Below are 55543 nucleotides of genomic sequence, written 5' to 3'. Positions count from 1 at the left end.
CGGCATCCTCGACCTGGCGCGGACCGCCCTCGCCGCGGAGCTGGCGGACGGCCTCGACCAGCAGGAAGAGTCCGCGCATGCCGGGATGGCACGCGGCCAGCCCACCGCCGTCGGTGTTGACGGGGAGTCCGCCGCCGGGACCGATGCCGACGTCCGTGATGAAGCGGCCGCCCTCGCCCTTCGCGCAGAAGCCGAGATCCTCGAGCGTCACGACCACCGAGTAGGTGAAGGCGTCGTAGATCTGGCAGACATCGATCTCATCGGGCCGGATGCCGGCTTGCGCGAACGCCCTGGGCCCCGTCACCGCGGCGGGGGTGACGGTGAAGTCGTCCCACTCGCTCATCGTCGAGTGGGAGGTCGCCTCCGACGAGCCGAGCACGAAGACCGGCTTCGTGGGCAGATCGGCGAGTCGATCCTCCGCGACGAGGATCACCGCGGCCCCGCCGTCCGAGCGGAGGCAGCAGTGGAGCGCCGTGAACGGATCCGAGATCATGCGCGCGGCGTGCACGTCCTCGAGCGAGATGAGCTCCTGCCGCTCCGCGGCGGGGTTCAGGTGGGCGAACCGCCGGGCCTCGACGGCCACCGTCGCGAGCTGGTCGACGGTCGTGCCGTACTGGTGCATGTGGCGATTGGCCGCCATGGCGTAGCGGGCCGCGACCGTCGCCCCGAAGGGAGCCTCGAACTGGGCGGGGCCCCGCGCGCCGAAGGACTTGTTCGCCGACCGCAATCCCTTCTTGACGTCGGATCGTGACGACGAGCCGTACGCGAGGAGGACCACATCCGCGCGGCCGGCCGCGATCGCGTCGACCGCGTGCGCCGCCATGACCTCCCACGTGCTGCCGCCGACACCGGTGCCGTCCACCCAGGTCGGGCGCAGGCCCAGATACTCGGCGACCTCGATCGGAGGAAGGATGCCCATCTCCGTCGTCGCGAATCCGTCGATGTCCGCGGGCGTGAGCCCGGTCTCGGCGAGGGCGTTCCTCGAGGCGCGGGCCAGCAGCTCGTATGGGGAGAACTGGGGCACCGCCCCCGACTCCGACAACCCCACGCCGGCAATCGCAACGCGCCTGTTCATCTCGCGTCCCTTCTCATGTCCTGTCGTCGTCACCGGCCGAGGAAGACGGGCGGGCGCCCCTCGACGAAGGCGGCCAGTCCCTCGGCCCGGTCGTGCGTCGTCGCGATGAGCGCCACGGATGCCCGCTCGTCCGTCAGAGCCGCCTGGATCGGCAGATCGAGGGCGCGGCGGTAGAGCTGTTTGGTCATCCCGAGGCTTCGGGTCGGTCCTACCGCGAGCCGCTCGGCGAGCTCCCGCGCGGTCGCGACGACCGCGTCCGCCGGGACGGCGCGGTTGACGATGCCCCACTCCTCGAGCGTGCTCCCCGAGACGCCGTCCGACAGGAGGGAGATCTCCATCAGGCGACGGAACGGGATGAGACGTGTCAGGAAGTACGGGTCGCCCGCGTGAGGAACCATTCCCCGGCGCGTGAAGGTGTGCGTCCAGCGGACGTCCTGGTCGGCGACCACGAGGTCGGCAAGGAGCGCGAGCATCCATCCGATCCCCGCGACCTTCCCGCCGACCGCGCTGATGACGGGCACCTCCGTCTCCCACATCGCCTCGAAGAGCTTCGTGTGGGCGGTGTACCCGTTGCGGTAGTCGAGCGTCGTCCGTTCGGCGATGCCGCTCATGTCGCCGATGTCCGCACCCGCGCAGAAGATCGGACCCGCGGCGGTCAGCAGCACCACGCGGACGTCGGATCGCTCCGCGGCCGAGCGGAAGAACTCCGCGAGGGCCACGGCCGTCTCGGTGGTGATGGCATTGTGCGGCCGCCGGTCGAGCGTCAGCGTCGCGATGCCGTCCTCGATCGACACCGCCACATCGCCCAGCTGCATCTGCGTGGCACTCATCTCCGCCTCCCTGAAGCCGTCATCGCCTCGTCACGAGTCGATCCAGCAACTCTGACAGCACTTCGTTGACCTCGTCAGTCGTGCAGGCCGCCGCGACGTAGCGATCGGGGCGGATCACGTACACCTGGTCGCGCGGGCGCGCGAGCGCGAGATCGCGGATGCCGCCGTCGAAGTCGTACACGTCCTCGATGCCGTCGTTGTCGGAGCCGCGCTTCGTGGGGTCGAACTGCCCGGCGCGCCGGTAGACGGGCATGACGTGCGTCTGGACGACGACTCCGCCGTGCGCCCGGAGCGAGGCGAGCAGGTCGGGACCGATCGCCTCGGCGACACCCGGCACGACGCCCAGCACGACGATGCGGTGCCCGAGGACGTCGTCGAGGCGATCACGCGTACCGTCCGGGCGCTGCACCCTCGGCTGTGGGAAGGCCCGGCCGACCAACGACCGCTTGTCCTTGATCTCCGCGGCCGACGCCGACACGAATCCCTCACGGTAGCGGGGGACGGGCTTGTACTTCATCTGGACGATGTACTCATGACCGCCCGGGATCCGCTGCGCCCCACGGAACAGCGCGTTGCGGATCACCTCGGTGAAGCGGCTGCGCGGGTGATAGAGCCGGCCGACCCCGGTGGCGAACTGCACCATGTCCTTCGCGGTCTCGCGGCGCTCGGCGTCATAGGTGTCCAGCAGCACGGGGTCCGCCAGGCCGCGGCACACGAACGCCAGCTTCCACGCCAGGTTGGTGACGTCGCGCATACCGGAGTTCATGCCCTGGCCGAAGAACGGCGGCTGCAGGTGTGCCGCGTCGCCGACGAGGAAGACCCGCCCCACCTGGAAGGTGCTCGCGGTGCGCGAGTGGTGCCAGTAGACACGCCGCCGCTGCGCCGGCGGGACCGGTGCGCCCTTGTAGAACGGCTCGAGCAGCTTCTCCACCGACGCGGGCTCGGCCATGGTCTCGGGGTCCTCGCCGTCGAGGATCTTGAACTCGAAGCGGCGGTAGCCGAACGGAAGCGGTATGGTCATCGCCGGGCGCCGCGGGGACGTGAAGACTGCGGAGTACGGGGCGTCCCACGTGTCGGGGGCGATGTCGACGACCAGCCACTTCATCGGCGCGGTGTCGCCCTCCATCTCGACCCCGATCACCTGGCGGACGAAGCTCTTTCCGCCGTCGGCGCCGATCGCGTACGGCGCGCGGATGAGCATCCGCTCGCCGTTGTGCTCGGCGATCACCGAGACTCCGTCCTCGTCCTGCGACAGCGAGACGGCCTCGCACGATGTGATCAGCTCCGCCTCGCTGCGCGTCGCGAGGTGCTTCCGGAGGGTCTCTTCGAGGTTCGGCTGGAAGAACAGGTTGCGCCGCGGCCAGCCGTAGGGCTGCGCGCTAGGTGCGACGTGGGCGAGCAGTCGCCCGCGGGAGTCGTAGTACCGGATCGGCGCGTTGCGGACAGCGTTCTCGAGCACGGCCTCGGCCATGCCGAACGACTGGAGGGTTCGCAGCGCCTCATCGTCGATGCCGACCGCGCGGGGCTCCTGGATGATGTCCGGCTCGCGGTCCAGCACGATCGTGCTGACCCCGGACTCGGCGAGCAGCGCCGCGGCGGTCACACCGGCGGGGCCGGCGCCCACGATGACGACATCGCACTCTCTCGTAATCATTGCTCCCTCTCTCATTTGGACGGGACGGCTTCGGATGCCGCCGCCGCACGGTGCCTCGAGATCGCTCCCGCGCCCTCTGTCATCAAGATCGTCACGTCGGCGCCCACCGCGAGGAGCTGCGCGCCCGCCGCGCGATAGCGTTCGGCGTCCTCGAACGCGAACGCGTTCACGCCCGCCACTGCGCCGGCCGCTCGCACCGCCCGGATCGCGCCGTCGATCGCGGCCTGGACGACCGGATGCCGCGCCTGCCCCGGGTAGCCGAGCGACGCCGCCAGATCCGCCGGGCCGATGAAGACCGCGTCGACGCCGGGCACCGTCGCGATGTCTCCCGCCACCGCGAGACCGGCCGCCGACTCGACCTGCACGATCAGCGAGAACGTCCGCTCCGCATTCGGCAGGTAGTCGGCGATGTGCGCCCAGCGGGCGGCCCGCGCGAATCCGCCGCCCACGCCCCGCCTGCCCACGGGCGCGTACCGGGTCGCCGCGACGACCTCCTCCGCCTCCGAGACGGACTCGACCATGGGGGCCATCAATCCGCCGGCTCCGGCGTCGAGCATCCGACCCAGTTCCGCGGGCTCCTTCGACGACGGGCGCACGACGCACAGTGCCGGCGAGAGCGAGAGAGCGCGAAGCTGCTCGATGACTGCCGGGCCGTGGTTGGCCGAGTGCTCGCAGTCGATGATGATCCAGTCGGCCCCGGACCCCCCGAGGATCTCCGCAGCGGTCGCCGAGCCGGACGCGACCCACAGACCGAACACCGGCTCCCCCGCGGCGAGGCGCGCGCGCCACTGCTCGGCGGTCGTGTTGACCTGCCTCTCGGCGAACTCGCTCAGCAGAACCGGCATGAGACCGTCCCGAGCTCCGCGAAGTCCGCGTGCACATCGTCACCCGCGCGCACGGGGATCGACTGCGAGAACGCGCCAGAGAGGACGATCTCCCCCGCCTCGATCGACTGGCCGTACTCGCTCAGCTTGTTCGCGAGCCACGCGACCGCACGGGTCGGGTCGCCGAGCACCGCGCTGGCGACGCCGGTCTCCTCGATGACGCCGTTGACCCGCAGCACCGCGCTGACCCTGCGCGCCGTGAAGTCCTCCGGTGCCAGCCGACCGCTTCCGAGCACCATCCCCGCGTCGGCGGCGTTGTCCGAGACCGTGTCGATGATCGTGCGGAGGTGCCCGGTCGCGGCATCCTTCATGTCGATGCGGCTGTCCAGGATCTCGATGGCCGGCACGATGCTCTCCGTCGCGCGCAGCACGTCCTCCTCGGTCACGCCGGGACCCGACAGCCGGCCGCGCAGCACGTACGCGAGCTCGACCTCGACACGGGGGTACGAGAAGACGGATGCCGGCACGTCGCCCCCGTCCTCGAAGACCATGTCGTCGGTGATCACGCCGTAGTCGGGCTCGTCGATGCTCATCGCGCGCTGCATCGGCATCGACGTGAGCCCGACCTTCCGGCCGACGAGCGAGTGACCGGCCTCGCGCATCTTCCGCAGCCAGGACGCCTGGATGGCGTAGGCGTCGGCGACCGTCATGTCGGGGTACCGCAGCGAGAGCTGCGGGACGGTGCGCACGTCCCTGCGCGCGTGGATCAGTTCCTGTGCGATCTCGTCCGCACGTCGCGCGTCGATCACCGATCGCCGCCGAGGAACTCGACGAGGGCCGGGTTGAACAGCTCGGGGTCCTCGAAGTGCGGCCAGTGCCGGACCCCCGGCATCCCGAAGACCGTCGAGTCCGGGATGAGCGCGGCGACCTGGTGAGCCGTGCTCTGATACTCGCCGTGGTCCTTTCCGGATGCCACGACCATCGTGGGCGCCTGGATCTGACGCCATTGGTCCGGAGCCAGCAGGTTGCGCTGACGGGTCTCCGCGTCCTGGAGGGCGAGGAGGTGGTCGATGGTCGCGTAGGTGTCTGCGCGGCGGTAGATCGCCTGGCGCAGGCCGATCAGGTCGGGAAGGCGACGGGACTCGTCGGCGATGAGGTTGTCGAACATCGCCTTGATCGAGTCCCAGTCGGGATTCTCGACCGCGCGTGTGCGCTCGGCGCGGATGCGCGCCATGTTCTCCTGGGTCGCGATGAGACCGGCCGGCGACATGAGAACGAGCTTGTCGACCAGCTCGGGATGGAACACGGCGATCGACGACGCCACCCAGGCGCCGAGCGACATCCCGACGAAGTGGGCGTGCGAGACGCCGTGGGCCGCCATGACCCCACGCACGTGCTCCATGTACACGGGGATCTCATAGGGGGTGTCGGGCTTGTCCGTGAAGCCGTTGCCCACCATGTCGAACGCGATGCAGAAGTAGCGATCGCTCAGCGCGCCGAGCGTGGGCGCGAACGTCTCCCAGTGCCCTCCGGTGCCGTGCAGCAGCACGACCGGCTGAGCGGCGGGGTCACCGGCCGTGACGATGCGCGTGCGCACACCGTCGATGTCACGCCACGACTGGGTGAACTCCTGCTCGGCGAGCATCATCCAGATGCTGGTGTAGTCGGTCATCTCAATCCTCTTCGTCGTGCTCAGTGGGCGATGGGCGCGCCGGCACCGACGCCCATGCCGGTGACCCACTCGGGGACCGGCTCGTACGCGAGGGCCTCCACCGGCCGTCCGCCGCCGGCCGCGCCGGCCGCGAGCCACGTGCGCACCTCGTTCGCGCCGACGCCCGCGTCCTCGGTCGCCCGGTCCGCGAGCTGGATGAGGGCTGCTTCGTCCCACTCCTGCATGGCGGCCATGAACGCGCGATCCCACTCGGGCTTGATCGCCTTGGCGGCTTCCTCGTATCCCGCGAGGATCTGGGCGCGCCGCTCCTCCTCGGTCTTGTCGTGCCGCTCGTCGAGGAGGCTCGGCGGCGAGTGCGAAAGACCACCCGTGCCGATGAACAGCACCCGCTTGTCGATCGTCGTGAAGAACTCGCCCACCTTGCGCCCGAACTCCAGCGCCCGGGCGGCGCTCGGCAGCGGCGGGCTCGCGCAGTTGATCGGCGCGGGGACCACCTCGACCGCATCCGGATTCGCCACGTAGTGGTGCAGCGGCTGGCCGAACGCGTGGTCGAGGTCGACATCACGGCAGACCGAGATGTCGAAGTCCGCCGCGACGAGCGCGAACGCCAGCTCTCGCGCGACCGCGGTCGGCACGTTGAGCGTGCTCGCCGGATGACCGCCCTCCGGCAGGAGCCCCGCCGTGTACGCCACCGCGAACGACGGCGCCACCTTGGCGAAGGCGCGCCGGTGGTCGCCGCCGAAGACCACCACGATCTCGGGGTCGAACTCCACCACGCGCCGGCGCGCTTCGGCGACGCCGGCGCGGAAGGTCTGGCCGATCTTCCCTTCGACGTCACGATCCATGCCCGGCGCATGGCTCGCGACGATCGTCATCCTGCTGCCCATTTCCCTGTCCTTTCCGTTCCGTCCGCTCGTCGGATCAGCGAGTCGTGCGGAGGGTGACGAGTCGCATCTCGGTCATCTCCTCCATCGCGTAGCGAGGACCCTCCCGGGTGTTCCCGGAGTCCTTCACGCCGCCGTAGGGCTGGTGGTCGACGCGGGTCGTCGGGGAGTCGTTGATGTAGACGCTTCCGAAGTCGAGCGTCCGTGCCGCGTAGAGCGCGTTCCCGATGTCGTCGGTGAACACGCCCGCGTTGAGACCGAAGGGCGACGCGTTGGCCTGCGCGACAGCATCCGCGAAATCATCGAAGGCGACGATCGTCACGACCGGGCCGAAGACCTCCTGGCACTGCACCTTCATTGCGGCCTCGACGTCGCGCAGGATCGTCGGGCGCACGACCGCGCCCTCGCGCGCGCCGCCCACGATCATCGTCGCTCCGCCGGCGACCGCCTCGTCGATCCACGAGCTGATGCGTTCGGCCTCCGGCAGGCTGATCACCGCCGACACGTCGACGGAAGCGTCCAGCGGATGCCCCACGACGAGCGCCTCCACCCGCTCACGGAGCCGCGCGGTGAAGTCGTCGACGTGCGATCGGTGCACGAAGATGCGCTGCGTGGACACACACGACTGACCGGCCTGCGCGTATCCGCCCATCGCCGCTGCATCCGCCGCGGCGGCCCAGTCGGCCCCCTCGTCGATGATGAGCGGGGCGTTCGACCCGAGCTCGAGGCGCACCTTCTTCTTGGCGGCGGCCGCGGCGATGCCCCACCCGACGGTCGGCGACCCCGTGAAGGTGATGTACGCGACATCCGGATGCGTGCTCAGCGCCGTGCCGACCTCATCACCGGAACCGGTGACGACGTTCAGCCAGCCGGCCGGCAGACCGGCGTCCTCGAGCAGCTGCGCCAGCAGAAGCGATGCGACAGGAGTCTGCGACGCCGGCTTCAGCACCGTCGCGCACCCGACGGCGATCGCCGGCGCGATCTTGTGCACGACGAGGTTCAGCGGGAAGTTGAACGGCGCGATCGCGGCGACGACTCCGACCGGCACGCGGAGGGTGAATCCGATCTTCCCTGCCCCCGAGGCGACGGCCTCCATCGGCACGGTCGTGCCCTGATGGGTGCGTGCCTCGGCCGCGGTGAAGACCATCGTGTCGATCGCACGGGCGACCTCCCCCGCCGCCGTCTTGATGGGCTTGGCCGACTCGAGCGCGATCGCACGGGCGAATTCGTCCGCACGTTGGCGTAGGAGCGCGGCTGCGCGGTCGAGGATCGCGATCCGCTCGTGCAGCGGGAGCGCGCCCGCCCGGTGCGCGGCCAGCGCCGCGCCGACGGCGTCGGAGACGTCCTCCGCCGACGCTTTTGCGACGACCGCCACGAGCGTGCCGTCGTACGGCGAGCGCACCTCGGCTGTGCGGCCGGTGACGCTCGCGCGCCACGTGCCGTCGATGTACAGGCCGGATGCGGCGAACTCGGGCTTCGCCGCCTGTTGCGTCATCTCCATTGATGGTCTCCTTCGTGGGGGTCGGGATCAGCTGCTGCGGCCGACCAGCTGGGTCGCGATCACGTTCCGCTGGATCTCGTTCGTGCCCTCGCCCACGATCATGAGCGGGGCGTCACGGAAGTAGCGCTCGACGTCGTACTCCGTGGAGTAGCCGTTGCCGCCGTGGATCCGCAGCGCGGAGAGGGCTACTTCCATCGCCGTCTCCGAGGCGAACAGCTTGGCCATTCCGGCTTCCATGTCGCTGCGCGCGCCCGTGTCGTAGGTCTCGGCCGCGTAGCGGAGCAGCTGGCGTGCTGCTTCGGTCTTGGTCGCCATGTCGGCCAGGTGATGGCCGACCGCCTGGTGCTTCCAGATCGGCTCTCCGAACGACTCGCGCTCCTGCGCGTAGCCGAGGGCTGACTCGAGGGCCGCCTGCGCGACGCCGACCGCGCGCGCGGCGACGTTGAGCCGCCCGGTCTCGAGGCCGCGCATCATCTGGCGGAACCCTTCGCCGGGCGTCCCGCCCAGGATCGCAGAGGCGTCGATGCGGTAGTCCTGGAAGGAGAGCTCGCACGCCTCGACGCCCTTGTAGCCGAGCTTCGGCAGATCCTCCGAGACGGTGAGGCCTGGACCGTGTTCGACGAGCACGATCGAGATTCCGCGGTACGCGGGCGATGCATCCGGATCCGTCTTGCAGAGGAGTGCGATCAGACCGGACCGGCGGGCGTTCGAGATCCACATCTTCGCGCCGTTGATGACGAGCTCGTCGCCGTCGCGCCGCGCGACCGTCCGCATCGCCTGCAGATCGGACCCGCCGCCCGGCTCGGTGAGCGCCATCGTGGCCCGGATCTCACCAGTGGCCATGCGCGGCAGGTACCGCTCCTTCTGCGCATCCGTGCCGTACTGCGCGAGCAGCTTCGCGACGACGGTGTGACCCCCCATCGCCCCGGCCAGCGTCATCCACCCTCGCGCGAGCTCCTCGGTGATCGCGACGTACCCGGGAGCGGAGACTTCCATGCCGCCGAACTCCTCCGGCACGGCGAGGCCGAAGATGCCGAGTTCCTTCATCTGGTCGATCCACGACTCCGGGTATTCGTTCGCCCGCTCGACCCGGCGCACGTTCGGTCGCACCGCGCGGTCGACGAACTCGCGGACCACTTTGACGAAGTACTGCTCGTCCTCCGACAGGTGCATCATTGCGGCCTACCTCTTCCCGGTTCTCACACCAGCGTGCATAATACGGAACATTCTAGACAAAATATATTATGTAGGGCAAGGGAGCACCTCAATGGATGGGACTGGGGCCTGCAGCGCTACACGGGGACGATCAGACGTCCGAATCGCGCTGCCGCGCCTCCACCCGCGAGGCCAGAAGGCGGCCGGCGGCCAGCGTGTGCTCGTGCATCCTCGCGCGGGCGAGCTCCGGGTCACCGGCGCGGATGGCGTCGAGGATTTCGGTGTGGTCCCCCACCGTCGCCTCCGACCAGCCCTCGATCGAGGCATAGAACCGGCGAGGGGCGTACCGGGACACGATCTGCATCACCCAGGCGAGCTTGGGAGACCCGGATGCCAGGTTGATCTGGCGGTGGAACCGGTGGTTCATCCGCTCGACCTGCTCCAGATCACCGACCTCCGCCGCCCTGATGAGGTCGGCGTGGATCTCCTCGAGTCGACCGATCACGGCGGCATCGCCTCGCTTGGCCGCTCGCGCCGCGAGTTCGCTCGCGACCCACGCCTGCACGAGGTAGATGTCGCGGATGTCGTCGCCAGTGAGCCGGGCGACGGTGAAGCCCCGCCGCGGAGCCAGGTCGAGGAAGCCCTCCGCCCGCAGCGATTGGAGCGCCTCGCGCGCGGGGGTGGAGGAGATTCCGAGCTCGGCCGCGATGACCTCGGGGCGCACCGGGGTGCCCGGGGCGAGCGTCCCCGACGTGATCTGATCGCGGACGTAGGACGCCGCTTCCTCGCTCAGCTGCGGGCGAGGCCGCGTCTCCGCATACACCATGCTCGATTCTCCGAATCCCTGACTCATCGCCAGTTACGCCTATATTCTATTTTCGCGATTCTGGCGCGTCTCGTCACCCTCATGTGGATAACTCGCCGGAAACCCGTTCAATCCGAATTCCTGCAGGACGCGCTCGGTCGACGCGCCCAGCGCCGGAACGGCGCCCATCGCGTGCTCCCACTCCGCCGTCACGGGCGGAAGCATCGTGCGCACCTGTCCCACCGGCGAGTCGACCAGCCGCCACCGGTCGCGGGCGTCCAGCTGAGGGTGGGCTGCGAAGCCTCCCATGTCGCGAAGCTCGGCGTTGGCGATCTTCGCGCACTCGAGCCGCCGCAGCAGCTCCTCGCGGGTCATCCGGGCGCAGACTTCCCCGATGATGGCGTCCAAGGCCGCCCGCGCCGCGACGCGCGCGCTGCTCGTCGCGAATCGGGGATCGACGGCGACCGCGGGGTCCTCGAGGACCTCGGCGCAGAAGCGCTGCCACTCGCGGTCGTTCTGGACGGCGAAGTAGACCGTGCCGTCTGAGCAGTCGTACGGGCCGTATGGGGCGATGGTGGCGTGGGCGGCGCCGGTACGCGCCGGCGGCCGCCCGCCGTACAGCGTGTACAGGTACGGGGCGCCCATCCACTCGCCGAGCGCCTCGAGCATCGAGACGTCCACGCGCTGTCCTTCTCCGGTCCGAGCGCGCTGCATGAGGGCGGAGAGCGTGCCCGAGTAGGCGTACATGCCGGCGGCGATGTCGGCGATCGAGATGCCGACCTTCGCCGGGGCATCCGGCGAGCCCGTCACGGACAGCAGGCCGGTCTCGCACTGGATCAGCAGGTCGTACGCCTTCCGGGACGAGTAGGGGCCTCCGGCGCCGTACCCCGAGATCGAGGTGTACACGAGCCGGGGGTTGAGCTCTTTCGCGTCCTCATAGCCGAGGGAGAGACGCTCCGCGGCCCCGGGGCCGAGGTTCTGCACGAAGACGTCCGCGCGGGCGAGAAGCCCACGCATCGCCTCGATGCCCTCGGGGGTCTTGAGGTCGAGCACGACCGACTCCTTCGACCGGTTCAGCCAGACGAAGTAGCTCGACATACCGTTCACGGCGTCGTCGTAATCCCGCGCGAAGTCGCCCTCGGGGCGCTCGACCTTGATCACACGCGCTCCGAGATCAGCGAGCTGGCGCGTCGCGAACGGCGCCGCGACAGCCTGCTCGAGCGCGACGACGGTGATCCCCTCGAGCGGTCCCGCGGTCATGAGACCCGTCCTCGTCGGGGAACGGATGCCGCGCCCCCACGCGCTCGCGCGAGGACGCGGCGAGCCCGCTCGACCACGGGCAGATCCACCATGACCCCGTCGATGAGATGGGCCCCGCCGGAATCGGCGACCCCCATCACGCGGCGAGCGAAGGCGATCTCCTCGGCGGACGGCTCGAACGCGCGGGCTACCACCGGTACCTGCGCGGGATGGATGCAGAGCTTGCCCGCCATTCCGGCCGCACGCGCGGCGATGGCGCGCTCCTGCACGACCCCGAGTTCGCGGACCTCGGTCTCCGGCCCGTCGAGCGGCCCCGCGATGCCCGCCGCGCGTGACGCGATGACGAGACGCGATCGAACCGGTCCGAGGACGGTCTCCGACACCTCGGCATCCAGATCCAGTGCCAGGTCGAGCGGACCGAGAGCGAGCTGGACCACGGCGGAGCTCTGTGCGATCGACACCGCGGACTCGACCCCGAGAGCCGACTCGATGAGGGCGATGACGGGAACGTCCAGGCGCGCAGCGACATGCTCCGCGTCATCCGCGTTCTCGCACTTCGCCAGCATGACGCCGATCGGGCGCGCGCGAGCACCGACGAGCACTTCGAGGTCCCGAGCGCCCGCGGACGTGCCCAGCGGGCTCACGCGGACGACGCAGCGCAGACCGCTCTCGAGAGCCGCGACGAGCGCCCGCCGCCCGTGCTCCTTGTTCTCCACGGCGACGGCGTCCTCGAGGTCCACGATGACGACGTCGGCGCCGCTGCCGACGGCGCGATCGAACCGCTCCGGACGGTCCGCCGGCACGAAGAGCCACGACCGGGCGCCGGACAGCGCAGACATGTCACCCATGGGTCTCCCCCGGCACGGCCGGCAGGCTCGACTCGTCGGGGCGGACGGGTCCGCCCGCGGGAACATGTCCGCGCCGATAGACCATGAACGTGCGACGGAAGCTGATCACCACGACACCGTCCTGGTTGTACCCCTCCGAGGCGACGGTCACGATTCCCGCGTCGGGGTGCGACGCGGAGGCACGCGTCTCCAGGACCTTGGATCGCGCGTACAGGGTGTCGCCCTCGAACACCGGGGCGGGGAGCCGGACCTCGTCCCAGCCGAGGTTCGCCTTGACGTTGAACGACAGGTCGATCACCGTCTGCCCGGTGACGAGCGCCAGGACGTAGGTCGAGTTGACGAGGGGTCGGCCGAACGCGGTCCGTGCGGCCGCCTCTCTGTCGAAGTGCAGCTTCGCGGTGTTCTGCGTCAGGAGCGTGAACCACTGGTTGTCCGTCTCGGTGACGGTTTTGCCCAGCGGGTGGTAGATCACATCGCCCGGCAGGAAGTCCTCGAAGCACCGGCCGCGCCACCCGTCGTCCGGCCCGATCCGCGAGGCCGGGCCTGTCGAGCGCGCGTGCTCGCTCATCGGTCCGACTCGAACACGGCGGCGTCGCGAAGGAGTCCCGTCGCCTCACCGGTGAGGACGACGCGGTCGTCCTGGGCGGTCATCGACAGCGCGATCTTCACGAGCGGCGCGTCAGCGTCCTCACCGGACTCGATGCCGACGATCTTCCCGCTGCAGCGGAGGACGTCGCCGAGCCAGACCTGGTCGTGGAACTTCACGAGGAATCCGCGCATGTTGGCGGGTCCGAGCAGATCCGAGACGTAGCTCGCCATCAGCGCAGCGTGGTGCATGCCCTGCGAGAAGACGCCGCGATAGCCGGCCGACGTCGCGAAAGTGTGGTCGTAGTGGATCGGGTTGAGGTCGCCCGACACTCCGGAGTACCGCACGAGCATCTGCGCGGTGATGGGGCCGAAGGTCCGCGTCGCGAGTTCGGTGCCCACGGGTGAGGTCTCTGCGATCGTCATGATGCCGCCCTTTCGATGACCGTCATGCGCATGGACGCGACGAGGTCGCGGGAGTGGGCGTCGCGGAACTCCGTCTCCACGACGGCGAACCTCATGAGGCCGCCGCGTCGCCCTTCCTTCTCGAACCGGTCGACGATGCGCTCCTGGGCGGTCAGCCGGGCGCCGGCCCGAGGCGGCTCCCCGACGTAGCGGAACTCCTGCGAGCCGTGCAGCACGCGCGCCCGATCGAATCCGGTCTGGACCCGGTCCTCGGGGTTCATCCACTGCGCGACCGACATCAGGAACGTCGGGTGGATGATGGCGTCGTCGCCGCGGTGCTCCGGTGACGTCGACTGCGCAGCGGCGGCGAAGCGCTCGACCGCGCCGCGCTCGACGATGAAGTCGATCGGCGCGCCGATCTTCGACGGCGCGGGTTGGTTCGTGTCAGCCATGACGGACATCCCCCTCCGGGATAGGGACGAAGACCGGGGCAGCGATTCCGTCCGCCAGGTCCCGTGGTTCGAAGCGCACGGGCATCCCGATGCGCACTTCCTCGGGAGCGATGCCGACGACGTTCGTCATCAGCCGCTGCCCTTCTTCGAGTTCGACCATCGCGAGCGCGTAGGGAACCCAGTCCTTGAACGGCGAAAGATCGTTCATCCGCACGATCGCGGAGGTGTACACCGTGCCTCGCCCGGACACCTCCACGAGCTGCACCTCGGGGCTCCAGCACGACGGGCACATGCGCCGCGGATACAGGTACGCATGGCCGCACGTCGTGCAGGTCTCGATGAGCAAGCGCCCTTCGGCCACGGCCGACCACCAGGACGACGTGTCCACGTCGACGAGGGGCAGGTCATAGCGGGTCACTCCTGCGGTCACGGGTTCTCCTCCTCCGGCTCGCTGTCGGGCGATGCGGTGTGGGGCCGACGAAAACCCCACACCGCATCGGGTTCAGTTCTGCAGTGCGTCGACGAAGCGCTCGTCGATCATGTCGGAGACCTCGAGGGGCTCCTCGTAGGAGAGGATTCCGCCGATCTCCATCCAGAGGCCCTGCAGACGCGTGTACAGTCCCGGGTCGAACGCCGCCTCGGGGTCGAAGGTGAGCGACGGCGTGGCCTTGATCTCGTCCTCGGTGCGCTTGAGAGCGGCAGCCAGGTCCTTCACCGTCTGCGGGTCGCTCTTGTAGTCGCCCGAGAGGTAGTCCCGCATGGTGCGCGCGACGGCGCGGATGAAGGCCTGGCCGACCTCCGGACGCTCATCGAGGAGGTCGGGGCCGAACAGATACGTGCACTGCGAGCTTCCGCCATTCTTCGGCATCGTGTCCACGGCCACGGCGAGGCCGGACTCCTCGACGATGCGAGCACCCGGCTCGGGCACGTACGCGGCGGCCACGGCGCCCTGGATCAGCGCCTGGGGCACGTCGGCCGGCGGGAAGCGCTCGACCGTGACCTCCTTGACCTCCACGCCCTCCTCCTGGAGGTAGGTGTCCAGACCCAGGATCGACGATCCCGAGGGGCCCGTCGTGTTCGCGACGGCCTGTCCCTTGAGCGCGTCGGCGCCCTTGTCCGCGAACTCCTTGCGGACCCACCAGCGGTCCTCGTTCTCGAGGTAGCACGGCATGACCGCACGCATGTCGATGCCTTCGCTGATGGCGTTGAACACCGCGCCGCTCGGCGGCGTCGCGATCACCTGGATCTGGTTCTGACCCAGCCCGGGCAGAGCGTCGGCACCGGCCAGCTCCGTGAACTGGATGTCGAGGTTCTCCTTCTCGAACTCGCCCTTGTCGAAGGCGAGGAAGAGCGGGCTGAACGACTCGACACGCGCCGCGGTGTTGACCGTGATCGTCGTCCGCTCCGCGAGCGGCTGCGGGTCGAGGCCGCCGACCTGCGCCGCAGGGGTGTCGGAGGTCGGCTCGGATGCGGGAGCGGCGCTCGCGCATCCGCTCAGCACGAGCCCGCCCGCCACGAGGACGGCGCCGAGCTTGATGGCGCCCGCTGCCCAGCGAGCGTCTCGGGACTGCGTCATATCGTCTATCTCCTTCGATAGTTGTCGTTTTTCACTACCGGGGAACGGGTTTCCGACCCGGGTTCTTGCAACGGCTCACAGGCCGCCGATCTTGGCGTCGCCCCGCACCACCCAGGGCGTCACGCGGTGTCCGATCACGGTGATCAGGCCCTGCATCACCACGCCGAGCAGGGCCGCGGTGACGATGCCCGCGTAGGCCTCCTCGAGGCGGAACAGCGACCGCGCGTTGAAGATGAGGTATCCCACGCCGGACCCGCCCACGATGAACTCCGAGGCGATGGTCACCAGCAGCGCGACACCGACCGCGATGCGCAGAGCCACCATCACCGAGGGAAGGCTGGCCGGCAGGATGACGTGACGGAACATCGCCCACCCGCGCACACGGAACGAGCTGGCCGCGTCGATGTACCCCTTCGGGATCGCGACGACCGCCTCCATCGTGTAGATCCAGACGTAGAAGAAGACCGTCACGCTCACGATCGCGATGATCGGAGCATCCGAGAAGCCGAAGATCGTGAGGAAGATCGGCAGGATCGCGAGCTTGGGCACGGTGTAGATGGCGCTGAGCATGGGCTCGAGAGCCTTGCGGATGATGCGCGACATCCCCATCGCGACGCCGCCGACGAAGCCGATCGTGCTGCCGATGAAGAAGCCGAGCAGCACGCGATACGACGTGTCCGCGATGTCGGACGTGAGCCGCCCCTCGAGGACCATCTCCCATCCGCGGATGATGCTCGCCGAGGGGGCCGGGAAGAACTGGGAGTTGATCCAGCCCAGCTGCGCCGACACCTCCCACAGCCCGATGAGAAACGCCGGAACCGCGATTCCCAGCGCGATCTCGAATCGCCGCCGGCGACGGTGGCGAGCCGCACGGCTCTCCAGCGGGACGCGGTTCTTGCGGATGAGGGTGTATGCACCCGTCTGCGTGGCGGTCACTTCGCTGCTCCTGCCTCGGGCGCGCCGATCTGAACCTGATCTCTGAGGTGCTCCCAGAGCGCGAGCCTCATCGCACCGAATTCTGCGGACTCGCGGACTCCGGCGGTGCGGGGGCGACCGAACGGAACCGTCTTCAGATCGAGGAGGTTTCCGGGCCGGGCGGTGAGCACCAGCACCCTGTCGCCCAGCACGAGGGCCTCTTCCAGGCTGTGGGTGACGAACAGGACCGTGCGGCCGGCCGTCTCATGCAGCCGGATGAGCTCCTCCTGGAGGATCTCGCGCAGCTGGGCGTCGAGCGAGGCGAACGGCTCGTCCATGAGGAGGATCTCGGGGTCGACGGCGAGGGCGCGCGCGATCGAGACGCGCTGCTGCATGCCGCCCGAGAGGCTCGAGGGGTAGCGCTTCTCGAAGCCGGCGAGCCCGAGCTTCTTGATCCACATCTCGGCGCGATCCGTCGCCTCGGAGCCGGTGATCCCGTTGACGGTCAGACCGAACTCGACGTTGGACAGCACCGTCTTCCACGGGAAGATCCCGTAGTCCTGGAAGACCGTGGCGATCGGAGCGATCGAGGTTCCGGCGAGATTGATCTTCACCTCGCCGCCGGTCGGCTCGATGAGCCCCGCGATGATCTTGGTCAGCGTCGACTTGCCGCAGCCGGACGGGCCTACGACGGAGAGGAACTCGCCGTCGCCGACGGTCAGGCTCAGCGGGCCGAGCGCGTGCACGGCCGAGGGACCGCTGCCGAACGTGAGACTCAGATCGGTGATCTCGATCTTCGGTCGCGATCCGGCGGCACCGCCCTCAGCGGGAGCCGCGGTGAGCTGTTCGCTCATGGTCATCCGATAACCACCCCTCTTGCCTGCGAGCGGTAGAGCTCGCGTCCGAAGCGAAGACCCAGCGTCGAGGCATCCCAGCGCTTGCCACCGCCGCAGATGGACGAGGCCGGGGACCACGGCTGCAGGACCTGCAGGTCCTCGCCGACCGCCCGGATCACCTGGCCGTTGACGTACGCGGCCTCGTCGCTCGCGAGCCACGCGACGACGGGTGAGCTGATCGACGGATCCATCGGGTGGTACTCGTCCGGCGCGTACTCGTCCGCCTCGCGCACGCGCGGCGCCTCGCTGCCGAGGGTCGCGGTGATGCGGGTGTTGCCGGCCGGCGCGATGCAGTTCACGGTCACGCCGATCTTCGCCAGCTCGAGGCTGAGGGTCAGAGTCATCCCCGCGATGGCGGCCTTCGCGGCCGCGTAGTTGGACTGACCGAAGTTGCCCAGCAGGCCCGCGCCCGACGTCGTGTTGATGATGCGGGCCGAGAGGCGCTCCCCCGCGGCCGCACGCTCGCGCCAATGCAGAGCTGCGAAGTGGGACAGGAGCCACGTGCCGCGGACGTGGACCCGCATGACGAGGTCGAAGTCGTCGGGGGTCATCTTCCACACGACGCGGTCGCGGACGATGCCGGCGTTGTTGACGACGATGTCGAGCTGTCCGAACTCGGCGATCGCGCGCTGGATCATCGCCTGGGCGTCGCCCTCGTCTCCGACGTCGCCGTAGTCCGCGATCGCCTCGCCGCCGCGCGCGCGGATCAGGTCCACGACGACGTCGGCGTCGCGGCCCCTCCCCTCGCCGTTGACGGTGCCGCCGAGGTCGTTCACGACGACCTTCGCGCCGTGCTTGGCGAGCTCGAGCGCGTGTCCGCGCCCGATGCCATGGCCGGCACCCGTGACCAATGCGACCTTTCCGGCCAGCAAGCTCATGTTCTCTCCGTTTCGTACACGTTCGTGGAAGTGGGGTTGTTCGATGTGACTCGCCGTCCGGGTCAGAGATCGGGGAACGTCTCCAGCGCCAGCTCCTTGATCCGCTTGCGATCGACCTTCATGAAGGCGGTCAGCGGAAGCTCATCGACGATCCGGATGGCCTCGGGGACCTTGTAGTCCGCGATGCGGCCCCGCAGATTCGCGCGGATGTCGTCGAGGCTCGGCGCCGCAGCCGGGTCGGTGGGAACGATGAAGGCGACCCCCTTCTCTCCGACCTGCTTCGCCGGGACGCCCACGACCGCGACATCCGCCACGATGTCGCTCTCGAGGAGCGCGAGCTCGATCTCGCGCGGGTAGACGTTGTAGCCGCCGCGGATGTAGAGGTCGGAGGCCCGTCCGCTCAGGACGAGGTTCCCGTCCTCGCGGATGTACCCGAGGTCGCCGGTGCGGAGCCAGCCGTCCGTGTCGAGCGCCTTGGCGGTCTCCTCCGGATCGCGCCAGTAGCCTCGCATGCAGCCGGGGTGGCGGAGCCGGATCGCCCCGATGACGTCCGGACCCACGACGTTCCCTTCGTCGTCGACGATGCTGACCTCGGCGCCGGGGAGGGGCCGACCGAGAGTGGACGCCATGACCTCCGGCTCGTCCTCTTCGCGCGTCCCCGTGCCCGGGCCGGACTCGCTGCTCCCGAAGCGCACCGCGACGCGGACGCCGAGGACGGACTGCATCTTCTTGATGAGCTCCGGGCTCGCCGGTGCCGTCGCGGTGATCGCGAGGCGGAAGGCCGACAGATCGCGCTCGGCGACGTCGGGCAGCGCCACGAGCCGCTCCCACTGGGTCGGCGCACCGGTGGCGACAGTGATGCGCTCGCGCTCGAGCAGATCGAGCATCTCGTTCGCGCGCCACGGCACGGGCGTGATGACCGTCGTCGTGCCGCTCGCGACGCACTCCCACACCTTGGTCATGAAGCCGCCGTGCACGAACGCCAGCGGCAGCAGGCGCCGGTCCCAGCGGCGGATGAAGTCGGAGGATCCGTATGCGGACCCGCGAAGTCCCGCGTTGTCGAACCAGGCGCCCTTCGGCAGGCCGGTCGTACCGCTCGTCCAGACGATGATCGCCGGGTCGGTCTCGTCGACGTCCACGACGTCCAGCGGCGCGCGATCGCCCTCCTGGGCCAGGTCATCGACGAGCAGCACGGCGGGCTTGTACGGCTCCGGCAGCCGATCCACGAGGTCGGGTCCGCTGATGATCACCGCCGGCTCGGCGAGCGCTGTGATGTGATCCAGTTCGCGCGAGCCCAGACGGGGGTTCATTCCGGTGATGACGCCGCCCGCGCGGGCGATCGCCGCGTAGGCAACGGCGAACTCGAGCGAGGGCGGAAGCGAGATGGCGACAACGGAGCCGCGCTTCACACCCAGGTCGGCCAGCTGCCGGGCGACCGCGCCGGCGCGCCGCCACCACTCGCCGAACGTCAGCCGCTCCTCACCCGCGACGAACGCCTCCACATCGGGGAACGTCGATGCGGCGTCCTGAAGGAGCTCGGCAAGCGTCCGTGCGTTGGGGTCGATCGCCCAGCACCCGTCGTCGGACACGAACGAGAGACCGTCGATGACGGTGACTTCGCTTGTGGAAGAGCTCATGGAACAGCCTCCGTTGCCTGTTTCTGCATTCTATATTATGCAGGTTACCGAATATAGTCAACTTCGGTCAAGCGTAAGCCGCGGGTGCGCACACCACCCGACGCCGTCCGACTGACCGGAACCGGATGCGAGAATGGTTGGAGCGCACCACCCGCGCGGCGCTGAGACTCATCCGAGAGCAAGACCGAGGAACATGCCCACCTACGCCTACGCCTGCAAGCAGTGCGACCACCGCTTCGACGCCGTGCAGTCCTTCTCCGACCCCTCGCTCACCGAGTGCCCCGCGTGCGGCGGCGCCCTGCGCAAGGAGTACGGATCGATCGGCGTGACCTTCAACGGGTCCGGCTTCTACCGCACCGACTCGCGCTCCTCCGAGAAGACCGCGTCGACATCATCCTCCGAGTCGGGGTCTGGCACCGCTGCGGCGACTTCGACATCATCGAAGTCTGAGTCGAAGTCTGAGTCGAAGTCCGCGCCCGTCGCCACGGGCTCGTAGCCGGCGGAGGCCGGCGACAGTGAGGAGGCATCACGTGTTCAAAGGCTTCAAGGAGTTCATCCTCCGCGGCAACGTCATCGACCTCGCGGTCGCGGTCGTCATCGGCGCCGCGTTCACGGCTGTCGTGAACGCGATCGTCGCCGCCATCGTCAATCCCGTGATCGCGCTGTTCTGGCAGCCCGACGCGAACGGCGAGATCGGCTTCACGGTGAACGGACTGTGGGGCCCGGTCACGTTCCCGGTCAGCGATCTCATCAACGCCCTGATCGCGTTCCTCGCCGTCGCGATCGTCGTCTACTTCGTCTTCGTGATGCCCATGAACCGCTGGAAGGAGCGTCAGGCCGCGAAGGCCGGCGCCGGCACGGACGAAGAGGAGCCGCTGCCGACCGAGCAGGAGCTGCTCGCCCAGATCCGCGACCTGCTCGCAAGCCAGGCGCCGCCGACCCGGTCCTGATTCAGTAGTGCGGCGGCACGTCCCGCCGCAGGCGGTCGTCGTTCGGCCCGGACGGGCGTGAGCCGGATGCCTCGGCCGAGGCATCCGTCTCGTCCTCGTCCGTCGGCACGGGCTCGCTCGTCGTCCCCGGCGCGGGCGTCAGCTTGGCGCGCCGACGCCCCGGCACGCGCACGACCCGCTGCCTCTCGTCGCCGGAACCCGTGCTCTCACGCGGGGGCATCGAACCTCACTCGATGACGTCGATGGGCTGCGTGGCGCCCTCGGCGCGCGGCGTCTCGGGCGGGATCCCGAGCATCTCGCCGATACGGGCGGCGACGGCCGCGGGGTCGCTGTACAGGTCGAACGAGTGCACCCTCACGTAGTGCCAGCCGAGGCGGCGGAGGATCTGCGGGCGCAGGCGCAGCGATTCGCGCAGCGTCTCGCCGATCGTCTCGGGGTCGCTCTCGACGACGACCGCTTTCCCGTCGTACTGCGCGACGAGCGGCAGGAGTCCGCGGTAGTGCACCTCGACGGCGGCGCCGAGGCGGCGCAGCTCTCGCGCGAGGGCGAGCGTCAGCGGGTCGGCGAGGTCTTCGAGGCGCGCCTCGCGAGCGCGCGCCGCGACTCCGCCGAGGATCGCCATGAGGGTCGCCGCCCCGTGCTCGAGGCGTCCGTCGTCGAACGCCGACGGACGGATCGACGACACGATGACCATCGCCCGGCGCGCGCGCGTCATGCCGACAGTGAGCAGGCGCTCGCCGTCGGGCGTCGAGAGGTCGCCGAAGTCGCTCAGCACGCGACCGTGCTTGGTGAGGCCGAAGCCGAGCGAGAAGATCACACGGTCGCGGCTCTCGGCGACCGACTCCTCGAGCGTGAGCACGGCGAACGGCTCGGCGCTGTCGCGCGAGACGAAGTCCGCCACATCCCACCGTCCTGCGAACGCCGCCTCGACGGCCGCGCGGATCCGCTCGGCGTGACGCGTGCTCGCCGTCACGACCATGAGCGACTCGCTCGCGCGGTTGACGGCGTGCTCGACGACGAGCGTCACGACGCGCGCGACCTCTGCGTCGGGGCTCTCGACGGCGCCGGTGACGGGGTCGGGCGCGCCCGTCCCCCCTTCGACGTAGTCGACGCTGAGACTTCCTCGTCCGAGGTAGGACCCGGCCCACGGCAGCGACACGATTTCGCCCCCGTAGAAGGCGCCGTTGACCAGTTGGGCCAGGTCCTCCCCGCCGGCTCGATAACTGCGGGTGAGCGTCTCGACGGGCAGCAGCTCGGCGAGACGCTCGAAGACGTTCACATCGTCGAACTCGAACTCATCGTCGAGGTCGGTCGCGGCATCCGTCATGTCGGGTGTGCGCGGGGCGCGCGTTCCGAGATCGTCGGCCGGCGCATCCGACGCCACCCGGAACGGCGTCGGCTTCTGCGTCACGGGGTCGCCGAACGCGACGACCTGCCGCGCGCGGCGCAGCGCGGGAGCCGCTTCGGCGAGGCTCAGCGCCGCCGCATCCGCGATCAGGACGACGTCGAACTCCGGCTCGGCCGGGATCAGCGGGACGTCGTACGCCGACGCCAGCCACACCGGGGCGAGTACGCGCATGAGCGACGGTGCGACGGCGAGGAGGCGACGGGGCTCCCCCATGCCGTTCTTGAGCGCCTGCTTGAGCGCGGCGGCCTCGTCGGGCAGGTCGACGATGCCGATCCGCCACTGCGTCGCGAGCTGGGCGGCCAGGAGCGGACCGGATGCCGCGGCATGCGCCTCGTCGACGAGGCGGAAGTCGCGCTCCAGACGATCGACGACCGCGGTGTTCGCGCCGAGCAGCGCGCGGTCGGAGCGCAGCAGATGCTCGAGCGCGGACTGCCACCACGCGAACTCGAGCTCGGCGCCGACCCCGGACTCAGGCACGTGCCGCACGGAGAGCTCGACGAGGAGTGGCTCGAGCCCCAGGTCGGCGAGCTCGCCGCGCAGCGTCGCGCGCTCCACGAGGTTGTCGAAGACCGGAGAGTCGGCGGCGAGAGCTGCGAGCGTGCGGACCAGGCGCGGGATCGGAAGATGCGCGAGGCGCTCGGCGCCCGTGCGGCTGAGAACCGCGTCGAGCTCGGCGAGCCCCGCCTCGGCGTGCTGCCACGCGACGTGCACGTCGGCGATGCCGAGCGGAACCTCGGGGATCACTCCCGCGTCGACGTAGCGCTGCCAATCGGTGCGCTGCTTCTGGATGCGCACGAGCCACTCGTGCATGTCGGGGATGTGCACGCCCGGCCGCACGTACTCGCGCGACAGTCGCTTGAGCCGCCGGCGGCCGGCGCCGGTCATGTTCGGCGCGTCTCGGCGCGGGCCATGGGCCTGGATGAGCTCGGCGAGAGGCCGTTCGAAGACCGTCGGGCTGAACCGGTCGAGCGAGTCGCGGATGCCCTGCAGCAGCCTCAGATAGGCGCCGAGCTCCGCGATCGTGTGGAACGGGCGCATGCGCGTCTGGGCGACGAGCTCGTACGCGCGCTCGAGCAGCCCCGGGACGTCCTGCTTGTGCAGGCGCGCCGCGAGCGTGTGGGAGGCGCGCGCGGCATCCGTCGTCTCGAACGTCACGCCGTACCACGGCGAGTCGTCCGGGCCGAAGCGGAACTCGCCCAGCCGCGCGGCGGCGGCGAGCTTCGCGGCCGCCTCCTTGCGCACGGGCGCCACTCGGACGAGCGTGTGGTGGTCGAAGCGGGCGGACGTCGACGGCGGGTGTTCGCCGGAGGTGAGTTTCGAGAGCTCACGGAGGACGTCGAGCATCGATACGCTGAGCTCGCGGTGGGTGGCGGTCAGCGACCGGCGGTAGTCGCGCAGCACGTTGCGCAGGCGCACGAGCGCGTCGTCGATCTCGGCGACCTTCGGCGCCTCCGCCTTCTCGTTGCGACCGATCGCACGGATGAGGTCGCGCTGCAGCGAACGCGGAGAGACCGCGAGCCCGGGCAGGCCGATGCTCGAGAGGCGGTGTCGCACGCCGTCGAGCGTCGAGCGACGGGCGCTCACGACGAGCACGCGCTTGCCGTCGCGCACGAGCGCGCCGATCGCGTTGATGACGGTCTGCGTGCCACCCGTGCCCGGGAGCGTGTGCACGACGAGCGACTGCCCGTCGGCGATGCGGGCGAGCACGCCCTCCTGCTCGGCGTCGGCGTCGAGGATGAGCGTGTCGGACGCGGGCGGCCGTTCGTCCGCGCTCGGTACGGCGGGCGCGGCGCGACGGGTCGCGAAGATCTCGCGGTCGGACTCGTGCCCCGCGAGCGCGTTGAGCACGACGTGGTCCTGGTCGACGATGTCGCGCACCACGCCTGCGCCGACGTCGGCGAAGCTCGACACGACGAGGCGCGGACGCACCGTGTAGGTGTTGATCGCGGCCGTCAGTTCGCGCAGGCGATCGATCACCGGCTGCGGCTTGAACACGCCGTTGTCGTACGCGAGCGCCGCGAGCGCGGCGCCGTTGATGCGGATGCCGAAGTGCTCGCGCATCGCGCGGACGAGCTCAGGGTTGACGGTGAACGAGCCGCCGCGCAGCGCAAGCTCGATGTCGGACTGGTGCCGGCGGATCGAGAGCGGGCGCAACAGCACGGGCGCCGTGCAGCGCAGGCCCCCGATGCTCCACGACGCGAGCCCGACCGCGAGGTGCACAGACTCGATGCCGCGCACGGTGCGCAGCTCGACGCTCTTGGCCGTGATGCGCTCGGCGGCCAGGCGCGCCGTGCGGTGGGCGACTTCGTCGCGGAACAGGTTCGACAGGAGGGTCGAGCGACCCGTGAGGAACTGCGGCAGACTGCCGGGGTGCGCCTTCGTGATCTCGATGACGGCGTCGGCGGGCTCCGAGAAATGCAGCAGCGTGGAGCGGCCGCCGAGCTCGGCGGCCTGCGCGCGGAGTCGCTCGCGCTCGGGCTCGGCGATGTGCACGACCGAGACCCCCGGCTCGGACAGCTCGAGTGTCCCGGGATTCACGGCCGCCATGGGGAGGGCATCCTCTGCGCCCGAGACGGCGTCGACTTCTGCACGCCACACACGAGCCAGACTAGGCGGGCGCCCGTCGCGGACCGGGATTCAAGCGCGGGTTTCGCCGGATTGCGACACGCCGTGTCATCGGCGGTTCCTCCCCAGCGGAACCTCGCGGACGACTCTTCACGGGCGGGCCGGAGAGAACGGATGCCCCACCCCCGCGCAGACAGGATGAAGCCATGACCGACCCGCGCTTCCGAGTCCACCCCTCCCCGATCGGCGACATCCTGATCGTCGCGACCTCCTCCGGCATCGTGCAATTGCATCCGTTCGAAGGGCCGCTCGGTGCGGAACTCGAGCGCATCGCTCTGGAATTGCGTCGCGCTCCCGAGCCCGACGACACCGCGGGCGGCGATATCGATCGGCAGCTCGAGGAGTATTTCGCTGGTGAACGCCGCGAATTCGACGTGACCGTCGATTGGAGCGGGGTACGCGGCTTCACGCGCGCCGCGCTCGAGGCGGTCCGCGAGATCCCCTACGCCGAGACCGCGTCGTACGGCGAGGTCGCCGTCGCCGCCGGAAGCCCCAGGGCCGCGCGCGCCGTGGGCACCGCGTGTGCGACGACGCCGTTCTCGATCATCGTGCCGGTGCATCGCGTCGTCCGATCAGACGGGTCCCTCGGCGAATACGGCGGCCGGTCCGACGTCAAACGATTCCTGCTCGAACTCGAGCGCGACGCGATCGAGCATTAGCACACGCGTGAATGCGCGCGATAAAGGGTGAGCGTTTTCTCACATTTCCTTGCGGCGCGAATTCGCCGATCTTCGAATGCCTGATAGTGCGAAAAGCTGAATTCCCCTAATGTGACGGGTATGGCACGCAGAATCGTCCATCAGCTCGTCGATGACCTCGACGGCACCGTCCTCGAAGTCGGCTCCGGCGAGACGGTCCTGTTCTCGCTCGACGGCGTCGCATACGAGATCGACCTGTCCACCGAGAACGCCACCTCGCTGCGCGGCGCGCTCGAGCAGTACACCAAGGCCGCCCGTCGCGTGTCGGGCGGTCGAGGTGCGGCCTCGACCGCGGGCTCCGCGCCACGCAAGCGCCGCCGCGCGGGGCAGCAGGACTACAGCGCGATCCGCGCGTGGGCGAAGGAGAACGGGTACGACATCTCCGAGCGCGGTCGCGTTCCGGCGAGCGTGCTCGAAGCGTACGAAGCGGCGCACTGACGTCGAACGCTCGCGGACTCCCGGCCCGGTGCCGAGTCAGTCGTGCGCGGCGAGCCCGAGCTCGAAGTGCGAGACCGGATCGATTCCGGTCACGGTGATCCAGCCCTCGGCGAGGTAGGCCGCGTCCGTGCCCGGCTCCGGGCGGTTCGGCAGATCCTCCACCGCGAGCCGGACGTGGTGCTCTCCTTCGTCGGTGAGGGTCGTCTGCACGATTCCGAAGGGCGCGAGCGTGGCTTCGCGCAGACCGCGGTTGGTGGGAGCGTTCGGGGCGTTGACATTGATGACGGTCCCCCGCGGGCGGGTCATCAAGTCGGGCAGCAGGTCGATCGCGGGTGCCGCGGCGGCCTCCCAGTGGAACGCCTCCGGACGCATGCCGACGTCGAGCGACACGGCGACCCCCCACGCCCCATTGAGTCCGCCCGTGAGCGCCGCGCCGACCGTGCCAGAGTGCAGTATCGCGCGGCCCACGTTCGCACCGTGGTTGACGCCCGAGAGCACGACCTGGGCCGGATCGCCGAACGCGCCGCGCGCCGCGATGAGAGCGATGAGCCCTGGGCCACCGCGCACCGCGAACGCCGGAATGCCGTCGAGTCCCTCGAGGCTGCGCCGCTCGACGGCGATGCGGCCATCGGCGTCCTCCGCCATGATCGAGGCGCTCGAGCCGCTGGACTGCTCCGCGGGCGCGGCGATCGTCACGTCGTAGCCGGCGTCCCGGGCGAGCCGCGCGAGCACGTGCAGGCCCGGGGCGGCGATGCCGTCGTCGTTCGTCACGAGGATGCTCGTCACGGCCGACTACCTTCCCCGTGAGCGTCGGGATCGCCGTCGGCGTCGCGTTTCCGCTCGACGTCGGCCGCGGCATCCGGTTCGGCCAGTGCCGCCAGGCCGTCGGGACTCACGTGTCCGGTCACGGGCTGCTCCGCGTCGGCCGACAGCTCGTCGGCGAGCGCGCGCACCGTGACCCGGTCGCGGAGGCGCGCGATCGTATCGGGATCGCCCGTGCCCAGGCCGTGCCGTGTCACGTTCAGGGCGCCCGCAGCCGCGCCGAGCGTCACCGCTTCGCGTGGGGTCGCTCCTTCGGCCATGCCCGCGGCCACGCCCGCGGTGAGCGAGTCGCCGGCCCCGCGCGTGTCCGTCACCTCGAGCTGCGGCGCGTTCACCTCGAGGAAGCCCTCCGCGTCGAGCAGCAGAAGCGGCTCCGAGGCGCGCGTGACGATGACGGTTCCCGCGCCGGTTCGGTGCAGCTCGCGCATCGCGTGCAGGATCGCGCGACCGGATGCCTCCTCGATGCGCCCGTCGTCCTTGAGCTCCTCGTGGCTGACCTTGAGCACGTCGACACCGCCCTGGAGCGCCGCGTCGAGTCGCTCGCCGGCGAGGTCGACGATCACGCGCGCGCCGCCCTCGCGGAGATCGGAGGCAAGACGCCGATACGTGTCCGCCGGAAGGACCTCCTCGCCGACCGGCCCGCTCAGGATCACGAGCCCCGAGCGAAGGCCCGTCTTGAGGGTTGCTCCGTACAGCTCGTCGAGCTCATGGCGCCCGATAGGCTCGCCGTCGTCCTCGGCGATCTCCGTCCGGTGTCCCTCGCGCCGGTCGTGGAGGTATGCGGATCCGCGGCCCTCGCGCTCGACGGCGACGACCGAGATGCCCTCGTCCTCGAGAAGGTGCCGCAGCACACGGCCGGTCTCCCCCGTCAAGACGCAGCACATCGTGACGTCGACTCCCAGGCGCAGCAGCATGCGCGCCTGCCACACCCCCTGCCCGCCGGCGTGCACGTGGATCTCGCTGCCCGACGGGTGGTCCTCCACGGTCACCGTCAGCGTCGGCGAGGGGGCGAAGATCGTCACGTCGCTCATGCACGCGACGCTAGGCGCGCGGGTGCGTCGCGTGAACCCCCTTGCGGGACCGGGACGGATGCCGCAAGAGCTCCCTCCCCCTGCGGCGGCCGCCGCGGCATCCGCTGTCAAGCCCCCGGTGCCGCCGCGCATGCGGCGCGAGACTGAGCCCGAAGGAGGCGACATGGACCACCACCACGACAGGCGTGAGGGCGGGAGGCCGACACCTCAGGACCCCGTCGAGTACGCCGCGGCGAGCGGGACCGGCAACCCCGATGCCGACCGCGGCGACATCGCCGAAGAGGTGCCGCCCGCGCAGGCGTCCTCGCTGGAGGACCCGGGCGAGGAGGGCGAGGACTGACCTCTTCGCGCTAGACCTCCACCGGCTCGCCGTCCGGCAGCCACACGACCCGCTCGCGCAATGCCGGCGGCGCGGCGAGCACGGCTGCGCGCAACCCCTGCTCGCCATCGCGGAAGTGCGACCACCCGTCGTAGTGCGCAGGAACGACCACGCGCGGGTCGGCGTCGGCGACGAGCCGCATCGCGTCGGGACCGGTCATCGTGTACTTGACCGGTCCGGTCGCGGGGAAGCCGACGCCGCCGACGTTCACGACCGCGACGTCGATGTCATACCTGCGGGCCGTCGCGCTCAGCGCTCGATGGAGGACGGTGTCTCCCGTCACCCACAGGGCCACGCGTTCCTCGCCCGCCCTGCGCACCGCGAAGCCGACCACCGGGCCGACGAGCGGACGGCTGAGCGGAGGCCCGTGGCGCGCGGGAGTCGCGGTCACCGCGAGCGCGGGCCTGCCCTCCAGTGCGAGGTTGCGCGACTCTCCCGGCCTGAGTCCGATCGCGTGGGGCAAGGCGAGGCGGCGCGCACCGTGGGCCGTCGTCACGACGTGCTTCGCTCGGGGAAGGAGCGCGCGACCCGCGTCGTCGAGGTTGTCGGCGTGCCCGTCATGACTGAGCAGCACGACGTCGACCGGTCCGACGTCCTCGACGGAGATCGCGGGCCCGCGCGTCTTGACGCTCGATGTTCCTGCGCCGAACGCGTACCGCCGCCCGGGCGGGTCGAACGTGGGGTCGAGGAGGATGCGCCAGCCGTCGAGCTCAACGAGGAGGGTGGGCCCTCCGATTCGGGTGATGCGCACGTGCCGTCCGTCCGTCGTGCGGATGCTGATGCTGATGCTGATGCTGATGCTGATGCGCCGACAATAGACGGTCGGGGAGCGCGTGAACAGAGAGCGGGCGCGCGCCGTCAGCCGAGCTTCGCGCGCGGCACGACGCGGAACCACTGGAACCCGTACGCGTCGAGCTCGAAGCTGCAGGACCGGTCGTCTTCGACGTCGAGATAGCCGGGGCTGAGCAGATCCGACAGCACGACGTCGCCCTCGACCGACTCCGGGAGGTTCACCGCGAGCTGGACGGGCTCGGAGCTCAGGTTGTGGGCGGCGACGAACCGGCCCGTCGGAGTCACGAGCGAGTGCACGAACGCCCCGCCGGGACCGGCCTGCACGAGGTCGAGGTCGCCCCACCCGATCTCGGGCAGCGAGCGGTAGCGATGCGCGAGCTCGCGCACGAAGTGGAAGAGCGAGTCCGGTTCCTTCTGCTGGTCGAGCACGTTGACGTGCACCGGCGCGAAGCCGCCCCGGGGCAGCGGCGCGATGAGCTGCGACGGTCGCGCGTCGGAGAACCCCCCGTTCTTTCCGGGCGTCCACTGCATCGGCGTGCGGACGGCCATGCGGCCGGCGACCTCGGGGTTCTCGCCCATGCCCAGCTCCTCACCGTAGAACAGGAGCGGGTTTCCGGGCAGCGAGAACATGAGGCTGTACGCGAGGCGGATGCGACGGACGTCGCCCTGGAGCATGGGCGCGAGGCGCCGAAGGATCCCCCGCCCGTAGGCGCGCTGCGCGGGATCCGGCGCGAGCGCGTCGAGCACCTCGCCCTTCTCCTTCTCGGGCAGCAGCGCGAGCGTGAGCTCGTCGTGGTTGCGGAGCATGTTCACCCACGAGACCGGCTCGTTGATGGGCGGCCTCGTCTGGAGAGCCTTCACGATCGGCGCGGCGTCCTCGCGCACCATCGACAGGTACACGGCCTGCATGGTCGTGAAGTCGAACTGGGAATCCAGCTCGCCGGCGTTGTGACCGTAGTAGTCCGCCTGCTGATCGTGCGGGAGAGCGACCTCGCCGAGCAGCATCGCCTCGCTCGAGCGCCGCCGCGCGAAGCGCTTGACATCGCGCAGGAACTCGTGCGGATCGACTTCGTACGGCCCGCCCGGCGACTCCAGCAGGAACGGCACGGCGTCCATCCGGAACCCTGAGACGCCGATCATGAGCCAGAACGCGATGATCTTCGCGATCTCGTCGCGCACGGCGGGGTTGGCGATGTTGAGGTCGGGCTGGTGCTTGTAGAACGAGTGCAGGTAGTACTGCCCGGTTCGCTCGTCCCACTCCCAGATGCTCTCCTCCTCGCCGGGGAACACCTCGTTCTTCTGCTTGCGGGTCGGGCGGTCCCGCCACACGTAGTAGTCGCGGTACCGCGCGTTGCGCGAGCGGCGCGCATTGAGGAACCACGGGTGCCGGTCCGACGTGTGGTTCACGACGAGGTCGATGATGACCCGGATGCCGCGACTGCGCGCCGTCCGCACGAACTCGACGACGTCGCCGTGCGACCCGAGACGCGGGTCCACGCCGTAGAAGTCGCTCACGTCGTAGCCGTCGTCGGCGTCCGGCGTGGGGTAGAACGGCATCAGCCAGATGCAGGTGACGCCGAGGTCGGCGAGATAGTCGATCTTGTCGGTGAGCCCGCCGAAGTCGCCGATCCCGTCACCGTCGACATCGAAGAACGTCTCGACGTCGAGGCAGTAGATGACGGCGGTCTTCCACCAGATGTCTCCCGTGTCGGCGATCTTCATGCGGTGCTCCTCATCCTCGGCAGCAGTTCGCGCCCGGCCCGTTCGACGAACGCCTCCTGATCGGTTCCCACGTGGTGCAGGTAGATCTCGTCGAAGCCCTGGGCGGTGATCGCGAGGAGGCGCTCCGACATCGACCGGTCGTCGTCATCGATGAGCACCGCGCCCTGAAGCGCCGCGTGGTCGGACCTGTCCGCCACGCGGTCGAACTCCTCGGGCGTCTCGATGTCCCACAGCCGCGGCGGCGGCACCGTCGCCTGGCTCCACTGGTCTGCGGCGATGCGGATGCCGTCGTCCATCGTCTCCGCGAGGCACACGTGCACCTGCACGACGGCGCGACCGCGACCGCCCGCGGAGCGGTAGGCCGAGAGGACCTCCCCGAGCGCGGACGGATCGACTCCCACCGTGATGAGGCCGTCCGCCCACTCCGCGGCCCACTCGGCCGTGGCGGGCCCGACGGCAGCCGCGATGAAGGGAGGCGGCTCCTCCGGGAGCGTCCACAGGCGCGCCTCGTGCAGGCGCACCGATCCGGAGTGGTCCACAGTCTCGCCGGCGAGAAGTCGCCGCATCGCGGTGACCGCTTCGTGCAGGCGCGCCTCGCGCTCGTGCTTGGGCGGCCAATCATCTCCCGTGATGTGCTCGTTGACAGCCTCGCCGCTGCCGAGCGCGGCCCAGAACCGCCCCGGGAACATCTCCGCGAGCGTCCCTGCGGCCTGCGCGACGATCGCCGGGTGGTAGCGCTGCCCGGGCGCCGTCACGAGCCCCATCGGCAGGTGGGTCGTCGCAAGCGCGGCGCCGAGCCAGCTCCAGGCGTAGCCCGACTGTCCCTGCGAGCGGCTCCACGGCGCGAAGTGGTCCGAGCACATCGCGGCGTCGAAGCCGTCGACCTCCGCCTGCTTCACGATGCGCAGCAGACGCGACGGCAGGAACTGCTCGTGGGAGAGGTGGTAACCGATCACGACCATGCTCCCGAGAGTCGGTCGGGCCGAGGTGTCATGGCAAGGCGTTGCGCGCCGGTGAGGCTCCTGATAGGGGCGGGGCGGATGCCGCATCCGCCGCCTGAGGACCGTGCGCCGCCACGTGTGAATCCCCTCCGAATGCCGGTGATTCGTTGCGATGCGCGCGGATTCTCGGAATCGTGGCCGGTTCCGAAGTCCGCAACGGAAGGAGCATCATGCTCACGCTGACCACGACCGCGGCCGAGGCCGTCAAGACGATCGTCTCGCAGGTGCCGCTCACCGTGGACGGAGGCGTCCGTATCCGCGACACGGGTCCGGAGCGCGGGTTCGAGCTGAGCGTCGCCGAGACCCCTGAGCCGGACGACACCGTGGTCGAGACCGACGGTGCGCGCGTGTTCCTCGACACGTCGGCCGCCGCGGCCCTCGACGACCGCGTGCTGGATGCCGAGCTCTCGGGCGACGGCTCGGTGCGCTTCGCGCTCGCGACGCAGGCCTGAGCGCGATCGCACGAGCGACGGCCCCGGCGGTTCGCTGCCGGGGTCGTCGCATGTGTGGGCGGATGCGGCGAGTCCGACGATCTCCGGCGGGGTTCCTGGACATCGCCCGTGCATCAACGTTCCGGCATATGCCCCGGGTTAGGGTGAGGAAAGCGATCGGCGACCGCCTTTGGCTTTGCAGATGCCACGCGGTGTCGCCCGATCGAACGAGGAAATCATCTCTCTCTCAGCCACATACCCTTCCGCAACCCTCGGCCGCGTTCGCCAGACGTATGCCGGAACCGACACATTCCCGCCCATCGCACGCGCCTACACCCAGGTGTCCAACGTCGTACGCGAGACTGGCCTCCTCCAGCGCGCGACGCGGTTCTACGCGCTGGTGGGCGTCGCGATCGCGGTGGCGCTCGGCGGCGCAGTCACCGGGTTCATCCTCCTCGGCGACAGCTGGTTCCAGCTGCTCATCGCCGGTGCGCTCGGCGTGATCGCGACGCAGGTCGCCTTCCTCGCGCACGAGGCCGCTCACCGGCAGATCCTCTCGACCGGTCCCGCCAACGACCGGCTCGCGCGCGTGCTCGGCGCGATCGTCGGCATGAGCTACTCGTGGTGGGACAGCAAGCACTCGCGTCACCACGCGAACCCGAACCGCGTGGGCAAGGACCCCGATATCGAGATCGACACGATCTCGTTCCTCGAAGAGGACGCCGCCAGCGCGCGCGGACTGCGCCGGCTCATCACGCGCAAGCAGGGGTGGCTCTTCTTCCCGCTGCTCACCCTCGAGGGCCTCAACCTTCACTTTCTGAGCTTCAAGCACCTCCTGACCGACCGCGACGCGAAGGCGCGCTGGGCCGAGCTGTCGATGATCCTGGCCCGCTTCGCGATCCTGCTCGTCCCGGTGTTCATGTTCCTGCCCCTCGGCATGGCGTTCGCGTTCCTCGGCGTGCAGCTCGCCGTGTTCGGCGTCTACATGGGCGCGTCGTTCGCTCCCAACCACAAGGGCATGCCGGTCATCGACCGCGACGCGAAGCTCGACTTCTTCTCGAAGCAGGTCCGCACCTCGCGCAACGTCCGCGGCGGCTGGTGGGCGACGTCGCTCATGGGCGGGCTCAACTACCAGGTGGAGCACCACCTCTTCCCGAGCATGGCCCGTCCGCATCTCGCCAAGGCGCGTGAGATCGTGCGCGAGTTCTGCGAGAACCACGACGTGCCGTACACCGAGACGTCGCTGTGGCGCTCGTACGCGATCGTCATCGACTACCTGAACCGCGTCGGCCTCGCCGCGCGCGATCCGTTCGACTGCCCGATGGCGTCGCAGTACCGACGCGCATAGGCGGGCGACTGGCGGGCCGCGCACTCACTCCGGCACGCGCCGAAGGCTCTGGAACAGCCGCACGATGTAGAGCACCGCTCCGGCGAGTGTGACCAGCACGCCCACGCGCCAGACCCAGTTCAGCGGGACCAGCAGACCTCCGCCGGGGGCCGCCACCGTGCCGGTCGTCGGCGGCGAGCCGGGAGAGAAGACCGCGATCGCGATCGCGATCGTCACCGCACCCACCAGGACGGTCGCGGCGGCGGCGATCCACGCGAGCCTGGGGACCGGCACCCGGGAGAGCAACCATGCGACAAAGACCAGGACGATCGCCCCGAGCAGCGCCAGTCCCCCTTCGAGCGGGTCGATGAGCCCCAGGATCACCAGGGGCACCGCGGCGATCACGACGACGATGGCGACGATTCGACGAGTCCGCATGGGCCTGCCCTCCTTCACCACGTCCGTTGCACTCAGTGTCGCGCGCAGATTCCGGTGGGTCGGGACCAACGTCCCCCCGCTGACGTCCGGCCTACCGCGGCACGATCAGCATGCCCCCGCGTCCGGGGGACGCGGGCAGGCGGCTGAGGTCGACCGTGAGGTCCTGATCGGGCACTTCCCAATCCGAGCGCGCGAGCAGGCGGGTCGCCAGCGTGAGCAGGTCGACCGTGGCAGGTTCGCCGGGGCAGCGGTGGCCGCCCGTCATCGACCCCGCGCCCTGCGGCGCGAGGCTCGGCGGCTGCGCGATGACGTTCGCCTCGACGCTCGACCCTTCGGGAGCCGGTGAGAAACGGGTCGGGTCGAACCGCTCCGGATCGATCCAGCGGCCCGGATCGCGGTGCGTCGCGAAGATGTCGAGCATGACCCAGTCGTCAGCGGCGATGTCGATCCCCCGCCACGACATGTCGTGCGTCGCGCATCCCCCGACCGCCGGGAAGAACGGGCTGGCCCGGCGCACCTCCTGGCAGAACGGATGCAGGTTCGCGTCGTCCTGCGCGACGGCGACCCGCTGGTCGGGGTGAAGGTGCAGCGCGAGCGCCGCGAAGCCGATGAATCGCGACACGGCGACGATCGGGCGCAGGAGGTTCAGCAGCTCGACCGCCGCCACGTCCTCGTCGAGCGGGCCGTCGGCATCGTGGTACCACGCGAGCGTCTCGACCGGCGAGCCGGGCACGGTGTCGAGCTCCGCCGACCGAACGCCCTCGATCACACGGCGCGCCCAGCGCTCGGAGCGACGGCGCAGCATCCGCCCCCACCAGTTGCGCGGACCGAACGCCCCGGCGCCGTCGATCATCGCGAGGCTCTCGACCGCCCGGGCGTCCGCGTCGCAGCGCGGGCCGAGGCCGAGCCACCGCAGCGTCGCGTCGGCGAGCACGATTCCCGAGCCGGTCACGAGCGAGACCGGGCGGCCGCGTCGCGACCACTCGTCCCATCTCGCGGCCCATGCCGTGTCGAACGCGTCGGCGAGCCCCCCGCGCGACGAGGGCGCGAGCACCTCGAGGAAGTACCCACGGCGCACGCGATGCGCCGCGCCGTCGAGCGTCTGCACGCTGCCCTCGTCCTGCAGCGAGTGCAGCACGGACCGGGGCATGGCGCCCTTGCGCGTGAACCGATCCTCGCCATAGAAGAACTGCGCGGCGTCGCCCCCGCGAAGGAAGAGCACGCGCCGTCCGAGCAGCCGCGCGCGGAACGCATCGCCGTCGTGCTCGAGGAATCGGCGGTGCCCGAACGGGTAGCCCTCACGCAGGAACGCGAGTGACTGGTCGCCGGGCAGCTCGGGCGCCGCGGTCGTGGTGTGGTCGAGCGCTGTCATCTCCGCCACGTTAGGCGCGCGGACCCGGGGAGCCGAGGGCCTTGAAGCCGACGCGGTCGCGGGCTAAGACGACCGACGGTCCCTGGCCCGCGTATCCGTGGGCGTGCCGGGGCGCGGCGCCGGCTCGCTGAGCCGGACCGCCGCGCCCCGGTTGCGGCGCGCACCAGAGCGCGCCGCGGCGAAGCCCCCCGGATTCCCGCGCACGTCGTGCGCACCAGCCTCGACCATATTGAGTCAGGTGAATGGAAATCGGCGACTTGAGCGGATCTTGATGGATTACTGAGGCGAGCTGCACTGCGGTCGGCGAAAGCGAGATCCTCGCTGGACATTCGTTGGGGTACTGAGTAAATTGACAGGACACGACGCCCAACGCCGGGCGTTCACGATCTGAGGAGATCAGCGTGCAGTTCTACCGCGACGGATACCGGCCGGGCGATCCCGACCTCCAACCTGCGTCCCCCGAGGCTCTGGCCCGTACCGTCGAGGTGCCCGCCGAGGTCGACGTGCTCATCGTGGGCACCGGCCCCGCCGGCACGGTGCTCGCCGCCCAGCTCGCCGAGTTCCCCGGCATCCGCACCCGCATCGTCGAACGCCGGGGCGGTCCCCTCCAGGTGGGTCAGGCGGACGGCGTCGCGTGCCGCACGGTCGAGATGTTCAACGCGTTCGGCCTCGCCGAGGCGCTCGTGCGCGAGGCCTACTGGGTGAACGAGGTTCGCTTCTGGGGACCGTCTGACGAGGACCGCTCGCGCATCGTGCGCACCGGCTGGGTGGAGGACACGCCGGAGGGGCTGAGCGAGTTCCCGCACGTGATCGTGAACCAGGCGCGCATGCAGCAGTTCCTCCTCGAGCACGCGTCGCGATCGGCGAGCCGGCTCGAGCCGGATTACGGCATCGAGTTCGTCGACCTCCAGGTGGGCGAGGGCGAGTACCCCGTGCAGGTCGCGCTGCGCCGGGTCGATGGCGAGCGCGCCGGCGAGGAGCTCACCGTGCGGGCGAAGTACGTCGTCGGCTGCGACGGCGCGCGCAGCGCGGTGCGCCGCGCGATCGGCCGCGAGCTGCGCGGCGACGCCGCCAACCACGCGTGGGGCGTCATGGACGTGCTCGCGGTCACGGACTTCCCCGACTGGCGCACGAAGAACGTCATCCAGTCCGCGGGCAAGGGCAGCCTCCTCATGATCCCGCGAGAGGGCGGGAACATGGTGCGCTGCTACGTGGACCTCGGCGAAGTGCCGGCCGGCGACAGCGAGATCCGCGGGACGACCGTCGAGCAGCTCACCGAGGTCGCCAACGCCATCCTGCATCCGTACTCGATCGATGTGAGGTCGGTGGCGTGGTCGTCGGTGTACGAGGTCGGTCAGCGCCTCACCGACAGGTTCGACGACGTGCCCGACGACGACACGACCGGGCGTGCGCCGCGCGTGTTCATCGCGGGCGACGCGTGCCACACGCACTCCGCGAAGGCCGGCCAGGGCATGAACGTGTCGATGCAGGACGCGTTCAACCTGGGCTGGAAGCTGGCCGCGGTGCTGCGCGGTCTCGCGGACGAGTCGCTGCTGCACACGTACTCGGCGGAGCGCCAGGCCGTGGCGCAGGACCTCATCGACTTCGACCGGTTCTGGTCGGCGTTCATCGCGCAGCCGACCCTCGATCGCGCGCGCCCTGAGCTCGGCGGCGTGACCCCGGAGCAGATGCAGACCGAGTTCGCGCGGCAGGGTCGGTACACCGCGGGGCTCGCCACGCGGTACAGCCCTTCGGCGCTCACGGGGACCGCGGAGCACCAGCACCTCGCCGCCGGATTCGAGATCGGCACGCGATTCCACGCGGCACCCGTCGTGCGGGTCGCCGACGCGAGACGGATGCACCTGGGCCACACCCACCGCGCCGACGGCCGCTGGCGCATGTACCTGTTCGGCGAGGCCGATCGCGTGGTGGAGGCCGCGACATGGCTGGGCGAATCCCCCGACTCGCCCGTCGCTCGGTTCACCCCCGCAGGTGCCGACATCGACGCCGTGTTCGACGTGCACGGGGTGTTCCGCGCGGGGCATCACGACGTCGACCTCGGAGCGGTGCCCGAGCTGCTGCTCCCTCGCACGGGCCCGCTCGGAATCCAGGACTGGGAAAAGGTGTGGGCGGTCGACCCGCGCCACGATGTCTTCGCCGAACGGGGCATCTCGCCCGACGGCGCCGCGGTCCTGGTGCGTCCCGACCAGCACGTCGCGCACGTGCTGCCGCTGTCGACGCGTACGGAGCTCACGGACTTCTTCTCGGGAATCCTCCGACCCCAGCGCGCACCCGCCTTGCGATGATGGACTCCGTGTCCACCTCTATCGCCGACCCGCAGGACGACCGCGAACCCCAGCGCCACCTGGGCTACCTCATCCGCCGCGCGCAACAGCTGCACGTCGCGACGTGGGCTCGCGTCGTGTCGCAGGAGACCTCGAGCGTGCAGTACTCGATCCTCGCGGTGGTGCATCGTCTCGGGGAGGCGAGCCAGCGGGAGCTGTGCGACGAGGTCGACCTCGATCGGTCGACGATCGCCGACCTCGTCGCGCGCATGGAGCGCCGCGGGCTCGTCGACCGCCACCGCTCCCCCGCCGATGCGCGACGAAACGTCGTGACGCTGACCGAGATCGGCGAGAGCGAGCTGAACCGGCTGCGGCCGCTCGTCGAAGAGGTGCAGCGCGAGCTCGTCGTGGGGCTGACGGATGCCGCGGCGGCGCAGCTTCGGGAGTTGCTCGGCCTCATGCTCGGGGATGTGCGCGGTGAGTCGGATGCGGCGGCACCCACCACCTATGCGACGGATCTGTCACGCATGGGCGCGCTGCGCGGTCATCCCTAGAGGGGAGATTCGACAAGAAGGAGATCCACATGTCAGGTACATCCCTCGCCGACTCGCAAAGCGCCGGCCGAGACAAGCCCACCGTCGTCCTGGTCCACGGATCGTGGGCGGATGCGTCGAGTTGGAGCGAGGTGATCGCGCGCCTCGACCACGATGGCTTCGCCGTGCGCGCCCTGCCCAACGAACTGCGTACGCTGTCGGGCGACGCGGCGGTCGTGCGAGCGTTTCTACAGGCCGTCGCCGGACCCGTCGTGCTCGTCGCTCACTCCTACGGTGGCGCGGTGATCACGAACGCCGCGACCGGTCTCGCGAACGTCCAAGCCCTGGTCTACGTCAACGCCTTCGCTCCCGACGCCGGGGAGTCCGCGTTCCAGCTGGCCGGTCCCGACTCGGCACTCGCCGTCCCGGACCCGACGACCGTCTTCGACCTCGTGCCGCCTGCGCTCCCCCCCACTCCCGACAGCGCTGTCTACCTCAAGGAGTCGGCGGTCTTCGGCCCGTTCGCGTCGGGGCTGGGTGACGATGACAAACGCCTCGTGCATGCGACCCAGCGGCCGGCTGCGTTCGGCGCGCTCACGGAGCCATCGGGCGAGCCCGCCTGGAAGACGATCCCGTCGTGGTACGTCCTCGGGCTCACGGATCAGATCATCCCTCCCGCGGCGCAGCGGGCGATGGCGGAGCGCGCGGGCGCGACCGTGACGGAGTACGACGCGGGGCATCTCGGCTTGCTGTCGGAGTCGGCGACTGTGGTCGACGTCATAGAGGAGGCGGCGCTCGGCGCGGGTGCCCGGGTGCGGTAGAGCAGAGAGTGCCCCCTGGAGGGACTCGAACACGACTGAGCATAATGCTCAATCCTACCCAAAGGCCACAAGAACCGCGGAATCACGCGGATCTCCACGATCGTCAGCGACATCGCGCGACCGCCCAAAACACGTTGTGGGAAACGGTTTGCGGGCAAAGTGCGGGCAGGAAACCCCGGAAAATCAGGGCTGTTCGATACCCCGTGGCGCAAGGCTTCCCCGATCCGGGACTCGCTCAGCGGCAAGAAGAGTCAAATGAGCACATTGCTTAGCGGCGAAGAGTAAACGTCAGCCACGCTGAGCAATTTGCTCAAAGCGCGCCATACGGCCGCTAACCCCGATCGGGTCTCGCTGCGGTGGCACCGACTGGCTGCTCATCGTCCGATCGACGGTCCGCCGGGCTGAGCTGGCCCGCGGTGTGGCGCCGGAGGGTCGAAGGCCTGGCCCGGGTTGTATGGGTCGACCGCCGGCGCCCGTCGCGGCTCCTGGATCCGGACCTCCGGCGCCAGGCCCGAGTCGCGCGCGCGACTCATGAGGCGCGTCGCTGTGCTCTGGCTGATCTGCAGGGTGTCGGCGACGAGCTTGAGCGGCGGATAGCTGATTGCCGTGGCGACGCGATAGACAGAGATCGCGGCGTGGAGGGACTCCAAGGGCTCCCGCTCCTCCTGCGCCCGCACGCGACTGAGAAACTCGCGCACCGGTATGCGGTCGCGTTCGCCACCGTCCTCAGTGCCGACGTCGACGGTGACGACATCGAGGGCGGACCTCGTCATGATCCAGTGTGTTCGCACCTCGCGGAGCACCTGGCTGGTGATGTCGACGCCGTCCGCTTCGCGCTCGAGTGCAGCGAAGGACACGGCCGTGCGTCGAAGCAGCTCATCCCACTCCACGCGGACGGTGATCGTGCCTGGCACGTCCTGCTCACCCGACACGCGTGCGCGCCAGGACTTCGGAAGCGTCACCCCGCTGCCGAGATCTATGCGCTCATCGCTGGAGTCGTACGTCTCGACGTCTGCCATGGAGCCCACTATTCCAGGTCATCGAAGAATCGCGAAGAAGACTGTCGATCTTGGCTCACGCGCGTGGTACTTTGCGACGAAGGGAGACTGACACTGCTGGCTCACAGAAGGGCAGGACGATGAACCGATCACAGGATTGTCTGGCACTGACAATGAAGGATGCCGCGAAGCTCGTCGGCGTCGACTACCGCACGATCAAGCTCGGCATCGAAGCCGGGACCATCCCCACGATCCAACTCGGCCCGCGCCGGATGATCCCTCGCGTCCCGCTGCTGCGCGCGTTCGGCGTCGACGCCTGATAGCGGCGCGCGGAGACCTCACCTGAGCTGCTGTTTGACCCATGCGTCGAACGCGCCAGAGTCGAAAATATGATCAACCATCCCTACTTCCGCGTCTGCTAGAAGCGCTCCTAAGCTCTCGCCATCCAGCGCGATTATTCCCGACCGCTTTGCGAGAAGGCGCGTATCGGCCGTGAGAGACCCTGCTGTGATGAAGATGAAGAAAACGGGATCGAAAACGCGCATGTCCAGGCCGAGTAGGGCTGACCCGTCATCAGAGCCAACACCTGCGCGCGCCAATGTCACGGATCCGGCGAGTTCTCTGAGTTCGGTCGTGCTGACTGTTCCCTCATATTGCTTAGCCTGACCAACCAGCCAAGTGCGGAAATTCCTGTCCACGCCGGGCAGACCGATTGACCTCCCGAGCTTTCCCTCGAGGGATAGCGAGCCGAAAAAGTCGACGCCTTGGTCGTTCCGTTCCTTCGTAAGTTTGGGGGAATCGCAGCCAAGGACCGAGAGGACCCCTCGACACACGCCCTCGAATTCGCGCCAGGAGATCGCGCGGATGGCGCTGGCATACTGCTCGTGTTGCGAGCGCAAAGCTTTCGCCTGCTTCAGTTCTGGAGAATCGCCCGGCGCCGGAAAGCAGGATCCTTGGATGTACGACGGATCCGAGGCATTGAACTCATAGCGCGCTGGCCGGTTGTCACTCGCGCGGTCGTCGAGGTCTTTTGTCAGAAACGCCACAAAGCGCACCCGCCATGATGCGCAGCGCTCCGCTATCTCAGCTGGCGTCAGATTCGGAAACCAGCCCTCGGCAACACCGATCTCCTCAAGGAGTTCCAGTACTAGCATTGGTGGGCGCGCTAACTCGTGACTCTGGATGACCACGAGCGCGGCCGCCTTTGGGCCCTCCACGCTTACTCCGCGGTGAGACGAGCGTGCATCGAGAGCACCTGTGCTGCCGTTTCCCTAAGCTTCTCGACCACCTCCATGTCGGCGGCGCTTAGGCGCGCCAGCTCGAGTGCGCCGATTGATCCGAGCACACTGACTGCCTCGGCTACCTCGCTCCGCCAGCTCTTCGACTTTTCCTCGGCCTTCGCGATACCAAGTGCATCCGGGAACGAGCGGTCGGGATCGAGGAGGACCTGCTTCGCTTCCGGATTCGTCAAAATCGTCCGCAATTCTCGCACCTGCACGTATGTCGGCAGTTTTGGCAGTCGCACCTCCGCACTCTCTTCGTCCTGATCGACCGTCTCGGTGATCAGCGAATAAAAGTGATGGACTTGCTCTATGTCCTCGAACTGAGACTTCGCGTCGTCCCACTTCAGCCACTCTCTGACGGCCGGCAAAGACAAAGCCTCGTGGAATAGCGGGTACTTGTCCGAGGTCGCTGAGTCCATGTATTCGTCGTCGCGCTGCATTTGCTGCAACGCCTTGAAAGCGCGATACCGCCTATTCACCTCGTGAGCCGTCATGCCAAGCCTCGCGGCAACCTCAGGAGTCTCCAGCTGATAGGTGTCGCGGAGATCCGTCACCAACTTTGCCCGCTGGTAACCTCCCCACTGCTTGATGCCTCCGACATGCCTGACTCCCATGATTGCCAGATAAGCCGCGTGCGCGTCGCCGGCGTCGAGTGTCAGAACCGGAACGGCCCTCAGAACGTCGAGTACCTCTGGAGGCACCGGTACTCCTGCTTCGTGATCTTCAGCAATCCATCGCAATGCAGCAAGCCGTCGGTTGCCCTCCACGACGAGATACTTTCCCGAAGGTGCATGTGGCCGTACTACCAAACGCTCCACCTGCAGGAATCCGTTAGCAAGTATCGAACTCTTCAGTTCGGAGATGCCTTCTCGGCGAAGACGCTGATAGGCGCGATCTTGAACCGATGCTTCCGCAAAGCGGGTTTCGTCTGCGCGAGCGAAATTGGGCTCGTCCTGGAATCGAAAGTTGTTGGGGTCGAAAAGGAGCTCGCTCAGGTCGTAAGTATCGTCGGTGAACTTCGGGGCGTCCATGTTGCTCCTGCGTGAGTTTTCCTGCTGGATGGTTGGAGGGTCCAACAGTCAGAAGCATACGACGACCCCTGGGGGTGACCGGCGTGGGCCACTCGTTTCTCCAGGCGACATCGCCAGAGGCTCATTGACTCGCCCCGGCATGTCCGGAGAGCGTTTAGCTGGTGTCGGCCCGCTCGTTCGAGGGGTTCGGTGAGAGCGTAGTCGAGTTGTTCGAGCTCGACGGGTGTGAGGTCGTCGATCGACCCGTGGGTGCGTTCGGTGTTGAACCACTGAACCCAGGACGCTGTGGCGGCCTCGACCTGATCGACGTCCCGCCATGGGCCCTCATGGTGGATGAGCTCGGACTTGTAGAGACCGATCTGCGACTCGGCGAGGGAGTTGTCGTATGCATCGCCGACGGAGCCGACGGATGGGTCGATGCCCTCGTCCACGAGTCGGTCCGTGAAGGAAATCGACGTATAGACGCTGCCCGCGTCGGTGTGATGCGTGAGACCGGTGAACCCGTCCACGCCTTCACGACGACGGGTCCAGAGCGCCATCTCGAGGCAGTCCAGCACGAGCGGGGTCGTCATGCTCGTGGCGGCGCGCCAGCCGAGGATGCGGCGGGAGTGCGCGTCGAACACGAATGCGACGTAGACCCATCCGGACCACGTCCAGACGTAGGTAAAGTCGGCCACCCAGAGCTGGTTCGTGCGGAACCTCGCGAAATGCCGGTCGACGAGGTCAGCCGGCCTGGTCTCCCGCGGGTCCACATCGACGGGCCGCTTGCGCTTCCCGCGGACCACCCCGGCAATCCCCAGATCACGCATGAGGCGTTCGACCGTGCAGCGGGCGATGTCGTGCCCGTCGCGGCGGAGCCGGAGCCAGAGCTTGCGGGCGCCCAGTACCTTCCGCTGCTTCTGCCACGTGGTCAGGATGATCGGCTTCCAGCGTTCGTCGGACAGCTCTCGGGCCGAGGGTTCTCGTCCGTGAGCGTCGTAGTAGGTCGATGGGGCGATCTTCACTCCATGCTGACTGAGCACGGCGCAGATCGACTCGACACCCCATCTGAGCCCGCCATCGGCGCGGTCGCGGTGCTCGTCGATGAACGCGACTATCGCTTGTGTGGCCGGTCGAGCTCGGCCGCGAAGAAAGCCGAAGCCGCCTTCAATATCTCGTTCGCCCGGCGCAACTCGGCGTTCTCGCGCCGCAACCGCTTGATCTCCACCGCCGCGTCGGTCGTCAGGCCCGGCCGATCACCGGCGTCGACCTGCTGCCGGCGGATCCAGGTGCGGATCGTCTCCGGTGAGCCGATCCCGAGCATCCCCGCGACTGCGGTCATCGCCGCGTACTCGCTCGGGTAGTCGGGCCGCACCTCGGCGACCATTCGGACAGCGCGCTCACGAAGCTCGCGCGGGTACTTGCTGGGACGTCCCATGAGACAGATCCTTCCAAGGAATCTTGTCTCCGGACATGCCGGGGCGAGTCAATCCCGCCGAGGTGACCGCCCGCCCAGGCGCTTGGAGTGCTATAGGTATTTCTCTACGGGCGACGCGCAGGAGGCACCGTTTGGTGCGCAATCCGACTGGGGAAGCTGGTCGCGGCTCTTACCGGCTCTCGCTCGGTCGATCGTCGCTATGCGTCAGCGTATCCATGATGTCGCTCACGTCCGGGCGCTCCTCTGATTCGTGCGAGCTCTGACTAGGTCTACCCACTTCGTCTCCTGGTGTTTTTGGAGCGATCCGGCTCAGTCTTCTGATCTTTCCATCCACCACCGGCAGTGAGCGAATCGAGCACGTCATCGACCGAGGGGCGCGGTCTAGCCTCGGGGGCAGGACGCTCCTTGTCCGAGTCACTCGCCATGATCGGCAACCAGCCGGATGATTTTGTCGGCATCCGACTCGGGAGGAGTCAGCGTCACCTTCTCGAATACGTCATCCACATCAGGGCGTGGCTGTGGGGCTGGGGGTGGATTTTGGTCCGACACTGGCTGCTCCGTTACTTGTGAGGATTGCATTGAGCCCGACCACGATGAAGATGGCGACGAGGCTAGCGACGAGGAGCTTGAAGGCGCGCTTGGTGTACGCGGCCTTCTTCTCATTCTGGGCATTTCGATTCTCGACCTCCGTCGTCTTCACCTCAAGAAGAAAGTCCTCCAGCTTCTCCGGCGGATCCGCGGAATCCACATGCTTGGCCACTAGCTTGCGCGCTCCCGGAAGATCAATCGACCGCGGCCAGAGTGCGGCGGCGGACTGCACAACGGTCCAAACGGTCAATCCGAACGGGATGAGGCCGACGTACCAGGTCTCGGAACGAACGAGTCCGAGGCCGACGGCGCTCGCCAACACGCCTGCTGCCACGACGACGAAGGAAGCCTTGGCATCCAGGGAGCGTGTTCGCTCAACGGCAGAGTTTCGCAGCGAGTCCAGCTCGGAACTCAGCAGCTGTACGCGGCGAATCCTCGTCGACTTGGGCCGCGTGCGACAGATCTTGTACACGGATGAACCATAGCGGTGCATGGGCATGAGCGATTCTCTGATCACTACGCTTCCGCCGGACGTTCACCAGTGTGCATGCGAGCGCTTGGTTGCACCCTGCAGGCGGATCACAAGTACGCTCGGCGAAATGGCGGTTCGACTCGCAGATGTACGCGCGCACGTGGCCGACCCCAACCTGCTCATGGCAGTGATCAAGGGGCACCTTTGGGTTGAGCGCGCGCTGAACGCCGCGCTGGAGATTCACGCCGAGCAGCCGAGTCAGATCAAACTCGATCGACTTCCGTTCGCGACAAAGCTCAACATCGCCACGGCGTACGGCTTCATCAAGGCCGACCTCCGGCCGGTGCTCGAGCGGCTAAACCAGCTGCGTAACCGAGCTGCACATAGTCTCGACTTCGAAGTGTCTGACGGGGATGCGCGAGGATTGCGAGCGCTCCTGCCGAAAGACCACCTCGAGGGCATCGCGCACTTGGATAAGCCGCACCACACGTTGGCTGACGAGTTCGCGACCACGCTCACCTGGGTCATCATGTCGCTAGAGGCGCACAATGCGGTGGCCGAGTGGGATCGTCGTTGGGGTTCCGTGGTCGCATTGCACCAGATGCTCGTCGACGTCTACGTTGGGCTTGGCCAGGATCCGGCCGAAGCTGACAGGCAAGCACGGCTCGCCGCCGACCCGCCGCCGCCGCCTCAGCACTCCGACGTCGTGATCGTGGATTAGAAATGGCCCGAGCGCCGGTCGTCCGTGGCAACAACCGATGAGATCCGATTTTCGGCGCCGGGACCCTCGCAGGTCGCGCCCGAATAGCCCGCCCGAGTCCTTCCTCGTTGAGCGCCCAACCGTCGAGCGCCTCTACATCCCTATCCCGCGCCCCGAACTTAGCGCACTGCTCAACGGCGCCGTCACCATCGCCGCTCCCGCTTCCTCGCCGCGCGTCGCAGCTCCGCCTGGGCCGCGCTCACAGCGTCCTGCAGAGTCAACTCCGGAGTCCCGCGCTGCATCGACTCGGCGAGGCACTCGCGGGCCGCGGCATCCGTCCGCGCGACGACGGTCGCGACGTTACTGAGCCGACCGCGCGTCAGGCCCACGTAGAGGCCTGCGGCGTCCACATCAGGCCCGACCACCGACGCATCGGCCGTGTCGCCCTGCACGCCGTGCACGGTGGACGCGTAGGCGAGCTGCAAGTGCTCACGCGCGTACTCGGTGGACACGCGCGCCACCTCGCCGCTGTCGCTCACGGAGACAAGAGACAGGTACTCATCACGGATCCCGCGCACGATCCACTGCGCGCGATTCTCGACTCCGGTGAGCCGGTCGTTGCGACGGGTCTGGACGGTGTCGCCGACGAGGATGCGCTGCTGCCCCATTCCCCACGCGGCGACGCGGACGTCGAGCTCGCCTTGATCGACTCGCCGCTGCTGGATGGCGTCGTTGATCGCATCCGCCTCAGCATTCGTGCCAGATACCAACGTCACCCGCTTGCCGCGTTCGTGCCACTCGAAGTACGCGTCGATCATCCGCCCACGCGCCGCGTCGTGATGATCGACCCGAGCGACGAGACCGCGTTCGGCAAGCTCGCCCGCAACCACCAGTGCACGCTCGCGGTCACCCGCATCCCGGAGCCGCAGCGTGAGCGCCGCGTAGTCGGGATCGCGGAACCGGTGCACCGTGTCGAGTTCGATCGCAGCGTTCGCGTGCCGGATCGCAGAACCCATCGCTCCCGCGTGTCCGACCGGCAACGCCTGATGCGTGTCACCCACGAACGCCAGCCCGACACCCTGTTCGATCGCGAGTTCGACAAGTACGTTCGCCGTCCGCAGGTCGACCATGCCGGCTTCGTCGACGACGATCCGATCGCGAGAACGCAACATGTACTGGCTTGGTCCGCCGTACACGGCGCCCGTGATGGCATCGACTTCTCCCACTCGAAGCCTGGTCCACACCTTAGCGCCGGCCTCGTCGGTGCCCCATCGGTAGCCATGATCCGTAAGCAAGGCATGAATGCTGGATGCCGCGGCCCCGACCTCGCGAGACGCCACCGATGCCGCCTTTCGCGTAGGAGCAACAACGAGCATCCGCCTCCGTTGCGACGCGAGCGCCGTGAACGCAGCGCGCAGCATCGTCGTCTTGCCCGCGCCTGCGGGGCCGGTCACCGTCACGAGCCCGTCCGTGCCGGCGATGGCGCACGCGGCAACGCCTTGCGACGCATCCAGCGTCGACAGATGCGCGTTCGGTGCGAGTCGGCGCAACTCCTCCGGCAGCAGGGAGCGCCCCGGTTGGGCGAGCACGTCCAAGCATCCGGCAAGACGCACCTTGGCGCGTACGGTCTCGGTTGCCATGAACGCCTTGACGTGCGCAGGCGGATCGTCCGCAACGAGCCGGAAGACGGAACGCATGGCGCGCTCCGTCACCTCGGCGATCACGCCATCGAACCGATCGCGCTCCGCAACGACGCCCGTGCGCGAGAGCGCGCGTATTGCGCCCGCGCGGATGTCGAAGATGCTGAACCTCCCGCCGCATGAGGTCGACCGTTCGTCCGCGTCGATGACTGCCTGTGCAGCGAGCAGATCCAGATCGAGCGCAGGCGGGTCTGTTGCGGCGAGTGGAATGGGTGCGCGCGTGGCGATCAGGCTCGGATCGATCGCGGCGATCTCGTCGCGGACGCGCGCCTCCCACCACGCCTCATCGAGATCGGCCGGCTTGTTCGGACGCGACACCGCCCACGCGCGCCGATCGATCTGATGCAGCACCTCCACGCTCGGCGCAGATCCTCCGTGCGCCGCCGACCACTCCGCGATCAGGCGCGCTCGGTTGCCTTCGATTTGCGCCGACCGGCGCGACACGGGTCGGACCGCGCCAGCGAGCTCGGCGATCTCCCCATTGAGGTCGAGTGTGTATCCGTGCCGGGCGAGCGCGTCGATCCAGGCGGGATCGGTGCGGGCGGCGAGCTCGCCCTCGGCGTTGACGACGGTGTGCAGTTTCATCGCGACACGCGAATCGAGGTTTGACCACTTGCCGTCCGCACCAAGCGCTTTGATATTCAGCCACAGGTGCCGGTGGATGTGCGGGTCGAGCGCTCGCGAGCGACGGTGCTGCAGCTCGACGACTTCGATACGCGTGATCGCCTCGCGAATGAGTCCGCCGTGTCCGCGGCGTGCGTTGAGCTCGGTTTGCCAGATGCACAGGATGCGGTCCCGCAACCGGTCTTGGAGGGCTTCGAACTCGGCTGCGAGTTCGGGATGGAGCAGCGCGGCAATGCTGTACGACTTCGGGTGGTTAAGCGTGCCATCGAGCAACAGGTCAGCGTCGGGGCTCAACCGCTGGCGGCCGCGCTCCTCCCCCGTGACCGGGTCGTGCCCGGTGAGCCAGACACGAAGGCCGCCGGCGGTGAGCTCGTCGGAGGTGAGGATGCCGTTCGCCACGATGAATCGTGAGACGGTCGAATCGGACGCGCCACCGTACGCTTCGAGCGCGTCAACGCCGCGGGAGTGCTGCAGGTGAGCGTCGCAGATGCCCTCGAGCGCGTAGCCGATCGCATGTCGAACCCCTCTCGATTCGACACCTCGCTTCCAGCGCTCAAGACCTCCGCGCATGGCGCCAGACTAGGCTAGGTTTTACCCGCTATCCAGGGATTTTTCAGTGGTGCAGGTATGTGTAGGTGAGTGCTTCTAAAGGTGCCGCTCACCCCGGGTGCCTGCGTGCATTGCGGTTCTCCTCGAGTGACCTCGGCGTCTGCATGCATTTGAAGGGTCGCCGACATGAAGTCAGGTCGCATCTCGCCCGCGACATACAGGAATGCGAAGAGTGCCGTCGGGAGCGTGCGCTCCAACGACTGGCGGTTGGGCGACGGTCATCCTTATCGCTCAAGACGCCACGACGGAGGGCGTCCTGCGACGTCGCGCCCTAGCGCCAAAACTCCTCGGCAAGCTTCAGCGAGCCGAGCTTCGCGAAAATCTTCTCGCCTGTCGCGAGGCCGACAACGGCTCGCAGATCGCGCGGCGTGAGCCCGTCGCGCGTCCGGATCGCCCCGCCGAGATTGGCCGCGGGCACGAAGAAGGTCGCGTTCGTGCCGGGTTCGAGCATGTGAGGCAGGGTCGTAGAGAGCGGCACGGGCACATAGACGGTAATGCCTTCACCGCTCGGCAACTGGAAGCCCCAGTTGATAATGCGCACCGCCGACGCACCCTTGTTGATCGCCTCAACCGAGATGAAGACTCCATCGGGCATACCGTCACCGATGAGGACGGAGTTCGCGACAGACACCGTGACGCGATGCGCACCGCGCGTGCGAGTGATGATCTGCCAGACAAGGGCCACGACGCCAGTCAGCGCACCGATTGTCGCGACGACGAGACTGATTATCGCGAGGATGAACGCGGGGAGCGCGAAGGGATCAGTCTGCATGCCAGACCTCGCTAGAAGCCCCGCGCGCAGCGGGGTCCCGCCGGCGATCGCCTGTCGCCAGGTTGACCGCGCGCCTCCACCACGGCCTCCGCCGGGTCGCTTTGAGAGCAGCTCGGCGCTCATCCTCTCGCCGCCGAACGTCTTCTTCACGGTCGGAGCGGTCCTGCTCCACGATCGCGACCAGAACGAGCGTAAGCCCAAGGATGCCGAGGCCGAAGAGGAACCACGCAAGAACAGTGAAGGGCAGGGCCAGGCCGTCGGTCTGCACGCCGATAACGGTCATGACGAGGCCGCATACCGCGCCGATCGTGCTCTTCTCCACGATCCACTGAAAGACGCCTTCGCGTCGCTGCACGTACCGAAGGGCCCTACGGTGCTCGATCGCCATTGTCACGAGGATGAGAGGGAACACTGCCGACAACGCAATGCATGTGTCCTTCGTCATTACGGTTTCCCAGGTCATGGCGGCGCCGCACCGTAGTCGAGCCGATCAATATGCACGCGCCCGACTCTATCGACGGGTTCGACTCTCTCGGCGTATGCCACGGCCCCATATCTCACCCACGCAAGGGCGATGAGGATGCCCGCTCGAGAGCGCTACGCTACCCCACTCAACGCGACGCAGGCGCTCTCCGCTGCTGTGGCCATGCTCGCGACGGGCCTTCGCGCCGCGGTGACTGGGCGGGAGTAACCCTCGATTAGGCCGACCGAGTCTGGTCTCACGCTGCCGGCCGCCGATGCGGTAGACAAAGATCGTGACGCCCTCGCTCAGACCGACGCCAACAGCGAGTGCGGCCTTCTGGCCCCCGGACTGGTCGCAGATGGTCCCAGACATCATTGTCGCGGTTCTCACCGGTGTCATCGTCGGCCTGGTTGTGCTCGGAGCGGAGCGCTCTCTGGAACGACGGCGGGAATCTGCCACGCAGAACCGCCTCGAACAGGAAGCAGTGGACGAGTTGTTCGCGCCCCTCTTCGCCCCGCCGTTCTATGACGCGTCTTCATTACTTCCAGCAGGCACAGCGTTCAAGTCCGCGCGCCGGAGGATGACCAGCGCGCCAAGTGTCGGCACGACGGAGTCGGCGCTCGGCTTCTGGTCGCTCCGACTGTGTTGTGACGCATGGGAGCGGCTACGCATACAGGCAGAGAGGGTCGAAAGGCTTATGCCGGCCTCCGTTCGTCCGCCGCTGTTCAACAAGACGATACATCGCTACTTCGCCGATCCCGGTGTGACGTGGGAGAACGCCCGGCCACCCGAGCCGGATCCGGCCCGCGCGAAGGAACTTGAGGATGCCGTGCGGGCATATTGCCGCGTTCGCTCAGAGATGGAGACATCCCGCGAGGCGTTTATCAGCGCGGTGCAGGGCTATCGGCGGGAAGAGGAGGCGCTGTGGGATAAGAAACTGAAGGACCGCTCGCGCCGCAGGCTTCTCGACCTCTCCCGACAGGCATGGGCGATGAAGTCACAGATCGTGTCTCTTGAAGGTCTCAAGTATCGCCACGAGCGCTGGGGTCCTTACGAAGAAGATTGATCCCCCGGCACTTGCGCCTATCCCCTCCTTGGAGGCTTGGCTCAAGGACCGCGCAGTTGCGTGCGCTGAGACAGCTCTCGGGGCCTGAGCGGCCCTCCAGTCAGGACTCACACTCGCCTCGTCCTGCGGCCTGTTCTGGGAAAGGGATCGCTCGTCGCTTCGACGGTGCTGCCTGTCCGCCCTGCTCGGAGATCCCAAATTCGCAATTCGGACCGTCTGATGCTCTGCCTACACACACGAGTCCTGCTCCGCCCGCCGCGCGAACGGAGACCAGTGGCGGACTGCAACGACGGCAGGCGATTAGGGCGCAGGACTCAGAATCCGAGTCGCTTCCATAGCGAGCGCTTCTCCGATGCGGCAGCCTGCTCCGCGACTATCGCTTCTTGGTGTTCCCGCGCGACCGCGTTCGCGCGTTGAGTGGCCGCGGATTCGTCGCGCTCGTTGGCGGCGCGCTCGGCACGAAAGTCGGAGTAGTCCTGCGTCTGGTCGGACAATGCTGGAGGTGAGAGCCAGACGCCGATGTTTGGCCGATCGAGAGTTCCGCCGTAAAGGGAGGCCTCTCGAAGTACGATCAGGCCGTCGTCGGCCTCCTGAATCACCAGGGGCTGGAGCCTGTATGCCTGCTCGCGAGGTAGATAGCCGCAGGTCTCACGTTGGTAGTCCCACACGAGGTCCACGCGCACCGCGTGGCGGTCGAACTCGTTCAAGGGCTCCGCGATTAGCTGGGCGAATAGCGTCCCGCCCTCTTCATCTTCATCCATCAGCTCCTTGGTGCGGCGAATACCGTCGAGGTAGCGGGATTCCCCGACTACCTCCCATTCTTCGTCGTCGGTGAACCCCATCGCTCGCGTAGGAACGACGGGCGCGTAGGCCTTCGCGCCGAGCGGGGCGAACTGTCCGTCTTGGAATGGGAATGAATCGAAGCGGGCGTCCATTCGCCCAGTATGGCTTCACGCGAGTGCGTGGTGCTCATCGACATGGACTGCGCGAAGTGAACCGGTCGCTATCTCGCTACGGAGCGCCGTCAGCGGGAGACAGAAGCAGGCTGGGTGAGAAGGACGACGTGCTTCCCCAATAGACTTCGGGAGTTGGTCGATTTGGGGGCACGTATGGCACGTCGTCGTGGGTTTTTTGCGGAGCTTCAGCACCAGGCAAAGCTTGCCGATCAGAGACAGCAGGCCGCGCTACGTCAGCAGTCGCAGGCGGTCAAGCGGGCCGAAGCTGCACAACGCGCCGCAGAGCGCGCGGCGGCAGCTGCCGCCCGTGCGTCGGAGCAGGATCGCAAACGTCTGGAGCGCGAGGCAGCTCAAGCGCACGCGGAGGCTCGCCAAGCCGAGGCTGAAGAGCTAACCGCGGAGCTGAACAGGCGCCTCGTCGAACTCGACGAAATTCTCTCGGCAACGCTCGATGTGGACGACTTCGTGGACTTGGAGTCGCTGCGCGCCGTAGTCACGCACCCGCCCTTCCCGCGCGAGGACTTGCGCGTCCCGATTCCCGCGCCGGCGGCGATCCCCGACCCTCCGCTGCCGGTCAAACGCGAACCGGAGCCGGTGAAGGGACTGCTCGGGCGCAAGCAAAAGGCTGCGGATGCTCTAGCGGCGGTCGAGCAGCAGTATGCGACCGACTACTGGGCGTGGAAGGCCGCGACTGACGAACTTCCCGCACGCCGCGCGGCGCAAGAGGCCGCCCACCAGGCGGCAGAGAGCGCGCGACAGATCGCCCTCGCCGAGGCGCTCGCGCAATACGAGGCGGAGTCAGCCGCGCGGGAGAAGGATGTCGCCGAGCAGAATGAGTCCCTCGACCAGCTGATTTCGGGCCTGGCGTACGGCACGGTTGACGCCCTTCAGGAGTACGTCGGAATCGTGCTCGCCAACTCGATCTACCCTGAATGGTTTCCGGTATCGCACTCGGCGACCTTTGAACCGACGACCGCCGAACTCAGCCTGCGGGTTCTGATTCCAGGGCCGGACGCGATTCCCGCGATCAAGTCGTACCGCTACACCAAAGCGACGGACGAAATCACTCCTGTCGCTGCAACACAAAAAGATACAAAGGACCGCTATCTGCGCGTCGTTCACAACATCGCGTTGCGGTCCCTTCACGAGGTGTTCGAGGCCGACCGTCGCGGACTGATCGCGAGCATTTCACTGGAGCTGGGAACCGAGACCATCAGTCCGGCGACCGGCCGACCGACCTACGTGCCCTTCGTCGCAGTCGCAGCGCGCCGCGAGGAGTTCGACGCGCTCGACTTGTCCGCAGTCGTCCCTTCCGCGACTCTCGAGCACCTTGGCGCCTCGGTCTCGAAAAATCCGTACGGTCTGGTGCCCGCCGTCGCCGGTGGGGTACGGCGCGCGCGATGACTGATTCGAGCGTCAGGTTCAACCCGCCTCCGGGATGGCCAAAGCCACCGGCGGGTTGGGTCCCGCCAGCAGGCTGGACTCCAGACCCGTCGTGGCCGGAACCCCCCGCCGGATGGCAGTTGTGGCTGACAGACGAGCCGCCCGCTGCAGAGGCAGTTGCGCCGGCGGCTGATCTTCCGACGAATGAGGATCCGACAGCCGCGGCACCGGCCCCGGGTTCGGAGATGGGCCGGCTAGCGTTCCTTGAAGCCGAGAACGCCTCACTTCGCGCACAGCTGGCGGAGGCGCGTGCGGGCGACTACGTGGACTTGAGTGACGCGCGAGTGCTGCAGGACGTGGGGATCTACCGATACCACCATCCGCTTGAAACGGCAGCGGCTTACCAAGAAGCGCTTGCTTCGCTCGAGTCCCGCATTGCCGACGCTGTAAAGGCGGGTCGAGCGATCGTGAAGTCCGAGCTGTTCACCTTCAACAACTCCCTCGCCCAGGGTCGCCGCATGACCGACGACCTGGCGAAGCTCATGCTCCGGGCTTACAACGCTGAGGCTGACAATTCGATTCGAACGCTTCGGGTCGGGAATGTCGTGACCGCCAAGCGTCGACTTGAGGCGTCGCGGACGGCGATCGCCAAGCTGGGCGCACTGATGGAGATGAAGATCAGCGACGAGTTTCACGACCTGCGCGTGGAGGAGATTGAGCTCACCGCCGACTGGTTGATGAAGAAGCAGGAAGAGCGCGAGGCGGAACGCGAGGAGCGAGCGCGCCTCCGTGAAGAGAAGAAGGTCGAGCGAGAGCTCGCCGAGGAGCGAGCGCGCCTCGATAAGGAACGCGCGCACCTCCTCAACACGCTGTCAGTCTTGGAGCAGCAGGGGCAGGTCGACGACGCCTTGCGCGCACGGCTCGCGGCGGTCGATGATGCGATCGCGCAGAACGACTTCCGGGCAGCGAACATTCGCGCTGGTTACGTCTACGTGATCTCGAACGAGGGGGCCTTCGGCGCCAACGTGGTGAAGATCGGCCTGACGCGACGCCTCGAGCCGCGCGATCGCATCGTCGAACTCGGTGGGGCTTCTGTGCCTTTCAGATTCGATACCCACGCGCTCTTCTTCTCCGAAGACGCCGTCACCCTCGAATCCGAGCTGCACCATCACTTCGCCGACCGCGCCCTCAACCGCGCCAACGCGCGAAAGGAGTTCTTCTTCGCCACACCAGCCGAGGTGCGCGACGTCCTCATCGAAAAGGTGGGCAACATCCTCGAGTTCAACGAGGTCGGCGAAGCCACCGAGTACCGGCAGTCGGTCGGGCTCTGGCCGGTATCGGAACCCCGCAGCTAGGGAAATTGCGAATCGTGCGGTGCGACCGCTGACTGGTAATTGTTCTCGCGCGAACGCGTTCGCTCTCGCGGTCTTCGCTCGGCTTCCTTGCAGCAGGCTGACCTCTCGTTGGCGGCTGGTCTAGGGCCGAAGGCGCCCTCGTGCTCCGGCCACGAACGCTGGTGAAGCAGCTCACCCGATTCGCACCGCAATCCACCAACGGCGCGGCGATTGGCTTGCGCCTCGCGGGGGGTCCATGCGCCAGAGAGAAGACGCCGTGCGCCCCTGAGGCCTTCACTACCGGACTAGCCGGTGACGCGACGCCCAATCTGGCGCGCAATGTACTCGCGCAGCGGCGGATCACACACGTATACATACGTGCCGAGCATGCCTCTCGTCAGGAGAACGCCGTAGATGTTGCGGATGAACTCCAATAGGTCGTCGTCGGAGTAGGCGATCCCGCGTTGCTTGTTGTTCTCTTTGCCCTTCGCATCCCGATACGAGGCGCGGTCGATGTAGAGCCGTTGGGAGTGGGGGTCGTAACGGAGGTCGTTGCCGATGATGACGCCTGCGTAGTTGAGGTCGTAACCCTGGACGGTATGGATAGACCCGACCTCGTGAATGGATGCCGGACTATTGATCCAGTCTTTGGCTTGGCTGTTCCAGCGAAGGCGCACGCCATCCAGCTCGATATCAAACGCTTCCTTATCGCGACTGCTCTTCCACTCCCATGCGTAGCCGGCGACGAGGCGGGCGAGGCCATGCTCGTCGTTGCGCTTGAAAATTGTGCGTCGCATCGCCGCGAGGTTGTCGAAGAATCTCAGGTCGTAGTCACCGAAGTCGGGGCGCTCGGTCGCGTTGGACTCGCCCCGCAGCACGTCCCGAACGAATTGCACATAGTCGGCGCCTGCACGCACGCGCATCTGGGTAGACAGCGGATACCGGCGATGCGTCGACCTTGCCTGGTCCACGAGCGAGCGGAGGACACTCTGAGGCAGGTCAGCCGGTCGTATGGTCTGCTCGACGTCGAGCAAATAGATCTGGTGCCGGCTCTGAGCGCGGATCCAGTCCAGCTGCGTCTTCGATGGGTCGTCAACGCCAAAGAGCTTCTCGTTGATTGTGATGAATCGCCTGTTGTTGACGCCCGACGACTGGTTCGCACGCTGGTTCAGGCGATGAGTCTCGTCGACAATCAGCAGGTCCCATGGCTGATCTGATGCCC

General features: G+C 68.3%; 54 protein-coding genes and 1 pseudogene (2 of these 55 only partly in view). 15 read left to right on the top strand and 40 right to left on the bottom strand.

All coding sequences use genetic code 11. The features are described from left to right. From BJ991_RS08420 to BJ991_RS08320, 21 genes are all read right to left on the bottom strand, one after another. Window positions 1–1075, bottom strand: the 5' portion of a protein-coding gene (locus BJ991_RS08420) for an acetyl-CoA acetyltransferase (RefSeq protein ID WP_179489143.1). Its footprint begins 71 nt before the window's first position; only the first 1075 of its 1146 coding nucleotides appear in the window; the start codon lies at window positions 1073–1075; its stop codon lies off the left edge, out of view. Between the two features lie 29 nt (window positions 1076–1104). Next, on the bottom strand, window positions 1105–1905 hold the full coding sequence (locus BJ991_RS08415) for an enoyl-CoA hydratase/isomerase family protein (protein WP_179489142.1): 801 nt from the start codon (window positions 1903–1905) through the stop codon (window positions 1105–1107). Window positions 1906–1924: 19 nt separating this feature from the next. Next, window positions 1925–3559 carry a bifunctional 3-(3-hydroxy-phenyl)propionate/3-hydroxycinnamic acid hydroxylase gene (locus tag BJ991_RS08410; RefSeq protein ID WP_218852909.1) on the bottom strand — a complete coding sequence of 545 codons (1635 nt, stop codon included), beginning with the start codon at window positions 3557–3559 and terminating at the stop codon, window positions 1925–1927. Between the two features lie 11 nt (window positions 3560–3570). Further along, window positions 3571–4404, bottom strand: a complete 834-nt coding sequence (locus tag BJ991_RS08405) for an HpcH/HpaI aldolase family protein (protein ID WP_179489140.1) — start codon at window positions 4402–4404, stop codon at window positions 3571–3573. After that, the gene (locus tag BJ991_RS08400; protein WP_179489138.1) at window positions 4389–5192 is read right to left on the bottom strand and encodes a fumarylacetoacetate hydrolase family protein; all 804 of its coding nucleotides are present in this window, start codon (window positions 5190–5192) and stop codon (window positions 4389–4391) included. Before BJ991_RS08400 ends, BJ991_RS08405 begins: the two co-directional genes overlap by 16 nt. Continuing rightward, entirely contained in the window at window positions 5189–6055 is an 867-nt protein-coding gene (locus BJ991_RS08395; protein ID WP_179489136.1) for an alpha/beta fold hydrolase, read from the bottom strand. Before BJ991_RS08395 ends, BJ991_RS08400 begins: the two co-directional genes overlap by 4 nt. Before the next feature lie 20 nt (window positions 6056–6075). Further along, complete coding sequence (locus BJ991_RS08390) at window positions 6076–6942, bottom strand: 3-carboxyethylcatechol 2,3-dioxygenase (protein WP_218852908.1); 867 nt, start codon at window positions 6940–6942, stop codon at window positions 6076–6078. Window positions 6943–6976: 34 nt separating this feature from the next. Then, window positions 6977–8440 carry an aldehyde dehydrogenase family protein gene (locus tag BJ991_RS08385; protein ID WP_218852907.1) on the bottom strand — a complete coding sequence of 488 codons (1464 nt, stop codon included), beginning with the start codon at window positions 8438–8440 and terminating at the stop codon, window positions 6977–6979. 27 nt (window positions 8441–8467) lie between these two features. Then, window positions 8468–9616: an acyl-CoA dehydrogenase family protein gene (locus tag BJ991_RS08380; RefSeq protein WP_179489134.1), complete on the bottom strand. Its 1149-nt coding sequence runs from the start codon at window positions 9614–9616 to the stop codon at window positions 8468–8470. A 130-nt stretch (window positions 9617–9746) separates the two neighbouring features. Further along, window positions 9747–10421, bottom strand: a complete 675-nt coding sequence (locus BJ991_RS08375; RefSeq protein WP_179489132.1) for a GntR family transcriptional regulator — start codon at window positions 10419–10421, stop codon at window positions 9747–9749. Window positions 10422–10460: 39 nt separating this feature from the next. Next, window positions 10461–11660: a CaiB/BaiF CoA transferase family protein gene (locus BJ991_RS08370; protein WP_179489130.1), complete on the bottom strand. Its 1200-nt coding sequence runs from the start codon at window positions 11658–11660 to the stop codon at window positions 10461–10463. Next, complete coding sequence (locus BJ991_RS08365) at window positions 11657–12508, bottom strand: HpcH/HpaI aldolase/citrate lyase family protein (protein WP_218852906.1); 852 nt, start codon at window positions 12506–12508, stop codon at window positions 11657–11659. Before BJ991_RS08365 ends, BJ991_RS08370 begins: the two co-directional genes overlap by 4 nt. After that, window positions 12501–13076, bottom strand: coding sequence for a MaoC family dehydratase (locus BJ991_RS08360; RefSeq protein WP_179489128.1), 576 nt, complete (start codon window positions 13074–13076; stop codon window positions 12501–12503). Before BJ991_RS08360 ends, BJ991_RS08365 begins: the two co-directional genes overlap by 8 nt. Continuing rightward, window positions 13073–13519, bottom strand: a complete 447-nt coding sequence (locus BJ991_RS08355; RefSeq protein WP_179489126.1) for a MaoC family dehydratase — start codon at window positions 13517–13519, stop codon at window positions 13073–13075. Before BJ991_RS08355 ends, BJ991_RS08360 begins: the two co-directional genes overlap by 4 nt. Further along, window positions 13516–13950, bottom strand: coding sequence for an FAS1-like dehydratase domain-containing protein (locus tag BJ991_RS08350; protein ID WP_218852905.1), 435 nt, complete (start codon window positions 13948–13950; stop codon window positions 13516–13518). The genes BJ991_RS08355 and BJ991_RS08350 overlap by 4 nt, the downstream gene beginning before the upstream one ends. After that, entirely contained in the window at window positions 13943–14380 is a 438-nt protein-coding gene (locus BJ991_RS08345; RefSeq protein ID WP_218852904.1) for a Zn-ribbon domain-containing OB-fold protein, read from the bottom strand. The genes BJ991_RS08350 and BJ991_RS08345 overlap by 8 nt, the downstream gene beginning before the upstream one ends. A 72-nt stretch (window positions 14381–14452) precedes the next feature. Next, window positions 14453–15526: an ABC transporter substrate-binding protein gene (locus BJ991_RS08340; protein WP_179489122.1), complete on the bottom strand. Its 1074-nt coding sequence runs from the start codon at window positions 15524–15526 to the stop codon at window positions 14453–14455. Between the two features lie 75 nt (window positions 15527–15601). Then, window positions 15602–16462, bottom strand: a complete 861-nt coding sequence (locus tag BJ991_RS18400) for an ABC transporter permease subunit (protein WP_179489120.1) — start codon at window positions 16460–16462, stop codon at window positions 15602–15604. After that, complete coding sequence (locus BJ991_RS08330; protein ID WP_218852903.1) at window positions 16459–17295, bottom strand: ABC transporter ATP-binding protein; 837 nt, start codon at window positions 17293–17295, stop codon at window positions 16459–16461. The genes BJ991_RS18400 and BJ991_RS08330 overlap by 4 nt, the downstream gene beginning before the upstream one ends. A 2-nt stretch (window positions 17296–17297) precedes the next feature. Then, window positions 17298–18215 (bottom strand): SDR family NAD(P)-dependent oxidoreductase, encoded by a 918-nt coding sequence (locus BJ991_RS08325; RefSeq protein ID WP_179489116.1) that lies wholly within the window; start codon window positions 18213–18215, stop codon window positions 17298–17300. 62 nt (window positions 18216–18277) lie between these two features. After that, window positions 18278–19852 (bottom strand): class I adenylate-forming enzyme family protein, encoded by a 1575-nt coding sequence (locus BJ991_RS08320; protein WP_179489114.1) that lies wholly within the window; start codon window positions 19850–19852, stop codon window positions 18278–18280. A 193-nt stretch (window positions 19853–20045) separates the two neighbouring features. Here BJ991_RS08320 and BJ991_RS08315 point away from each other — a divergent pair, with 193 nt between their 5' ends. After that, window positions 20046–20348 (top strand): FmdB family zinc ribbon protein, encoded by a 303-nt coding sequence (locus BJ991_RS08315; RefSeq protein WP_179489112.1) that lies wholly within the window; start codon window positions 20046–20048, stop codon window positions 20346–20348. A gap of 34 nt (window positions 20349–20382) precedes the next feature. After that, window positions 20383–20802 carry a large conductance mechanosensitive channel protein MscL gene (gene mscL, locus BJ991_RS08310; protein WP_179489110.1) on the top strand — a complete coding sequence of 140 codons (420 nt, stop codon included), beginning with the start codon at window positions 20383–20385 and terminating at the stop codon, window positions 20800–20802. 1 nt (window position 20803) lies between these two features. Here the strand turns inward: mscL and BJ991_RS08305 are convergent, their stop codons facing one another. Continuing rightward, complete coding sequence (locus tag BJ991_RS08305; RefSeq protein ID WP_179489109.1) at window positions 20804–21022, bottom strand: hypothetical protein; 219 nt, start codon at window positions 21020–21022, stop codon at window positions 20804–20806. Window positions 21023–21028: 6 nt separating this feature from the next. Next, the gene (locus BJ991_RS08300; RefSeq protein WP_179492620.1) at window positions 21029–24757 is read right to left on the bottom strand and encodes an ATP-binding protein; all 3729 of its coding nucleotides are present in this window, start codon (window positions 24755–24757) and stop codon (window positions 21029–21031) included. Between the two features lie 224 nt (window positions 24758–24981). Between BJ991_RS08300 and BJ991_RS08295 the strand changes: the two genes are divergently transcribed. Together BJ991_RS08295 and BJ991_RS08290 are read left to right on the top strand one after the other, a co-directional pair. Then, on the top strand, window positions 24982–25494 hold the full coding sequence (locus tag BJ991_RS08295; protein ID WP_179489107.1) for a methylated-DNA--[protein]-cysteine S-methyltransferase: 513 nt from the start codon (window positions 24982–24984) through the stop codon (window positions 25492–25494). Window positions 25495–25614: 120 nt separating this feature from the next. Further along, entirely contained in the window at window positions 25615–25971 is a 357-nt protein-coding gene (locus BJ991_RS08290; RefSeq protein ID WP_179489105.1) for a histone-like nucleoid-structuring protein Lsr2, read from the top strand. Window positions 25972–26007: 36 nt separating this feature from the next. On the opposite strand, the gene surE is transcribed toward BJ991_RS08290, so the two are convergent. Together surE and BJ991_RS08280 are read right to left on the bottom strand one after the other, a co-directional pair. Further along, a complete protein-coding gene (gene surE / locus BJ991_RS08285; protein WP_179489103.1) occupies window positions 26008–26757 on the bottom strand; it encodes a 5'/3'-nucleotidase SurE in 750 nt (249 codons plus the stop codon). Further along, window positions 26754–27824 (bottom strand): 1-phosphofructokinase family hexose kinase, encoded by a 1071-nt coding sequence (locus BJ991_RS08280; RefSeq protein ID WP_179489101.1) that lies wholly within the window; start codon window positions 27822–27824, stop codon window positions 26754–26756. The genes surE and BJ991_RS08280 overlap by 4 nt, the downstream gene beginning before the upstream one ends. Before the next feature lie 58 nt (window positions 27825–27882). Here BJ991_RS08280 and BJ991_RS08275 point away from each other — a divergent pair, with 58 nt between their 5' ends. Continuing rightward, complete coding sequence (locus BJ991_RS08275) at window positions 27883–28164, top strand: hypothetical protein (protein ID WP_179489099.1); 282 nt, start codon at window positions 27883–27885, stop codon at window positions 28162–28164. A 10-nt stretch (window positions 28165–28174) separates the two neighbouring features. On the opposite strand, the gene BJ991_RS08270 is transcribed toward BJ991_RS08275, so the two are convergent. From BJ991_RS08270 to BJ991_RS08260, 3 genes are all read right to left on the bottom strand, one after another. Further along, complete coding sequence (locus BJ991_RS08270; RefSeq protein WP_179489097.1) at window positions 28175–28954, bottom strand: MBL fold metallo-hydrolase; 780 nt, start codon at window positions 28952–28954, stop codon at window positions 28175–28177. 107 nt (window positions 28955–29061) lie between these two features. Beyond that, on the bottom strand, window positions 29062–30717 hold the full coding sequence (locus BJ991_RS08265) for an alpha-amylase family protein (protein ID WP_179489095.1): 1656 nt from the start codon (window positions 30715–30717) through the stop codon (window positions 29062–29064). Then, on the bottom strand, window positions 30714–31679 hold the full coding sequence (locus tag BJ991_RS08260; protein WP_179489093.1) for a TIGR03885 family FMN-dependent LLM class oxidoreductase: 966 nt from the start codon (window positions 31677–31679) through the stop codon (window positions 30714–30716). Before BJ991_RS08260 ends, BJ991_RS08265 begins: the two co-directional genes overlap by 4 nt. Before the next feature lie 209 nt (window positions 31680–31888). On the opposite strand from BJ991_RS08260, the gene BJ991_RS08255 reads away from it, so the two are divergent. Both BJ991_RS08255 and BJ991_RS08250 read left to right on the top strand, forming a co-directional pair. Next, the gene (locus tag BJ991_RS08255) at window positions 31889–32170 is read left to right on the top strand and encodes a Fe-S cluster assembly protein HesB (RefSeq protein WP_179489091.1); all 282 of its coding nucleotides are present in this window, start codon (window positions 31889–31891) and stop codon (window positions 32168–32170) included. A 181-nt stretch (window positions 32171–32351) separates the two neighbouring features. Next, the gene (locus BJ991_RS08250; RefSeq protein WP_179489089.1) at window positions 32352–33497 is read left to right on the top strand and encodes a fatty acid desaturase family protein; all 1146 of its coding nucleotides are present in this window, start codon (window positions 32352–32354) and stop codon (window positions 33495–33497) included. 24 nt (window positions 33498–33521) lie between these two features. Here the strand turns inward: BJ991_RS08250 and BJ991_RS08245 are convergent, their stop codons facing one another. Further along, window positions 33522–33914: a hypothetical protein gene (locus BJ991_RS08245; protein ID WP_179489088.1), complete on the bottom strand. Its 393-nt coding sequence runs from the start codon at window positions 33912–33914 to the stop codon at window positions 33522–33524. A 91-nt stretch (window positions 33915–34005) separates the two neighbouring features. Further along, window positions 34006–35286 (bottom strand): cytochrome P450, encoded by a 1281-nt coding sequence (locus tag BJ991_RS08240; RefSeq protein ID WP_179489086.1) that lies wholly within the window; start codon window positions 35284–35286, stop codon window positions 34006–34008. A 401-nt stretch (window positions 35287–35687) separates the two neighbouring features. Between BJ991_RS08240 and BJ991_RS08235 the strand changes: the two genes are divergently transcribed. The 3 genes from BJ991_RS08235 to BJ991_RS08225 are packed head-to-tail and all read left to right on the top strand — an operon-like array spanning window position 35688 to window position 38925. Beyond that, window positions 35688–37592, top strand: a complete 1905-nt coding sequence (locus tag BJ991_RS08235) for an FAD-dependent monooxygenase (protein ID WP_179489084.1) — start codon at window positions 35688–35690, stop codon at window positions 37590–37592. Window positions 37593–37600: 8 nt separating this feature from the next. Then, a complete protein-coding gene (locus tag BJ991_RS08230; RefSeq protein ID WP_218852902.1) occupies window positions 37601–38125 on the top strand; it encodes a MarR family transcriptional regulator in 525 nt (174 codons plus the stop codon). 29 nt (window positions 38126–38154) lie between these two features. Then, window positions 38155–38925, top strand: coding sequence for an alpha/beta fold hydrolase (locus BJ991_RS08225; protein ID WP_179489080.1), 771 nt, complete (start codon window positions 38155–38157; stop codon window positions 38923–38925). A gap of 374 nt (window positions 38926–39299) precedes the next feature. On the opposite strand, the gene BJ991_RS08220 is transcribed toward BJ991_RS08225, so the two are convergent. After that, entirely contained in the window at window positions 39300–39944 is a 645-nt protein-coding gene (locus BJ991_RS08220) for a hypothetical protein (RefSeq protein WP_218852901.1), read from the bottom strand. A 119-nt stretch (window positions 39945–40063) separates the two neighbouring features. Between BJ991_RS08220 and BJ991_RS08215 the strand changes: the two genes are divergently transcribed. After that, window positions 40064–40243 carry a helix-turn-helix transcriptional regulator gene (locus BJ991_RS08215; protein WP_246301057.1) on the top strand — a complete coding sequence of 60 codons (180 nt, stop codon included), beginning with the start codon at window positions 40064–40066 and terminating at the stop codon, window positions 40241–40243. 18 nt (window positions 40244–40261) lie between these two features. On the opposite strand, the gene BJ991_RS08210 is transcribed toward BJ991_RS08215, so the two are convergent. The 4 genes and pseudogenes from BJ991_RS08210 to BJ991_RS08195 form a co-directional block, all read right to left on the bottom strand. Continuing rightward, a complete protein-coding gene (locus tag BJ991_RS08210; RefSeq protein ID WP_179489076.1) occupies window positions 40262–41113 on the bottom strand; it encodes a restriction endonuclease in 852 nt (283 codons plus the stop codon). A gap of 29 nt (window positions 41114–41142) precedes the next feature. Continuing rightward, window positions 41143–42237 carry a ParB N-terminal domain-containing protein gene (locus BJ991_RS08205; RefSeq protein ID WP_179489074.1) on the bottom strand — a complete coding sequence of 365 codons (1095 nt, stop codon included), beginning with the start codon at window positions 42235–42237 and terminating at the stop codon, window positions 41143–41145. A 209-nt stretch (window positions 42238–42446) separates the two neighbouring features. Beyond that, a pseudogene (locus tag BJ991_RS08200) lies at window positions 42447–43654 on the bottom strand (IS3 family transposase); the annotation flags it as partial. Window positions 43655–44159: 505 nt separating this feature from the next. Next, complete coding sequence (locus BJ991_RS08195; protein WP_179489072.1) at window positions 44160–44741, bottom strand: Pycsar system effector family protein; 582 nt, start codon at window positions 44739–44741, stop codon at window positions 44160–44162. Between the two features lie 100 nt (window positions 44742–44841). Between BJ991_RS08195 and BJ991_RS08190 the strand changes: the two genes are divergently transcribed. Further along, window positions 44842–45435, top strand: a complete 594-nt coding sequence (locus BJ991_RS08190; RefSeq protein WP_179489070.1) for a hypothetical protein — start codon at window positions 44842–44844, stop codon at window positions 45433–45435. A gap of 182 nt (window positions 45436–45617) precedes the next feature. Here BJ991_RS08190 and BJ991_RS08185 read toward each other — a convergent pair whose 3' ends face one another. The 3 genes from BJ991_RS08185 to BJ991_RS08175 form a co-directional block, all read right to left on the bottom strand. Beyond that, complete coding sequence (locus BJ991_RS08185) at window positions 45618–48137, bottom strand: AAA family ATPase (protein WP_343048687.1); 2520 nt, start codon at window positions 48135–48137, stop codon at window positions 45618–45620. A 481-nt stretch (window positions 48138–48618) separates the two neighbouring features. Next, window positions 48619–49119: a hypothetical protein gene (locus tag BJ991_RS08180; RefSeq protein WP_179489066.1), complete on the bottom strand. Its 501-nt coding sequence runs from the start codon at window positions 49117–49119 to the stop codon at window positions 48619–48621. Then, complete coding sequence (locus tag BJ991_RS08175) at window positions 49109–49507, bottom strand: hypothetical protein (RefSeq protein ID WP_179489065.1); 399 nt, start codon at window positions 49505–49507, stop codon at window positions 49109–49111. Before BJ991_RS08175 ends, BJ991_RS08180 begins: the two co-directional genes overlap by 11 nt. Before the next feature lie 367 nt (window positions 49508–49874). Between BJ991_RS08175 and BJ991_RS08170 the strand changes: the two genes are divergently transcribed. Continuing rightward, on the top strand, window positions 49875–50648 hold the full coding sequence (locus BJ991_RS08170; protein ID WP_179489063.1) for a hypothetical protein: 774 nt from the start codon (window positions 49875–49877) through the stop codon (window positions 50646–50648). 314 nt (window positions 50649–50962) lie between these two features. Here the strand turns inward: BJ991_RS08170 and BJ991_RS08165 are convergent, their stop codons facing one another. Continuing rightward, window positions 50963–51583: a hypothetical protein gene (locus BJ991_RS08165; protein WP_179489062.1), complete on the bottom strand. Its 621-nt coding sequence runs from the start codon at window positions 51581–51583 to the stop codon at window positions 50963–50965. A gap of 153 nt (window positions 51584–51736) precedes the next feature. Here BJ991_RS08165 and BJ991_RS08160 point away from each other — a divergent pair, with 153 nt between their 5' ends. Then, window positions 51737–53008 (top strand): hypothetical protein, encoded by a 1272-nt coding sequence (locus BJ991_RS08160; protein ID WP_246301056.1) that lies wholly within the window; start codon window positions 51737–51739, stop codon window positions 53006–53008. Window positions 53009–53127: 119 nt separating this feature from the next. Continuing rightward, complete coding sequence (locus BJ991_RS08155; RefSeq protein ID WP_246301055.1) at window positions 53128–54342, top strand: SNIPE associated domain-containing protein; 1215 nt, start codon at window positions 53128–53130, stop codon at window positions 54340–54342. Between the two features lie 284 nt (window positions 54343–54626). Here the strand turns inward: BJ991_RS08155 and BJ991_RS08150 are convergent, their stop codons facing one another. Then, window positions 54627–55543: the 3' portion of a DUF2075 domain-containing protein gene (locus BJ991_RS08150; protein WP_179489060.1), read on the bottom strand. The gene runs 835 nt beyond the window's last position; 917 of the gene's 1752 nt are visible here — the last part of the coding sequence; its start codon lies beyond the right edge, outside the window; the stop codon is at window positions 54627–54629.

The sequence above is a fragment of the Microbacterium immunditiarum genome (assembly GCF_013409785.1).
GTDB classification, from domain to species: Bacteria; Actinomycetota; Actinomycetes; order Actinomycetales; family Microbacteriaceae; genus Microbacterium; species Microbacterium immunditiarum.
Note: the sequence above shows the minus strand (reverse complement) of the source record. Positions and strands in the feature narration are given on the sequence as shown.

What these genes read in the sequence shown, in the direction of transcription:
- BJ991_RS08415 (WP_179489142.1), bottom strand. Translation starts at nt 1,905, where the DNA reads ATGAGTGCCACGCAGATGCAGCTGGGCGATGTGGCGGTGTCGATCGAG.
- BJ991_RS08410 (WP_218852909.1), bottom strand. Translation starts at nt 3,559, where the DNA reads ATGATTACGAGAGAGTGCGATGTCGTCATCGTGGGCGCCGGCCCCGCC.
- BJ991_RS08405 (WP_179489140.1), bottom strand. Translation starts at nt 4,404, where the DNA reads ATGCCGGTTCTGCTGAGCGAGTTCGCCGAGAGGCAGGTCAACACGACC.
- BJ991_RS08395 (WP_179489136.1), bottom strand. Translation starts at nt 6,055, where the DNA reads ATGACCGACTACACCAGCATCTGGATGATGCTCGCCGAGCAGGAGTTC.
- BJ991_RS08390 (WP_218852908.1), bottom strand. Translation starts at nt 6,942, where the DNA reads ATGGGCAGCAGGATGACGATCGTCGCGAGCCATGCGCCGGGCATGGAT.
- BJ991_RS08385 (WP_218852907.1), bottom strand. Translation starts at nt 8,440, where the DNA reads ATGGAGATGACGCAACAGGCGGCGAAGCCCGAGTTCGCCGCATCCGGC.
- BJ991_RS08380 (WP_179489134.1), bottom strand. Translation starts at nt 9,616, where the DNA reads ATGATGCACCTGTCGGAGGACGAGCAGTACTTCGTCAAAGTGGTCCGC.
- BJ991_RS08375 (WP_179489132.1), bottom strand. Translation starts at nt 10,421, where the DNA reads ATGGTGTATGCGGAGACGCGGCCTCGCCCGCAGCTGAGCGAGGAAGCG.
- BJ991_RS08370 (WP_179489130.1), bottom strand. Translation starts at nt 11,660, where the DNA reads ATGACCGCGGGACCGCTCGAGGGGATCACCGTCGTCGCGCTCGAGCAG.
- BJ991_RS08365 (WP_218852906.1), bottom strand. Translation starts at nt 12,508, where the DNA reads ATGGGTGACATGTCTGCGCTGTCCGGCGCCCGGTCGTGGCTCTTCGTG.
- BJ991_RS08360 (WP_179489128.1), bottom strand. Translation starts at nt 13,076, where the DNA reads ATGAGCGAGCACGCGCGCTCGACAGGCCCGGCCTCGCGGATCGGGCCG.
- BJ991_RS08355 (WP_179489126.1), bottom strand. Translation starts at nt 13,519, where the DNA reads ATGACGATCGCAGAGACCTCACCCGTGGGCACCGAACTCGCGACGCGG.
- BJ991_RS08350 (WP_218852905.1), bottom strand. Translation starts at nt 13,950, where the DNA reads ATGGCTGACACGAACCAACCCGCGCCGTCGAAGATCGGCGCGCCGATC.
- BJ991_RS08340 (WP_179489122.1), bottom strand. Translation starts at nt 15,526, where the DNA reads ATGACGCAGTCCCGAGACGCTCGCTGGGCAGCGGGCGCCATCAAGCTC.
- BJ991_RS08330 (WP_218852903.1), bottom strand. Translation starts at nt 17,295, where the DNA reads ATGAGCGAACAGCTCACCGCGGCTCCCGCTGAGGGCGGTGCCGCCGGA.
- BJ991_RS08325 (WP_179489116.1), bottom strand. Translation starts at nt 18,215, where the DNA reads ATGAGCTTGCTGGCCGGAAAGGTCGCATTGGTCACGGGTGCCGGCCAT.
- BJ991_RS08320 (WP_179489114.1), bottom strand. Translation starts at nt 19,852, where the DNA reads ATGAGCTCTTCCACAAGCGAAGTCACCGTCATCGACGGTCTCTCGTTC.
- BJ991_RS08315 (WP_179489112.1), top strand. Translation starts at nt 20,046, where the DNA reads ATGCCCACCTACGCCTACGCCTGCAAGCAGTGCGACCACCGCTTCGAC.
- BJ991_RS08305 (WP_179489109.1), bottom strand. Translation starts at nt 21,022, where the DNA reads ATGCCCCCGCGTGAGAGCACGGGTTCCGGCGACGAGAGGCAGCGGGTC.
- BJ991_RS08300 (WP_179492620.1), bottom strand. Translation starts at nt 24,757, where the DNA reads ATGGCGGCCGTGAATCCCGGGACACTCGAGCTGTCCGAGCCGGGGGTC.
- BJ991_RS08295 (WP_179489107.1), top strand. Translation starts at nt 24,982, where the DNA reads ATGACCGACCCGCGCTTCCGAGTCCACCCCTCCCCGATCGGCGACATC.
- BJ991_RS08290 (WP_179489105.1), top strand. Translation starts at nt 25,615, where the DNA reads ATGGCACGCAGAATCGTCCATCAGCTCGTCGATGACCTCGACGGCACC.
- BJ991_RS08280 (WP_179489101.1), bottom strand. Translation starts at nt 27,824, where the DNA reads ATGAGCGACGTGACGATCTTCGCCCCCTCGCCGACGCTGACGGTGACC.
- BJ991_RS08275 (WP_179489099.1), top strand. Translation starts at nt 27,883, where the DNA reads ATGCCGCAAGAGCTCCCTCCCCCTGCGGCGGCCGCCGCGGCATCCGCT.
- BJ991_RS08265 (WP_179489095.1), bottom strand. Translation starts at nt 30,717, where the DNA reads ATGAAGATCGCCGACACGGGAGACATCTGGTGGAAGACCGCCGTCATC.
- BJ991_RS08260 (WP_179489093.1), bottom strand. Translation starts at nt 31,679, where the DNA reads ATGGTCGTGATCGGTTACCACCTCTCCCACGAGCAGTTCCTGCCGTCG.
- BJ991_RS08255 (WP_179489091.1), top strand. Translation starts at nt 31,889, where the DNA reads ATGCTCACGCTGACCACGACCGCGGCCGAGGCCGTCAAGACGATCGTC.
- BJ991_RS08250 (WP_179489089.1), top strand. Translation starts at nt 32,352, where the DNA reads ATGCCACGCGGTGTCGCCCGATCGAACGAGGAAATCATCTCTCTCTCA.
- BJ991_RS08245 (WP_179489088.1), bottom strand. Translation starts at nt 33,914, where the DNA reads ATGCGGACTCGTCGAATCGTCGCCATCGTCGTCGTGATCGCCGCGGTG.
- BJ991_RS08240 (WP_179489086.1), bottom strand. Translation starts at nt 35,286, where the DNA reads ATGACAGCGCTCGACCACACCACGACCGCGGCGCCCGAGCTGCCCGGC.
- BJ991_RS08225 (WP_179489080.1), top strand. Translation starts at nt 38,155, where the DNA reads ATGTCAGGTACATCCCTCGCCGACTCGCAAAGCGCCGGCCGAGACAAG.
- BJ991_RS08220 (WP_218852901.1), bottom strand. Translation starts at nt 39,944, where the DNA reads ATGGCAGACGTCGAGACGTACGACTCCAGCGATGAGCGCATAGATCTC.
- BJ991_RS08215 (WP_246301057.1), top strand. Translation starts at nt 40,064, where the DNA reads ATGAACCGATCACAGGATTGTCTGGCACTGACAATGAAGGATGCCGCG.
- BJ991_RS08205 (WP_179489074.1), bottom strand. Translation starts at nt 42,237, where the DNA reads ATGGACGCCCCGAAGTTCACCGACGATACTTACGACCTGAGCGAGCTC.
- BJ991_RS08195 (WP_179489072.1), bottom strand. Translation starts at nt 44,741, where the DNA reads ATGCCCATGCACCGCTATGGTTCATCCGTGTACAAGATCTGTCGCACG.
- BJ991_RS08190 (WP_179489070.1), top strand. Translation starts at nt 44,842, where the DNA reads ATGGCGGTTCGACTCGCAGATGTACGCGCGCACGTGGCCGACCCCAAC.
- BJ991_RS08180 (WP_179489066.1), bottom strand. Translation starts at nt 49,119, where the DNA reads ATGCAGACTGATCCCTTCGCGCTCCCCGCGTTCATCCTCGCGATAATC.
- BJ991_RS08175 (WP_179489065.1), bottom strand. Translation starts at nt 49,507, where the DNA reads ATGGCGATCGAGCACCGTAGGGCCCTTCGGTACGTGCAGCGACGCGAA.
- BJ991_RS08165 (WP_179489062.1), bottom strand. Translation starts at nt 51,583, where the DNA reads ATGGACGCCCGCTTCGATTCATTCCCATTCCAAGACGGACAGTTCGCC.